The organism is Streptomyces sp. CB02366 (assembly GCF_001905905.1).
Lineage (GTDB): Bacteria > Actinomycetota > Actinomycetes > Streptomycetales > Streptomycetaceae > Streptomyces.
The window spans coordinates 635,001-690,001 of the sequence record NZ_LIVT01000003.1 but is presented as its reverse complement, the minus strand read 5'-3'; the positions used below and the strand labels follow the sequence as shown (position 1 = coordinate 690,001).

The following is a 55,001-nucleotide window of genomic DNA, read 5'->3' as shown; positions in this document are numbered from 1 at the left end:
TAACTGGAGATGTCGGCGTCGAGGATGTCGAGGTAGGTCGGCATCGTGAACGCCTCGACGGGCACCTCGCGCAGCTCAGGCTGCGGGTTGCCGTACCGGCTGATCCGCCAGTACGCGGCGTCCACCACGCTGTTGTCCGACGTCTTCAGCAGCGTCATGTCCTGCTCGTACAGACCGAACGCCAAGATGGAGTCCTTGGCCACCACCTTCTGCGTGGCGCCGCCGGGCCGGGTCGCCACGATGCTGTTGACGAGCTTCTGGTCGTCATCGGCCAACTCGACCTGGGTGGTTTCCAGGTCTGCGTAGGCGATCACGAACGTCTCGTCGGCGGCGTCCGGGTTGTAGCGCAGGTCGCGGGACTGGTACGCCAGGCCGAGATAGTCGCGCTCGGCGTAGAGGCGGCCGGAGTCGGTGGCCTCGACCTCCCGCAGCCGGGCTACCACGCTGGACCCGGCCTCGCCCTGCCCGGCGACCGGGTCGTGCGTGGACCCGAGGATCGTGACGCTGCTGACGCCCGCGTACCGGGCGAGCCGTGCGACCCGCAGGTCGGCGGTCTCCCCGCTGTGCGCGGTCATGCCCGCCGCGTAGTGCGTGGCCAGGGCCGCGCCGATGGGCGCCGAGTACGGCACCGCGTACAGGGCGAGGTGCCCGATCGACCCGGCCCACAGCCGGGCCCCCGCGTACCCGCCGACAGTGAGCTGCCGCAGCTCGGTGGCCAGCGTCACCGGGGTGCTGGCCTTCAGCACCCCGTCGACCCACACCCGCTGGAGCACCTCGTCGTACACGAAGTGGTGCCACGCCCCGTCCGCCAAGTTCCCGCTGGCCACGGTGGACACGGACAGGAACCCGTCCCAGCCGGACTCGGCCTGGAGCGCCCCGGACGCAGAGAGGGACCACACCTGCTGGGACATGCCCCCGGCCCCGGACATGCCGAAGATGACCCGGCCCGGGACGCTCGTCTGGAACCAGCACTCCAGCTGCAACCATCCGCGCGAGGACGCGTCCTGGAACCCCTGGCCCAGATCCGATGCGAGTACCTTCCCGGCCGTCGCCGACGCCGGGGTGAGGAGCGGCAGGGCCTCCGTGGCCGCGGCGGGCCCGGCCGCCGTGCCGAGATCAAGGGTGCCGCCGGCACCGACCTGGGCCACGGTCAGCGGCCCGGCCGTCGTACCCGACAGGTCCCCGGCTGCGGTGCTGCCGGTGGCCTCGGTGAGCGGGTAGTAGGCGATCGGCTCGCTGGAGACGATCTCTTCCACCAGGCAGGTGCGCAAGGCGGGCAGGCGGTTGAGCCGCTTGAACAGGTCCGTCGCGGAGATGCTGACGCTGCTCGCCAGCCCGCTCCAGCTCACCGGCCACTCGTTGACCGTGCCGTAGAACCGGGGCCGCACCAGCGCACCCAGGTAGCCCAGCTCGCACGGGTCCGAGGTGCCCCCCGTCCGGGACGCGGCCAACTCCACCTGCACCAGGTCGCTGCCCACCCACGCCGGGGTGGTGATGCTGCGGCGTACCGTCCAGTCCCACCCGTCCCGGCTGGTCTCCCACAGCACCTGCCCGCCGGTCTCCCGGATACGGACCCACGCGTGATCGATCGGGGAGTACGGGATGGCCACCGCCGCCCCGTCCGCCGACCCCACCTCGTTCAGAGCCCGCAGCTCGGCGGTCGCCGCGTGGTAGTACCAGCGGAACCGGGTGCCGCTGGTGGCCGAGTGCAGGTACAGGCTGACCGACGCCACCGACGACCCCGCCAGCGCAGGCACCTTCGCCAACTTCAGCGTGAAGCTGCTCCCGCCCAGCTTCCACTGCCGGGTGCTGGTGTACCTGGACACCACCCCCGGGACCAGCGGCAGCCGCAGCAGACCCTGCGCCGTCTCCACCGTGCCGCCCGACGCCGACCACAGTGTCGGGTCGGTGCGCCCATCATCGAAGGCGTCCGTGAGCTGCGACAGCGGCCATGGGCCCGCGCCGGTCCGGGCCGGGTACACCAGGGCGGACACCCTGATCGGCGTGTTGCGCCGCACCCACGGGGCGTAAGGGCTGTTCGGGTTGCCCGGTGTCAACGCGCCGTCTTGGTTGTCCAGGGTCATTGTGCAGCCGCCCGGCTGCGTCTCCGAGAGCTCATCGGACGCGCCCCGGGTGATCGCCACCCCCTGGATCACGTCGAGCCGGTTGGTGATGTCCGTCCACGTGATCGACCACGGCCACTGGACCACCCCACCCCAGCCCGCCTCTACGAGGATTGGCACTGGATCACCCCCCGATCTTGAGCGTGATGGCCGTGCCCTGAGACCGGCCCAACTTCAGCAGAGCCTTCTGGACCTCGCGGGCCGCGGCGAGCGGGTCCAGCGACTCGACCTTGATGTGCGCGTGGATCACCGTCCCGCCCGTCCCGGCCCCGACGACGGCGGCCCGGCCAACGACCGGGCGCGCGGACGCCACCCGGTCGGTGACCGCGGTGAGCGCCTGGTCCAGGACCGGCATCCGGTCCCGCATCCCCACGGCCAGGCCCTCCGTGGTGTGCCGACCGAGCTGCGCCATGACGGTCGACGGGCTCTTGATCCCGAGGGCCTTGCGGATCGCCTTGTCCATGCTCTTGGCGATCTTCAGCATTTGCTTCTCGATGGCCTCCTGCTGGGAGTCGAGCCCCGCCAGGTAGCCCTTCGACGCGTTCTTCCCGGAGTCGTACATCAGGTCCGCGCCGAGCCCGGACAGCGTGTTCGCCGCCTTGTCGAGGTGGCTCTGCGTGGCGTTGACGCCCTTCAGCGCGGCCGTGCCCATGCCCGCCAGGGCGGACGCGTAGGCGTACCCCTGCTCCGGGCCCATGTCGATGACCTGCCGCAGCAGGGACTTCGACAGGCCCCGCTTCGCCAAGCTCGCGACGTACCGGGCGAACTGGTTGACCTTCGCGAGCTTGGCGCTCAGCCCGGCTTGGATGCTGGAGGCGGTCACCTCCTCGTCCTGGAGCCCGAGCGACGACAGCCCGGCCGCCTGCTGCGCGTTGCTCTTGAGGGTGGCGCGGTACTCGTTCGCCTCCTTGATCCGGGCGGCGATCTTGTCCCGCTGGGAGGCGAGCGTCTGGAGTTTCTTCGTGTCCTTCGTGACCAGGGCGACCAGCTGGGAGTCCTTGTTGGTCTTGACGCCCTTCCACGCCGCCCAGATGTCCCGGACCAGATCCTGCGCGGTCGCCTTGATCTTGGACTTCTCGCCGGTCAGCCCGAGGATCAGGCCCTTCCCGACGTCCTTCATCAGGGCCTTCATCTTCTTCGACGGCGACGCGATCTCCAGCTCCGCCCGGACCCCGGACGTCACCGCCGCCGCCATCACCCGCGCCGAGATATCGACCTCAGATGCCGCGCCGCGCAAGCCCGCTGACAGACCACGGCCCGCCTCAGCACCCGCACCGGCCAGACCACTGGCCCCGCCGCTGGAAACGCCGGACGCCGCGGACCGCAGGTTCAGCGTGCCAGCGTTCACCGCCCGCATGAAGGACAGCCCGTACTTGTTCACGGACTTGGCCTGCATCATGAACTCGCCGTGGCTGGCCTTGATGTCGATGCTGTCCGACGTGCCTGTGCCGGGCCCCTGAATCAGGCCGCCGCCCGCGTACTTCAGCTGCGAGCCGTGCGCCCCGGACGTGCGGGCCTGCCCGCCGACCACCACGTGCCGGGTGGTGACCGTGACCGTCTTGTCGTGCAGCGACGACAGCGCCGCCCGCGCGGACGCCACCTTCCGCTGAAGGTCGCCGATCTCCGCACGGAGCTTGGCCTGCTTGTCCGGCGGGACCGTCTTCAGCTTGGCCTTGGCCGTCTCGATCTGCGACGTCCAGTTGTTGATGTTCATCTTCAGCTGGCCCTGGCCCAGCTTCGGCAGAGCGTCGGCAGCGAACTGCCGGGTCTTCGCCTCGGCGGACTTCAGGCCGCTGATGTACGAGTCCTTGAACGACTGGAACGACCGGTCCGCAGACTTCAGCTTGTCACCGATACCGGGGATCATCCCGAAGGTGCGGGCGAACCCACTGACCACGCCGCCGAGCGCGGTGATGAGCCCACCAGTGAAAACGCGAAAAACGCCCAGCGCGCCGGGCAGGTGCTCGATGACCGCACCCGCGACGGTGATCAGGGCGTTGCCGCCGACCCGGGCGAACTCCTGGATGCGGCCCTTGTTCTCCTGGATCGTGTTCGAGAGCCGCTGGAGCGGGCCGACCGCCTTGTCGACCTGCCCGAACGACGGCATGAACGACCCGAGGATCGCGCCTGCCGTATCGCGGACCGTGGGGGCCAGGATCGACAGGACGGACGTCACCGACTTCACGCCGAAGCTCAGGTCCTTGAAGACCGGCGACAGCCAGCGGATCGCGACGCCGAGCCCGTCCATCAGGGCGGACGTCGCCTTGCCGCTGAACTCGAACAGCTCACCGAACAGCGGGCCGAAGGTCCGGCCCGCCTCACCGCCGAGCCGGCCGAGGGCGGGCAGGATGCGGTTCACCGCACCGAACAGCCCGTCGAGGAGGCGGGCGCTCCCGGCGATCCCAGGCTCCAGCCCACGGAACATGCCAGCCAGCCCGCCGCCGCCCTTGCCCAGCAGCCCGGACAACCCGGTGGAGAACGAGCGGAGGGTCGGCCCGGACTTCGCCCCGAAGTCGAGGAGGCTCCGACCCAGCGAACCGACCCCGCCGGTCATCTCGCGGACGAAGCTGCGGCCCAGGTCGAGGTTGGTCTTCAAGTCCCGCTGGAACCCGCCCGACCTGAACAGCCTGCCCGCGCCGGCCGCCGCGTCACCGAAGCCCTTACCCAACCCGGTCATGCCCCGGCCGACGATGTCGACGACGGGCCGTGCTTCCTTCAGCCCCTTCGTGAACCCGGGCAGCATCGCCGCCTGGATCTTCTTGCCGAAGTCGGAGAACTCGCCCTTCACCGAGACGAGTTCCTTGGTGAAGGTCCGGGCCTCGGGGGACAGCTTGGCCAGGGCCTTGGCGTACTCCTCCTGGTCCTCCCCGGCCAGGGCCGCCGCCTCACCGACCCCGGAGAACCCGAGGGCCAGGGTGCCCAGGGCGAGCCCGGTCCCGGCCGCCATCGGCACGACCGCGCCCAGCGCGGGCAGCAACGACAGGCCGAGCGCCCCGGCCACCCCCCACAGCACCGGGCCGAGCCGACTGCCCGACCTGGCGAGGTCCTCGGCCCCGCCGGACGCGCCGCGCAGCGAGGGCACCAGGCGGCCCATGTCCCCGCCCAGGCGGCGGGTCGCCACCGACGTGGACACGAACCGGCCGTCCAGCCCCCGCAGCCGCCCGTCGGCGTCTGCCGTGAACGCGCGCACCGCCCCCGACGCCCCGGACGCGGACGACTCCACCCGGCGCCGGAAGTCCTCTGCGGACTCTCCGGCCCGGCGGAACACCGGGGACAGCCGGTCCCGGCCGTCGAGCACGAACGCAAGGCGCCGTTCCGCCATCACTCACCTCCGGTGGTCTGCGCCGCGACGGCGGCCTGGTGCCGGTCGATCCAGCCGGTGAGCAGGTAGAAGTCGTCGACCGTCAGCTGGTCGACGTCGTCGGGGGTGTAGCCGAAGTGGAAGGCGAGGAGCCCGAGGTATCCGTCTCGGAGGTCACCGAACCACTCGGCGCGGCTCCGGCTTTTGGGCCGTCCGTCTGCTCCTTGATCGCGGCCTCCGCGACAGCCGGGTCATCGGCCGCCTGGCGCAGCTCGGCCCACGCGCCGGCCAGTTCCTCCGGATCGTGGCCGTACCGCTCGAACATCTCCTTCGCGTAGCCGTGGGTCTCGCGGGAGTCGAGCCGGACGGCCAGCTCGTCCTCGAACGGGTCGAACGCGTTGAACCGCAGCGAGGGGTCCGTGCGCTTCTTGATGACCCAGGCCAGGGTCCGCACCGCCGTGACGTCGCCGTCGAGCAGGCCCGCCTTCAGCACGTCCCACGGCCGGTCCGCGGTCCGCTCGGCGATCTGGATCTCGCTCGCGCGTAGACGGCCCGCGTCGAGGCGCTCGGACTCGCCGCCCTCGGGGGTGTAGATGATGATCAACGTTGCTCCTAGGTGAGGTGCCGGGCCACGTCGTCCAGGACGCGCGCGACCTCGGCCTGCATACGGGGGGTGTGCTCGCGGACCGTGCGGTCCCACCACATGGCGGGGGTGCGCTGGTTGGTCCACCGGCTGCGGTTGCCGAACACGGGGTGGCGGAGCCTGCCGTCGTTCAGCTGGTAGAGCACCCCGACGGAGATGTCCCGGGGCAGGCGGCCCTTGTCGACGAACACCCGGGCGCCGGGGCTGCTGCTCGCGCGGACGCTGATCCGGACCGCCTCGGCCAAGGTCGCCCGGAACGGGCGGGACGTCGGCGACGGGCCGCCGCGGCTCCCTGCCCGGCGGCCGTCCGCGGCCAGCGGCAGGGTGCGGACGGTGGTCTGCATGTCGCGGTGCAGCGGCTCAGCCGCCCGCCGAATCCTGCGGCTGAAGGACCGCTGCACCGGGGGCCCGGCCGCCGCCCGCAGCTGCCGCGACACGGACAGCAGCTGGCCGGTGCCGGTGATCTGTACGGAGGAGAGAGCCACCGGGCCACCTCCTACAGGGTGATGTCCGTGGACATGTACTCGATGACGGTGTTGTTCGTGCCGTCGTACAGGCCGGTGAAGGACAGCGTGGGCTTGACCACGTCGAAGCCGTCCACGGTCGGCGGCGCGTCGTCGAACTTGACCGCCGGGATCTTGATCGTGAACCGCTCGAAGTGCGTCGCGGCGATCAGCGGCCCGGTGAAGTCCCACACCAGGGCGGTGGCCGCGTCGCTGGTGTGCAGGTCGTCGAGGACCGTGTCGACGTAGTCCATCTCGATCGACCCGCTGATCTTGACCTGGTCGTTCGCGATCGGCTCCGCCTTCAGCCCGGCCGCCCCGGCGTAGAACCGCTCGGTGGCCTGCGGGCGCTCGATCTTGACGCTGACCTTGCGGACCCCGCTTCGCGCCACCTCGGATGCGAACACCCCGGTCTTCAGGCTCATCTGCCCGAAGTGGAACGGAGCCATCGCCGGGTACGACGCGCTCGCCAGGACGGACGTCTCCTCGACGTCCTTGCTGTCGATCTCGAAGCTGGCGGTCAGCATCCCGCCGACCTCGCACGAGAACTCCGCGCTGATGACCTTGCAGCCCAGGAAGTTCTTCCGCGTGACCGTGCCCGTGGTGAGGGGCACGCCCTTCTGGATGGTGAGGCTCTTGCCGACCGTGTCCGCGAGGACGTGCGTCTGGAGATAAGCCGACGTCGCCGCCTGCTGGGCCGGAGTCACCGAGGTCCCCATGAGCGACTGCAAGAGCAGGCCCATCGCCTTGTTGGTGACCTCCATCTCCAGCGACCCGGACGCCTGCCGCTGCGTCACCACGCGCCGCGACGACAGCGGCACCAGCCGGTTCGCCGCGATCCCCGCGGACTGCGCCGTGGTCTTCTTGAGCTGAAGGGACTCCTTCGTGAACTCGATGAACTTCGTCGGCGCCACATAGGTGCCGTAGGCCGACTCGGCCGCGATCCCCATCTGGGCGCCCAGACCCGATCCGATCGCCATGGGTCAGCCCTCCTTCGAGCTGGACGCGGCCTTGGCCGCAGCGGTCTTCTTCGGGGCCGGCGAGGGCTCGACCGGGGGCGCAGCGAGAGCCGCTACCGGCGCTGACTCCGGCGCGGCTTGCGCCTCTTCCTCCGGCCACACCCAGTCGCGCGGCTCCTCGATCGACTCCCACGTCGAGGTCTGGCAGACGTAGCCCTCGAACCGCTGGTCGGGCACCTCGACGATCTCGTCGGGCTGGATCTCACGGCCGCCGAGCTCCGGCACGGTGACCGGCTCCGGGCCGATGAAGCGCACTCGCGCCATGGCTGTCCTCCTGGTTGGTGGTGATCAGATACGGGCGTGGTACGCCACGGTGAAGCCGAGCCCGGCGTAGGCCCCGTTCTCCTGCGACTGGACGAGGGAGCCGGCGGTCACCTCCGACCACAGCACCGCCCCGTTTAGGGTCGGGGCCTCGGGGGCCGCGGCCGTCCCGCGCAGCGCGTTCTCGACCTCGGCCAGCAGGCCGAAGACCTGGTTGCGGCGCAGCCGCATGTCCTTGTCGCCGCCGCGCGCCTCGGCGTAGCAGGCGATCAGGCCGTCCTCGTCGCGCTGCCGGGCGCCCGCCCCAGCGAACGACTGCTGGATCTCGGCCGCCTGGTCGGAGCCCGGCGAGTAGCCGACGTAGATCCGGAACCGCTCGGTGAAATTCACCCCCGGCGGCCCGTCGATGATCCGCGCCCCGGCCAGCCCGGGGGCCGCGGGCAGGATGGTGAGCAGCGCGTCGATCGCGGCCGGGGCCGCAGACGTCGCCATCACGCGAACCCGGGCGGGGCCTTGAACGGCTCCAGCAGGTGCAGCACCCGGTTCGGGATCGCGTACCCGTAGCCGATGACCGGCTCGGTGACGCTGTAGTCGTCGGCCCCGCCGCCGCCCCGCGCTGCCCCGTACTGGGTGCGCCACAGGTGTTGCAGCAGGATCCGGGCCGCGAGGTTGATGGTCGGCGGGACCTCGCCCCGCCCGGCCACGTACACCGCCGTCCACGGCCCGCCGGACCACGACGCCCCGTCCAGGCGGCGGACGACGCCGGCGTCCGGATCGAGCACCACCTCGGAGACATCGACGGCCCTGCCGGAGGAGAGCCGGGGGGTGAGGGAGGTGAGGGAGACGACGGGCACCTTCGTCAGTGCCAGCAGCGGGCCCCGGCCGGTCACCGTCTCGGTCACCGTCCGGTTCTCCACCGGGCCCGTGTGCAGCTCGATGACCGGGGTCAGCGCGTCGATGTACGCCTGGATCTCTGTGTCGTTGGCGTCGCCGTCGTAGTCGAGCTGGGCCTTGGCCTCGGCCAGGGTGAGGAGCGCCACCGGGCCACCTCCTAGGCGGTCTCGGGCGGGCGGGTGACCGCGCGCTCCAGCGGGGCGCCGAGCCGCTTCAGCTCGGCTTCGACGGCAGCGACCCGGTCCTCGCGCCCGTAGCGGGTGTAGCCCTCCCGCTCCCGGCGGAGCGCCTCGACGTAGGCGACCTCCACCGCGGTGGGCGCGGGCCGCTCCTCCGCCTCAACCTGGTCCTCGTCCACGACGTCCGGCTCCGGGGGCTCGGGCGCGGGCGGTGTGCTCTTGCGTGCAGCCACGGCTGCTCCTTCCGCGAAGGGGCCGCCGGGCAGGAGCGCCCGGCGGCCAGGGGGATCAGAACGTCGGGGCGATCAGGCCCGTGCCGGCGAGGACCGAGATGGACTTCGGGTACCTCTCCGAGTGCAGGGCCGCGTAGTTGAAGAACCGCAGCAGCACCGACAGCTGGTCGGCCTTCGTCTCCCGGAACACCTCGGCCCGCGGGGAGCCCTCGAAGAGGATCACGTCGTCCGCACGGAGGATGAGGATGCGGTCCTCGTTGGTGCCCGCCCCGAGCCCGGTCGGGATGTTCGGGTCGACGTACACCGGCAGGCCCTGGAGCGTGCCCACGAACCCCTCGGAGTTCACGCCCTCCATCGCGGCCAGCGCGTTCTGCGGCATGTTCGTCACCGGCACGACCAGCGGCCGGCCCTGGGTGTCGACCTGCGCGGTGAACCACGCCCACCGGCGCGGGTGCATCAGGATCGTGTCCGCGGGCATCAGCCGGTTGGTGTGGATGAGCTGGATGCCGTCGGCGACCTTCGGGTACAGCTCGGCCGTGGTGGGGGTGGCGTCGGTGTAGGTGACGGCGTTGACGCCGGGCACCGCCAGCAGGCCCCGCTTGTTCGCCGCGTTGTTCGTCAGGACGAACGTGTCCAGCTTGACCGCGTAGTCGGCCGCCAGGTCCGCCAGCAGGATGCTGTCGACGTTGATCGGGGACTGGTCGAGCAGCTGCTGCGGCACGGTCTGCTGACCGGCGATCGTCGCCACTGACGCGGTCACGCTGGTCAGGGTGGCGTCGGTGTTCTGCACCGACGTGTTCTGTGCGGCCTGCTCGGCGACCGCCGTGCCGGAGGCGACCTTGGGCAGGCTGATGGAGTCGGTGCCCGCCGGCAGCGGCTGGTGCCGCACACGGTCGGCGGCGACCCGCCCGGCCCGGGCCAGGGCCACGTAGTCGTTGACCATCCACAGCGGGGGCACGAACTCGCCCATGCTGCCGTCGGTGGTGGTGACGGCCCGCTGCTCCATGACCTCGCGGTCGTTGCGCTGGAGACGCTCGGCCGCAGCCGTGTCGCCCTTCTGCGTCGCCCGGTACAGGTCGCGGAAGTAGGACTGCTGTCCGCCCTTGCGGTAGGTCTCCGGCTCCGAGGTGACCGTGACGCGCTCGCGGCGCTCTCCGGCCTGCCCGTGCTGGGCGAGGAGTTCGGCGGCGCGCTGCTCCCGCTTCTCGTCCTCCTCCAGGTCCTTGATGCGGGCGGACAGCTCCTCGATCTCGGCGTCCTTGGCCTTGACCGCGTCGCGCTTCTCCGCGAACCGGGCGGCCTCGGCCTCGTTCGGGTTGCGGTTCTCCGCCGTCGGGGCGGTGAGGACGGAATCCAGTTCGGTCTTCAGCGCGGCCCGGGCTTCGAGCGCGGCCGTCATCTGCTTACGCAGGTAGGCGAGCATGGCTCGCTCCCTTCAGGGTTGGTGGTGATGGGTCGCGCCTGCGGGTCTCTGGTCGGGTGGTGGCCCAGGTGGTGGCGGTCCGCGGGCATGCCGAGGACCGCTCCGGCGTGGGCTCCGGCGCGGCAGGGTGGGGCAGGCGGGTGTGGCTACAGGCCGAGTGCTTCGGCCTGCATCCGGTACAGGTCCAGCGGGTGGGAGACCGCCGCGGGGGCGGGCTCCAGGCGGCGCTGAAGGCGCTCGTACAGCGCCCGGGCGTCCGCCTCGTCCATCTGGTCGAAGTCGGCCGCGCGCACCGCGCCGACCGACGTCGCGGGGTTCGCCCCGAAGTTCACGACGGACACGTCACCGCGGTGCAGGTCCACCTCGATGATGTCGCGCTGGTCGTAGTCCGGGGACCACAGCTGGCGGGTCACCCGGAACGCGAACGACATCTCGTCCACGCTGCCGTCGTCCAGGGCCGCCAGCATGTCGCTGACGTCGTTGCGCTTGGTGGAGACGTCCGCCTCCATGTGCAGGCCGGTGGAGTCCTCCGACAGGCGCAGTGTCCCGGCCTTCGTGTACGCCATCGCCAGGCCCCCGTGGTTCAGCAGCAGCTGCACCTGCGGGTTCTCGCCCAGCGTCTTGCCGAACGCGCCGGAGCGCACCACCTCGTGGTACATCCCCAGCCAGTCCCACATCTCGAACGGCTCCTCGGTCACCGAGGCGTACCCCTGCACCGTGGACACCGCGGAGGCCCCGGCCTTCGCGCGGACCTCCAGCTGCACCGGGAACGCACGGCGGACCGTGCCGGACGCGGTCGCCCGGTCGCTCTTGACGCTCATCGCGCCCCCTTCGCTAGTCATCGATCCGCACCTTCGGCGCCGCGGCATCGGTCGGCTTGTCGCCCCACTCCACCGGCGTCAGGTCCTCCAGGTCACGGACCTCGTTCACGACCCGCCACCGGTTCTGCAACGCGATCGCGTGGGCCCGCACCCGGGTCAGCAAGTCCGTGCGGGACAGCGCCGCCCGATTGAACTTGGCGTACTGGCCCGGCGGCAGCAGGGAGGTGAACATGTTCTCGCCGCGCACCAGCCACCGGTCGATGCTGTAGGTCAGCAGGTCCAGGGACCTTTGCTCCACGTTGGCGTAGGTCATCGACCCGCCGGTGTCGTAGCCGAGGATCTCCGGCATGCCCGGCCCGTAGATGCGGGCGCACTCCGCCGCGGTGTACCGCTGCGTCTCCAGGAACTGCGACTCGTTCGCGGACACCTGGATCTGCTGGTACTTCCAGCCCTTGCCCAGCACCAGCGGCTCACGGCTCCCGGTGAGGGCCGCCAGGAATCGCTGCTTCGCGGTGGCCGCCTGCTTCGCGTCCAGGCCCTGGTCGTTGGTCAGCATCCCCGAGGGGTGCGCCCCGTCCGCGAACCACTGCATCCCGAACCTGCTGGCCGCGATGCCGAGGCCGATCGTCCCGGCGTGGTGCTCGACCGGGGACAGGCCCATCAGCCGGCCGGGCGCCGGGTAGGCCCGCTGGTGCCACATGTCCTCGGCCGGGACCTTCTGCCCGGCAACCCGCCACTGGGGCAGTCCGGTCTTCTCGTCCCGCCACCCGACCACCTCGTCCGGGTGGTACAGCACGATCAGCGTGGGGTTCCCGAGCCGGTCCCGGTCACCGACCTGCCCGTTGCCGTTGCCGCGCAGCAGCAGCGACATCATGTACGAGTACAGCCAGTCACCCCGCCCGTACCCGTCCCCGCCCGGGTCGGTGAGGACCCTCGGCGGCTCGACCTCCCGGCGGTTCTTGCCCTGCCCCTGGAACACGTCCAGCGGCAGCGTCGACACCAGGCTCGCGATCAGGTCGGTAGCCGACCACACCGCGACCTTCTGCAACGACGCCTCGCTGCGCGACAGGTCGACCCGGGCGAACGAGCGGCCCAGCGCGGAGGGGCGCGGAATCTCCGGCTCGGAGAACGGCGCCCGCCGCTCACGGCCGCGGAAGAACAGGCTCATCGCGCCCGCCTCCAGTCAGCCGCCAGGCAGAACCCGCCGGCCACCGCCAGGCCCGCCGGGGCGTACACCATCCACGCGCCCGCGGACACCAGCACGGCGCCCGCCGCACCGGGCAGCCGGGCCAGGCACCACCCTGCCGCCGCGGCCAGGGAGCCGGCCATCTGCGCCTTCGTCATGTGGCCCCCTCTCAGAAGATGTTGTCCAGCGGGTCGACGTCGTCCTCGACCTCGACCCCGAGGCCCCACTTCGCGTTCGTCGCCGCCACCAGCGGGCTGATGTCGACGCCGCCGCCGCGCCGCGCCCACGCCCACGCATCACCCAGCGGACGCTTCTGCGCGCCCGCCAGCGCCGTCGCAAGGAGCGGCTGGTCGATGTGAGAGATGGACTGGTCGGCGACCGCGTTGAAGAACTGGCCGGCCGCCATCGCGACCTCGCGCATCTTCGGCGACACGACCTTGATGCCCAGCTCCTCCTCCAGCTCCTGGATGAGCGACCCCGCCGGGCCCCCCGCATCGACGACCCAGCACCGCGGCTTGTGCTCCTCCTGCATCCGCTTCGCCTTCGCCACCACCCAGCTCATCCCCGGCTGGTGGTGGGCGATCTCGATGTGCGTGCCCCCGCGCCACCGCCCGGCGACCGCGATGGCCGCATGGTCCTGCTCGGGGGTCGCGTCGATCGCGAACACGACCTCGCCCTCCGGAGCCGACTCCGCCGCGGCGAGGGAGCGCCAGGCGTCCTCCCCGATGACCTGCCACGTGTCCGCCTCGTCCGACGGGTACGTGCCCACACCGAGGTGCTCGCGCTCGAAGATGCCGCCACCCATGGAAGCGCAGGCGTTGCGGAGGTATTCGTGGCTGATCAGGTAGCCGAGCGAAGGATTCGACTTCGCCCACGACACCGGGTCGCCGGTCCCGTCGTGATCCGTGCAGCCGGACGGGCACTCGTCCACGTGCGGGTCGACCGACCACTCGAAGTAGGCCAGTGAGGGATCGGGTATCCCGGCCTCCAGGGCGGCCTGGGCGCGCCGCCGCAGACGCCCCAGCTGCACGGACGGGCCGCCGATCCCGGCGCTGCCCAGGTACCACAGCTGCGGGTTCGGGACCGCGGACACGGTCGGCATCAGGGCGCCCATCGCGTCGTCACCCAGCGACATCGCCTCGTCGAGGATGTTCAGGTCGCCCGTCCAGCCACGGCCGGAGCCACCAGAGCGGGCGATGAACTGCAAGCTCTGCCCCGTCACCAGGGTGATCGACGTCTCCGTGGTGTTATTCAGGACACGCTTCACACGTTTCCGCAGGTCAGGGGTACCCATGATGAGCGAGTGGATCCGCTGGAACGCGACACGGCTGGTCTTGAACTCGTGCGCGGAGTGGACGATCAGGTGTTCCTTCAGCAGAAACAGCCCGGCCAGCTCACGCGCCTCGATGATCCCGCCCTTGCCGTTCTGCCTCGGCACGTTCACACAGCACTCGAAGGCCGACCACTTCCCGTCGGCCCGCTCGCGCATCCCGATGTCCAGGACGTGCTGCTGCCACGGGAACAGCTCCAGCCCCGCCAGTGCGGCCAACTCCACCGCCTCCTGGGCAGCCGAGGACTGGAAGACGGGCGGCGCGGTGAACAGGCGGGGCGTCTGGACGCCCTTCAGCTCAGGCTCGGCGGGCACGGACAAGACCGTCCTCCCGCTTCTTGGCCAGCTCGTCGACGCGGTCCAGGTCCTTGGCGGGCGGCGCCAGCTTCCGCAGGTCCTCCATCACGGCGCGTAGCTCCCGCGCGGCGTTGGCCTGAGCGGTCGCGTTGCCCGGATCATCGACGGAAGTGGCGAGCGTGACGGCGAGTTGTGCCAGGCCAGGGTGCTTGTCGGCGATGCCGAGTTGATCGATTTCGGCGGTGATCGCTTCGGCGACGGTTGACATGATCACCCCCGTCACCCACGGTCACATCACGCAGAGTCACTAATTGGTCTAGCGTTGAAGCTCGGGCGATTAGCGATCGACAGACCCCGTGTAAAAAACCGGGCGACAAGGGCTTTTGGGTCGCCCGCCCCTGACCTCAAAGAATGGCCGCGCTGGCCCGGATGGATCATGGGTGAGCCCTCGGCCGCCGGTCTCGGAGGGCTCCCCGGGGGCCGGTCACACCCTGCTACTCACCCCTGGTGACGCCGGGTCACCACCGCCGGGTGGCCTGGGGCATCGCTGTCCGTGACTGCCCTCGGTGGGCCCGGTACCACTTGGTGGCGACGGCCTTCATCCCGGGCTGGCGCATGTCCTCGATGCGCTGCATGACGATGTCCCGCCCCGGGTCGACCACGATGACCTTCGCCTTGAGCCGCTTGTACTCGGCGCGCTGCCGGGCGGAGGGGAGGGTCTGGATGAGGTAGACGTCGGTGGTGTCGAGGTGCTGGCACGCCTCGCGGATGGCGGCGAACCTCGCGCGGTGCACGACCTTGAGGAGGACCTCGGGGTGGTCGTGGTGGTCGGCGCCGGGGCCGGCCATCGCGAGGGCCATGAGGTCCATGTCGATGACGATGTCGCGGGCCTTGGCGTGGCCCTGGATCCAGGTGGACTTCCCCGCGCCGGGCGGGCCGGTGACGACGATGAGCACGGCGTCACCTCCAGCGTCAGGGCCGCCACGTGTCCTGGTAGTCGGGGTGGTCGGAGTACGGCAGGGCGAGCCGCTCCAGCACCCCGTCCACCGACGAGGGTGGAGCGGGACGCATGGGCCAGCGCAGCACCCAGTCGATGAGCTGCCGCTTGGCCTCGACCTCGCGCAGGACGCGGGCCGGATCGTGGCGGGCGATGTGACGAGTGGTCGCGCGCAGCTGTCGGCCGCTCAGGGCGAAGCCCTCGGCCACCACGATGTCGTCGACGGCGAGCACTTCGTCGGCTTCCGCGTCGACATGCCACGGGCCGGGGCTCGCGGCTGCGGCTTCCCGCTGGTCTTCAACGAGGCGGTCGCGGAGGAACTGCACGAGGTCGTCCATGCCCTGCATCGTCTCACCACCGCCGTGTGGTCTTGAGGGGCTGCGGGCCCATCCTGTTCCCTCTCGCGCTGTTGCAGCGGCGGTGCATGCTGCGGGCGTTGGCCGGGTCGAGGAGGTCCCCGCCGCGGGAGAGGGGCACCACGTGGTCGAGGGTGAAGGACAGCGGGTGCCGCGGGTCCAGAGCCGGGTCGATGTTGTGGCCGCAGCGGGCGCACGGGTCACCGAGGGCTTTCACGGCGGCGACCAGGCGGCGGTAGGGCCTGCCGTTGCGCGGGTTACCGGCCATGGGCACCTCCCGGCATGACGAAGGCCCCGTCCATGGGGCGGGGCCTGGGGTGTTGGCGGTGTGTGGGCACGCCGAACGCCCCTTGAGTGTTACACCGGGTGATCGTGTGCGTCAAGCGGCGTTGACAGTGGCGGTGGGTAGCTCTTCGAGATCGACGAGGGTGCGGCCGTGGCGGTCGTGACCGTGGTGGGTGATCTTGCCTCGGTGGAGCCAGACGCGGAGGGTGCCGGGGCGGATGCCGGTGGCTGCGTGGGCGGCGTAGAGGTCGACGAGGGTCATGGACTCATTGTGGCGTGAGGAGGCCCCGGTCGTCGTGGTGACGGCCGGGGCCTTGGTCCCGTAGCGCGGCAGCCAGCTCGCGATCTGGATGGGTGTGCTGATGCGGGCCAGGCTACTGCGGGGGTGTGACAGTCACCTCGCAGACCCTTTCAGGTCGGCTGGGAGGTCGCCAGCTGCGTAGGCGGGGAGGTCGGGGCGCAGAGCCCGCAGGTCCTCTGCCGTGACTCCCAGTCGAAGCGTGGAGATCGCGACGAAGCGCTCGCCGCACGGCCGGGCATCGGGGTCAGGGGTGCCCCAGCCGGAGAGCAGCCGGGTGTGGTGGGTGTCCTGAATGTGCGCTCCCTTCCCGCAGCGGGTGCACTTGGAGGTGTGGCTGTCGACCATGAGGATTGCCTTGCCTGCCATGTGGTCATCGTCCCTTCTGCTGCTGGCCGGTGGGGGTGGATCCGGTCTTCTCGGCGGCCCGCTTCTGCTGGCTCGCGGCGTTGCGGCGGACGAGGTCGCCGATGCTGATCTGCTTCTCCAGTGCCATGCTGTGCGTCCTGTCTCGTGGTTGGGGATGGGGTCCGGGGCGGCCGGTCGCCTGGCAGTGAGTCGGCCGCCCCGGGGTGTGTGCCGTGCGGTCAGTGGTGCTTGCCGTCGGTGCTGACCCGGGAGCCTTCGATCGTGCCGTCGGGGATCTGGCGCAGGGCGGCCTTTTCGGCGGCGGCGCGGACCTGCGAGGCCGGCATGCCGACCGGGCCGGACGTGTCGTGGTAGATGGTGGCCAGGTCGCCGGAGGCGGTCCGGACGTGGACCGCGGCGTAGTAGTTCTGGGTGGCCATGGGGGTTCCCTTCTGGTGGTCGCCGGGCTGTCCGGCTCCCCTCACCGCCCCTCTCACGCGGGCGGGTCGGGCAGCCGTCAGACGCGGTCTACGGGCTGCTCTACAGCCCCTTCTGGCAGCTCTACGGCCCCTTCTCGGTCCGGCTGACCTGCGTCTACGTCCTGAAGAGGGGTGTCTACGGGGCCGGGGGAGAGGAGGGCTTCGATGTCGGTGCGCTTGATGCCGCTGCGCCCGGTCTGGGTGGGGCTGACGCGGACGCTGCGGTGGATGGTGACCCCGCAGTGGACGAGGACGGCGCGGAGTCGGGCGTCGTCGAGGTGCTGGGCGGCGGGCCGGTTCTGGAACGCGGTGTAGACGTCGGCGAGGAAGATGGCGGGCTGGTCGCCGATGAGGTGGGCAACGCCTTCCACGACGCGGCGCTTCAGGTCGTCCTCGCTGGGTGGGACGGGGCGGCCGGCCCTCCAGGCGCTTATCGCGTAGGCCCCGGCGGCGACGGTCAGGAGGCGGGGCTCCTGGTTCGCGGTCCGCCACACCACGAGGGCGGCGAAGCCGAGGCCGGCGGCCCGGGCCGCAACGGTCCGGGCCCGAGTGGGGTGGCCGGTGGCGATGGTCCACGCCTTGAGGCGGGCCCACTGGGTGAGGTGGCCGCGGGCGAGGCGCCGGGGGTGGATGCGCTGGGCTGCCCACCGGGGCCGCCCGCTCCCGAACTCGGGGACGGGCGGCAGTTCGAGGGTGTCGGCCTCGGACTCGGCGGTGTTCATGGGTCAGGCGTTGCTGGCGAAGGTGGCGACCATCTGGGCGATGGAGGCGAAGAGCTGGCTGACCATGGCTCCGATCTGGGTGCCGGACATGGACAGGCCGAGGCCGATGCAGACGATGGCGGGCGGGATGTGGAGCTTCTTGTTCTTGTCGCCGTGCTTGAACATCCACCAGGCGACGCCGGACAGGCCGATGATCAGCAGGACGCTGATGGGGACGGAGCCGCCGGATACGGCGGTGGGGGCTGCTGCGGCGGTGGTGTGCTGGGCGGCGGTGTCGATGGCGGCGAGCAGGCTGGTCTTCACGGTGTGGTCCTTCAGTACGAGAGGCCGACGATGGCGGCGGTGACGATGAGGGCGGCGAGGAGCGCCTGGGTGAGGAGGCGGTGCGCGCGGGATCCGGTGGGCAGCAGGCGCAGGAGTGCGAGGGTGCCGAGGGCGGCGAAGAGGCCGTAGTAGCCGAGCCCGTGGTACGTGATCATGACCGGCTGCTGTCGACGATCTCGCGACGCAGGTCGGTGGCGTCGCGGCGGGAGAGCCCGTACTCCTCGCGGAGGCGTTCAATGGTCACCGGGCGTCCGGTCTCCCTGACCACCTGCCGGTTCAGCGCACGGGCTTGTTTCCGCAGCTCGGACGGGGTGATGGTGACCGGGACGGTGACCACCTGCCGGGGCTCCTCGGCGGCCACGGCGGCGGTCACCTTGCGGACTGCGACGGTGGCACCGGGAAGGGTGGCAGCGGGCCACGCGATGGGGCGGAACTCCTCGACGGTGACCGGCCGGGTGACCGGCTGCCCGGTGGCGGGGGTGAGGCGTTCGAGGGTGACCGTCGGCGGCTCGGCCGGTACGGGCGGCGCTTCGGGGGTGGTCACCTTAGTGGAGACGATCGGGAGCAGCCGGACGCCTGCGGGTACCGGTTCGGGCACCGGGCGGATGACCGGCACGGCGGGCGGCGGGGTGATCACCGGGCGGGCAACCACCGGCAGCAGCCGCACCCCGGACGGGACCACCTCGGGTGCCGGGCGGTCGGGCACCTGCACGGCCGCCATGACCGCCGAGGTGACCAGCTCGGCCGCCGGCCGCGCGGCGGCGAGCGCCTCGTGGACCTGGCGCATCAGCGCGCCGAACGCCAGGAGCGCGGCGACTGGCGGGACGGCGGCGACGATGTACTCCATCGGCTGCGCGCCGTCACCGACCCCGGCCACGTTCAGGGCGATTGAGCCGAGCGACCCGGTCGCAGCGAGGGCGATGGCCCAGGGGTCGACCTGGTTGCGGAGCGCGGCCCGGAGCATGAGCAGCTCCCCGGCGATGATGAACAGGTCGACGGTGGCCGGCCACACCCAGGCGCGTTCGCCGTCGAGGCCGTTGCCGTTGGCGACGTCGTGCAGGTGTTCGTAGGAGAGCCAGAACGCGGCGCCGGTGAGGAGGACGGTAACGACGGCCGCTCCGGCGGCGAGCGCCTGGACGGGGGCGGGGCGGTTCATCGGCGCTCACCGGCCTGGAGGATGTGGAGCCAGTCGGCGAGGCGCCGGAGCTGTGCGGCCGCGGTCTCGTAGTCGTCGGCCAGGCCCCGCGCGGCGTCGGGGCCGAGGGTGATGGCGAGGGCGGTCTGCTCGACGAACAGGCCGATCTCGCGGGGGCCGTTGCCGTGCGGGTGCTGGGAGACGAACGCGATGCCGACGGGGTCGCCGGGGCGGCCGAGCGCGTGCTCGGTGCCGCGGTGGCCGAGGTCGACGAGCGCTTCAACGGGCTGCTCGGCGTGGCCGGCGCACCACGTGGGCTCCGGCACGGTGACCGCGCCCAGGTCGCTGGTCTGCACCGTGACGGTGCGCGGGGCGCTCATCGGCCGGTCTCCGTGTCCGCGTAGTGGCGGTACCCGGTGGGCGGGTGCTCGGCGAGCTTCCGGCGGAGGTAGGCGGTGTTCCAGGCGACGCTGTCGGGGCCCTCGGCGAGGGCGGCGCGGCCCACGATGACGGCCAGGCCGAGGCGGCGGTCGAGGACGGCCCGGTAGGTGTCCGAGTCACCGGTCGTGGCCGGGTGCGGGATGTCGATCGCGTCGAGGACCGCGTCGAGGAGGGCGCGGAGGTCGGCGGTGGTGTCGCTCATCAGACGCTCCTCGCGATCTGGAGGAGGCGCAGCGCGTAGGCGTCGGCGGTCTCTCGCTCGAAGATGCTGGGGAGCGCGCGGGCGGCGTGCCGGATGGTCTCGTCGGCGACGATGTCGGGCAGGCCGTCGGTGATGACGAGGGCGGCGCCGCGCAGGTAGTCGTTGACCATGTCGAGGGTGAGGGGCTCGAACGGGTCCTCGCTGCGGAGGGCGGAGGCGACGGCGGTGAGGATCTGCTGCGCGCGGGACGGTTCGGCGAGGAACTGGTGGAGCGCGGTGTCGAAGTTGGTCGTCATCGGGCACCGCCGGTGGGGCGGATGGTGCCGGTGACGCCGGTCTCGGTGGCGCGGACGGTGGTGATGCGGCCGCCGTGGCGGGTGATGGTGCCGACGGCGATGAGGCGGCGGGCGGGCAAGGCGCCGCCGCTCCCGGTTTCGTATTGCAGTGCAATACGATTCGGAGCATCCATGACGAGGTCCAATCTCGTTCGTGGGTTAGTGCCGGGGCGTGTCAGCGCTCCGGTGCGTCAGGGAGTCGGTCGACGCGCGCGCCCCTCCGGTGTTCCAGCACCGGGGGGAGCTGTTGGCCGGCTCCCGCTCTGCGTTATGGAGTTGTGTCGGGGCGTGGCTTGGCCATGCCGTGCTTCTTGATTGCCTGGTCCACGGTCGTCCAGGGCTTGTCCAGCGCCTTGGCGACCTTGTAGACCGAGCCCAGCTCTGCGACGCCTTCTGCGAAGGCCGCCGCGCGTCGTTCGGCTGCTGCGGATGTCTGGGCTCGGAGCTGTTCCAGCAGCTCGTCCTCCTCGCGAACCCGTAGCCGCCAGGGCTTCGTGTTCATGGGGCAGACGCTATCACGCAGGTGCGTGACAGTCGAGCGCTACGCCGCACTGTGGGCCTTCACGTCCTCGTCGATCCACCTCTTCAATTGGGTCCACGTCGCCGGGGGCCAGTTCATCCCGCACCACCCGCAGTGCACGACCTGCTCGCCCGGGGCCAGCCACAACACCGCACCACAGATCGTGCCGCTCACGTCGACCGACTGGCAGTTCCCCACCCGGGTACCGCGCTCGGGTGCGGGCGGCCGAATCATCGACGCCACCGACCGGGCCAACTCCCGAATCTCCCCGGCGAACTCGCCGGCCTCGGGCCACGACACGGCGATCCACGGCATGTGCCGGAGCAGCTCGCCGCACGCCCGGCCGACGCGCACCTCGGGGCTCCCGGTGTGCGCGGGCTCGGGCCGTCCGCGGTCGTGGCGGACGGCGTCGACCCAGGACTCCAGCAGCCCGACCATGCCGCCGGGGCCGCGGACGTCGAGGATGTCAAGGGAGACGGGGATCGGCGCCGGGCCGCCCTTCCCCGTGCGGCCCTGGCCGACGCCGCTGGCCGGGGCGAGGAGCGCACGGAGCCCGCGGTACAGGACGGGCAGGCCCTCCAGACGAACGCGGGTGGCCTTCGTGCAGCCGGGGCAGAGGTAGCTGCCGGTCTCGTCGGGCTGCTCGCACAGCAGGCAGGTGGTGGGCATCGCTCGTCTCCTTGATCAGAACGGGGGCTCGTCCGAGTAGCCCGAGGCGGCGGCCGGGGTGGGCTGGTTGCTGCCCCACCTGCCGCCCTGCTGCGCGGACTGCTGCTGCTCAGCGGGCGTGGCCCCGGCCCACGCGCCGCCGCCCTGCGCCTGGCCGCCGTTCCCGGACGGGTTCTTCGTGACCGCGGCCGAGGCGCGCAGCAGCGACGGGCCGACCTCCTCGACGTCGACCTCGTACACCGTGCGCTTCACCTGCTCACGGTCCTCGTAGGACCGCTGCTTCAGCCGGCCCTGCACGATGACCCGCATACCGCGGGCCAGGGTGGCGGCGGCGTTCTCGGCCTGCTGCCGCCACACCGAGCAGGTGAGGAACAGGCCCTCGCCGTCCTTCCACTCGCTGGTCTGCCGGTCGAAGACGCGGGGGGTGGAGGCGACGCGGAACTTCGCGACGGCGGCACCGGCCGGGGTGAAGCGGAGCTCGGGGTCGTCGACCAGGTTGCCGACGATCGTGATGGTTGTCTCGCCTGCCATCAGGGGGTCTCCTTCGGAGGGTTGGGGACGGCCCGCAGCGCGTGCGCCGGTGGGGCCGGGGAGGTCGTGCCGTTGATGGCGCGGGCGGTGGGGCAGGGCCAGCGGATGAAGGGCTCTTCGGGGCACCAGCCGGTTCCGTCGTCGCGGTGCAGGGCCTGGACGCGGGCGAGGGCGGCGACGGCAGCGGTCTCGGAGGACATCAGGGCTTCTCCTTGGGGGTGCCGATCGCTTCCGCGGTGCCGCGGAAGCGATCGGGCCGGGGCTAGTTGACGTTCAGGAGGAGGGCGGCACGACGACGGGGTCCGGGCCGACGGGGTACTCCGGGCTGGTCCAGATACGTCCGTGAGCGAAGAAGGCCGGGAAGAGCTCGGTCTGTGTTGCGCCGGTGTCATCGAGGCCGGTGACGACGGAGGCCCAGGCCACCACAGGGCAGACGATCGTGTCGCCGTCCGACAGGTCGGTGACGGTGACGCTCCAGCCGGGCTCGGCGGGAGCGAGGGCGACGGTGGCGTGCATGGCGTAGGTCATGACTGTTGCTCCAGAAGGTGTGGACGCGGATGTGGACGTGGACAACGTGGACGGCGTCCACATGGGCCCGTCTCGCGTCGCGGGAGTGAAATAATTCATTGTTATGTCCCTTTATGTACTAGTTAGGCGAGTGAGAAAATGAGCGACGGGACGACGTGGACATCTGTCCACGCGTCCACATGTCCACATCGCTCATTCCGTCTGGACGCAGACCCGATCCCCCTCCACGAACACCCAGTCGCGGGTCTCAGCCACCTCGACAGACCGCCGGAGGAACGGCCTGTCGCTGCTTCTGAGTCGACGGTTCAGCTCACCGAAGGTGATGCCGCCGACGGCTGACGCGTGCTTCTTCACGAGCCGGGCAATGCGCTCCAGGCTGCGGTCCGTGTCGTTCTTCGCCTGGTGCGAGCGCAGTTCCTGCGCAACCTTGGCGTCCTCCTCCCGCCGTCGGGCCGCTTCTGCTTCACGAGCGGCTCGCTGGATCAGCGCGGCGCGGACGGTACACGAGGACCGCCAGACAACCTCGGCGAGTTCCCAGTCTTCCTCGGTGGCGTTGACGCGCCCGCCGTCGAGCAGGGCCAGGAGAGCGGTGATCTTCACCTTCATCAGGTTGGCGTGGCCGTCGAGTTCGTCGATCTCCAGCTCGCCGCGGTTCCGTGCGACGTGCTCGGCCCAGAGCATCCGCCGGATGCGCTCGGGGAGCACGATGCTGAGGTCGTCCATCGGTTGGATGGAGGCAGGGTTGACTGGCAGCGGGCCGGGCGAGGTGGGCGGCTCGTCGGGGATCGACGGGTCGGCGGCCCAGGCCCAGAGGAAGCGCTGCGGGGTGCCGGTGCTGGCGTCGGCGATGACCGGCATGGCCGTCGAAGGCTGGAAGCCGACGACCATGCCGAGGCTGTAGGAGCCCGCCGCCACGTACCGGGTGCGCTCCTCGGAGGCGTTGGTCTGGCCGAGGGTCTCGCCGATCGCGGCACGGCGCAGCGTCTCGCCCAGTACGCTGCCGGCGCGCTCCGCCAAGCTGGCCAGGGTCTGGCCTTCGTCCACGTAGAAGTAGGCGTTGTGCCGTACCTGCTTCCGGACCTTCCGCGTGACGGGGTCGCCCTTGAGGGGGCCCTTGGCGTGGATCTCGCCAGTCTCCTCGTCGACCGTGCCCATGAACGCTTCAGCAATCCCCTCGCCGGAGCCGATCGGGAGGCCGTCGCGGAACTCAGGGTCGAGCGGCGGAAGCAGGGAACGGGCGACTTTCGTACCGATCGATTTGCCGCCTCCGGACGCGGCGACGACCGCGACGAACATGTTCAGCGACGCGCGACCGCCGATGCCCGACACGGCTGCGATGCGGTGAGACACCATCGCCGACATGCGGGCGAGGAGCGAGAAGAACAGCACGTCGCCGCTGGAGCCCTCGGCGTGCGCGGCCTGCCGGATGTGCTGGAACACGCGGCGGGCACTCCAGAACGTCTCGGGCAGGAGCCCAGGGTGAGCCTTCGGCTCCGGCTGATCGTCGCCCGGACGGTCGTGCTCGGGCTCCGGTTCGATCAGCTGGCCCGGCCCCCAGAGGTCCGCAGGCGGCGGGGGGCTGGAGTGCTCAGCGCGCGGCGGGCGGCACTGCTGCTTCACCCGCGCCAGGACGGGAGAGGGCAGCGCACGCGCGGGCGAGGAGCACGGCTGGTCGTAGGCCGCGCGCAGCACGTCCCGCGCGGCCTCGCTCTCGTCACCGTTGTAGTGCAGGTGCGCCCACAGGGTGGGGACAGTGAGCTTCCGCCCGGATGGCTGCTGTCCGACCGGGAGCCCGGACCGTTCTGACCAGTTCACCGCGACGTGGTCGTCGCACATGAGGCTGTGCTCGCTCTCGGCCGCGCCCTCCGAGCTGGCCGGACGCAGCCACTTCTCGCGGCCACCGGACGTGCCGCGGTACGTCCACCCGGCGGGCTCCAAGACGTCCCGAAAGGTGAGCATGGACGCGATGATGTCGAAGACGCTGCTGCCGCCCGTGCTCGTCGCGCGGGCGCGCGGCGGCGGGACAGTGGGGCGCCCCTGCCGGGCGTCCTGCCGGGTGCGCTTCTCGGCGGCGGCCTTCTCCAACGCAGCACGGGCAGCGGGCTCCAGAACAGCGACCCGCTCGTGCATCAGCTGCAACGGCAAGGGCTGTCCGCTGCCGGGCACGCTGCCCGTCGGCCGGGCCTGTCCGCCCTTCCTGTTGACCGTGCCGGGCACGCGCATCAGTCGGTCGAGGTTCCCGACCTGGGTGTCCCAGGTGCAGCCGTGCCCGTAGGCGGCGGCGCCGAGGATGGTCTGCACCGAGGCGGTCATCGCCTCGACGCGGGCCCGGTCGTCGGCGGTCTCCATGACGTACGGGGTGTCGAGCATCCAGACGGGGTTGAACCCGCCGCCAGACAGCACCCAGCCGGTGGGCTCGGGCAGCCCGGACGACGCCACGATCTGGCGGACATGGTCGGCGTCGTCGGGGTGGGGCATCTCGTCGGGGCCGGGCTTGTGCCCCAGGCCGCCGAAATCTCCGTCCGCCCAGATGTACGAGAGGGCGTGCGCGAGGTCCTTTCCGCCGCGTCCCTTCTGCGGGTGCTCCCGGAGCGTGGTGACCTGCGCGTAGATCCCTTTCGGGTCACGAGTGTCGAGCTGGAGGACGTAGTCGACGGCGGAGGTGATGCCTGCTTCGTCGGTGGTGAAGCGGCGACCGGCCCACCGGTCGGCGTCACTGCAAATGCTGAGCAGCCCGGGGACATCCTGGTACTGGAAAGCCAGGGACCGGTGGACCAGGTCTTTGTCGACGGCGGTCGACGCGGTCTCATCGGCCATGCTGCACCGCCGGGAAGTAGTAGACGCCGGTCGGGCGGCCGACGCACCGGGAACGGCGCGGGCAGGTGCGCGGCGCCGCGGCGGGGCCGGCGGGGTGGATGTGCTGGTGGTCGCAGAACGGGCAGGCCACGACGAGGTGCGCCTGGAGGCCGCCGGTGTGGGCGTCCCGGTAGGCGACGAGGCGGGCCGCGGCGGCGACCATGCCGAGGTGGACCTCGGGCGGGTCCGGCTCGGTGTCCTTCCCGAAGAGGGGGAGGGCGGTGGTGCTGGTCACGAACGTGCTCTTTTCTACGAGCGGGGCTGGTGGTGTTCGTGATGCGCACGCCGCCCGGGCGCGCAGACGGGGCCCGGGCGGCGTGCGCTTCCGAGGTCAGCCGCCGGATGCCCGCGGGGAGTTGAGCATCCGCTCGTGGTCAGCGGTCATGTGGCGCAGGTGCTGCCGTACGTCGCTGGCGATGAACGCCCACCGGGTTCCGGCCGGAACGTGCACCTCGATCCGCCGGCCCGCGAGGAAGAAGCGGGCGGCGATGGCCTGGCCGAGGCCGGACCCGCAGCGCAGGGCCTCCTCGCCGAGGCGGACGATCGCGGTGTGGCAGTCGGTCGAGTAGCGGGTCTGCTCGTACAGGTCCGCGGTGACGTCGCTGCTCCGGTCGTAGCGGCCGGTGAGGTCGACGGTGACGACGAGCTGCACCTCGGGGACCGGCACCACGACGGGCGGCGCGACCGGGGCGGGCTCGGCGGCCGGGGCCGGGACGGAGGTGAGGCGGGTGCGGGGAACGATCGGCCACTGGCCGGGTCGGCGTTCGGTCATGCTGCCTTCTCCTTCGGCGTGGCCTGCTGGCAGAGTGCGGTGACGGCGGGGGCGAGCGCGGCGCGGATCGTGGCCCGCTGCTCGTCGGACAAGGGCGGAGCGGCGTCGACGATGCGTCGGACGCGCGCCCAGTAGGCGGCGTCGCCGTGCGTGGCGTGGGCCGGGCGGCCGGGGACGGCGAGGTCTCCGGACGGGCCGGTGGTCTGCTTCTCGGTCACGGGCGGGCCTCGCTGTCCATCTGGCCGCGCATCGTCCGCAGCGCGCTGGTGAGGGCTTCGAGCTGGGCGATGGTGGTGTCCACGCCGTGGGCGCCGAGCCCGAGGGCGTCGAGGTCGCCGACGGCGAGGTAGACCTTCGGCCCGCTGGTGTAGGACTCGTCCGCCCCGAGGCCGGCGGTGATGCGGATGTCGTCGGCGGGGTGCCCGTCGGACAGGGTGATGGCGGTCTCGTGCCCGACGTGCTCGACGTAGGAGCCGCCGCCGTCGCGCTCGTCGTACTGGTAGGTCCGGCAGCCCGCGACGTTGCACCACGAGTAGTGGCCGGGTGTTCCGTCCGTGGCGCGGACCGAACCTCCGCTGCCCGAGCCGAGGACCGCGGCGAGGTGGTTGCGCTGGGCGCGCAGCCGGGGGAGGAACTGCTCCAGGCCAGCGACGAGCTGATCGGCACCGGCGACGTCGAGGTCGGCGTCCGCCTCGGGCTGCCCGAACACGGCGATCCGTGCGGCGGGCTCGCCGGGCTGCGGGTCGTCGAGGCGGTAGACCTCCGAGCTGATGAGCGCGCCATTCGTCCCGAAGGCGGTGACCGAGTAGCACTCGGTGCCGGGCTCCAGCGGGGCCTGGCCGTCGACGATGTCGGCGAGCGCGGCCACGGTGTCGAGGTGACGGTGGAGCTCGGCGACCCGGGCCCGGGTCTGCTCGGCGGTGAGGTCGAGGTCGAGCCAGCCGACGCAGGGAGCGAAGGCCCCGGCGCCGGTCTCCGCGATGATGTTGGCGGGGAGGACGCAGTCGCCGAACCCGTCGGGGGTGGGGGCCTCGGTGTAGGCGGAGGCGTGCGTGGTGTGCTGGCCGGTCTCGGCACACCAGGTGTAGGTCCCGCAGGGGGCGGCGGCCGGTTCCGTCTGGCCGAGGTTCAGCTGTCGGGTGCTGGTGGCGTCTGAGATACTCATGGTGGATCGGCCCTCTCTGCTCTTCATCGGGTCTGGTTGGTCGGTTCGCTCGAAGGCGTCGCAGTTACCGCTGCGGCGCCTTCGCTGGTTTCTGGGGCAATGTGGAGGACCCGGTGCAGGTCCGCCGTGATCGCCCGGTAGGCCTTTCCGGCGCGGATCACCTGGCAGGGGAACTCGCCGCTGCGGGCGAGGGAGTAAGCCGTGGTGCGGCCGATACCGAAAGCCCTCGCCGCGGTCTCCAGATCCACTACGGCGGGAAGTGCGAGCAGCTCAGAACGGGTGAGAGGACGCCAGCCGGTGGTACTTGTCATCATTCGTGGCACTCCTTGCGGAAGTTGCTTCCTGGCGAAGTGGCCCGAGTGTGCGCCCCCTGTGCGACCAATGTCAAGCGATGTTGTCTTGTGCGCTGACACATGAGCTGTCAGTCTGCTTCCTCATGACACAAGGTGTCGAAGGGTGTCGATCGGTCCCGCTTGGTGCCGACCCAAGAGCCATGGGAGTCTCGTTTTCATGACACAAGTAGCTGAACCTGCTGACTGGTCGACCCGGCTGGCGCACTCGATCGCCCGAGAGGTGAGAAGGCACAGGCATGCGCAGGACTTGAGTGCGCAACAGCTGGCGGACAGATGCGGTGCGCTAGGCATGCCGATCCAGCGTTCAGTCCTGGCGAACCTTGAGAGCGGCCGGCGGACGACGGTGACCGTGGCGGAGGTGCTCATCCTTGCGCGGGCTCTGAATGTTCCACCCGCAGTACTGCTTTTCCCGGTCGGACAAGAGCCGCAGACGGAGGTTTTGCCGGGTGGGTATCTTGAGCCTGCTTTCGCAGTGGATTGGGTCTCGGGTCACGCATTCATAGATGCGGATGCCGCCGATGAATTCTTTGAGACACCCCTAGGGTTGAGCCGTTGCCACCAAGACAGTGTTACGAGCCTCCGTCGAAGTCGACGCGCCAGGGAGCACGCTCGCGTAGAGGTGGTCAGGATTGCAGCGGAGAGGGATTCTGACGAGGCTCTATTGATGGATTTGCAACAACAGTTGCGCATTATTGTGGATCAGTTGGGGCGCGACCCCCAGGTAAGTAGCGCGCTATCCCATGACATCAGGCTTACGGACAGGCGGTCCGAACTGGAGCAAAGGTTCCTGAGTGCCTCTACCAAGCGGGATCAGAGCCGCATGCGATTGCAGTATGCGCAGGACAGGGTGGAGAGCATGGAGAAGCAAGTCGCGAACCACGAAAAGATCATCCAGGGATACCGAACGAAGATGAAGGAGCGGGATCTGCTCCCTCCTGCGTTGCCTCGCGAGCTTCTGTATCTTGACCCAGATTCTGTTCCCCTGGAGGACCTCGGATCTCCTCGAAGCGATGGGGCTGGCGGGGCGCCAGTCAGTGCTGTAGGTGAGCCGGAGATGGAAAACTCGGCCGCAGAGGTTCCAGATGAGAGGCCCATGCTTCCGGATGATCAAATCGGGCTAACTGAGTCCGAAATGTATAAGGTGAATGGAATCCTTGATGAAATGCGCCCAGTGATCGAGAGGGCCGTAGAGGAGGCAATGGAGAAGTATCGCAGGAGTGGCGGTTAAGCTGTTCTGCTGGGATGAGCATGCACAATGGGTGAACCTGGGATGGGGGTACTCACATGCCGACTTCGCGTCGTGCTGGTGGGATCAGTAAGCGCTGCGAGTGCCGCGGCCCGGACGGGAAGCGGCTCGGCGCGGCCTGCCCGCTGCTGTCCAAGCGGGCACACGGTAAGCACCGGGTGTCCCAGGAGCTGCCGCCCACCGCAGAGGGGAAGCGCCGCCAGTTCCAGCGCACCGGTTACGCCACCGCGGGCGACGCGCAGAAGGACCTGTCCCGTATCCAGGCTCTCCTCGACCTGGCGCCCGACGACGAAGACGCCCAGTGCCGCATTGGTGACCTCCTCGCCGAACTGATGGGCAGCCGCGGGCCGATCCCGGAACCCGCAGACGTCACCCGCCGGATCGGCGCCGGTGTTCCGCTCAACGGCTCCACCACCGTCGGGGACTGGCTCGACTCCTGGGTCGCCAAGAAGAAGGCCTCGAAGAAGAGGAAGACGGCCACCGGGTACGAGTCCCACGTCCGCGTCCACATCAAGCCGGCCGTCGGCCACATTCGTATGGACCGGTTCAACGTCGGTCACGCGCAGGCCATGTTCGATGCGATCGACGAGGCGAACGAGACGATCCTCGCGGAGAACCAGGCACGCCGCGAGCAGTCCGCCCGGTGTACGCGCGGTAAGCCCGGGGCCCCGAAGGCGTCGGAGCGGGCGCAGCTCGAAGCGGAGCGGGTCAAGCTGGCGGAGATGCCCCCGTTCCGGAAGGTCACTGGCCCGGCGACGAAGCAGCGCATCCGGTCAACGCTCCGGGCGGCCTTGAACGCGGCGATCTCCGCACAGCTCATCACCTTCAACGCGGCCTCTCACGTCGAGCTCGCCCCCGGCCGCCGGCCGAAGGGGCTGCTGTGGACGGATGAGCGCGTGGCACGGTGGCGGGAGACCGGGCAGAAGCCGAGCGCGGTGATGGTGTGGACTCCCGCCCAGCTCGGCGCGTTCCTCGATGCGGCCGAGGGTGACCGGCTCTACGCCTTCTTCCACCTGATCACTCACCACGGTCTGCGCCGAGGTGAGGGCGTGGGCCTGGACTGGGCGAACGTCGAGGCCAACAAGATCACGGTGGCGAAGGAGATCGTGGTCGACGGGTGGACCCCGGTGGAGGAGGACCCGAAGACGGACGGCTCGGCCGCCGCGGTGAAGATCGACCGGGGCACCGGCCGGGTCCTGGCCGCGCACCGTGCCGCGCAGCTGGCCGAGCGGGACGCGCGCATCGCAGCCGGGAAGACGTGGACGGACACCGGGAAGGTGTTCACCCAGGAGGACGGGACGTGGCTGCACCCGGACACGGTGAGCAAGACGTTCCGCCGGATCGCCGACGCGGCGGGCCTGCCGCCGATCAACCTGCGGGACGCCCGCCACGGGGCGGCCGCCCTGGTGAAGGCCGGCGGCGGCGATCTGCACGACGCGAAGGTGAAGCTGCGGCACTCGACGATCGTGCTGACGTCGGACACGTACATGGAGCTGTTCGAGGAGTACGAGGACGAGCTGACCGAGCGCGCGGCGGCCGTGGTGCCCCGTGCCCGGAAGCCGGAGGAGTCCGCTGACAGTTCGACGTGATGTCGGTCTGCCGGGGTATCCTGGTTGATGTACGCGCGAGGCCTCGTCACCGCAGGTGGCGGGGCCTTCTTGCTCCATCAATGCTCCACCGGACGCACCGTAATGACCCGTCATTAGTCGGCACGAAGCGACAGATGCGGCGGCAAGGGGCGGTGCGGCAAGGGCTGCTGAGCAGGCACTTTCGGTAGGGCGCGGCACAAGCCGTCAGGGCGCGGGACAGGACGGTCTGATACCTCACCCGACTTTTAATCCGTTGGTTGTGGGTTCGAGTCCCACACGGCCTACCCCTCCGCCCCCGGCTCAGAGTGCGATCGAGCTGGGGGCGACGCCTTTTCCCCCGGATCGAGCCCCCTGCTGGTCCCGATGAAAGCGAGGGAGAGCGTGAGGGAGCCGGGGTGCGGGCGGAGCCCTCGATGGTCATGAGCGAGGGGATGCAGTCGCCCACCGCCCTCGGCCGCCCTTCTCGCCCGCCGGACCCTGCGGGTCGGGGCACCGAGCTCTTGGTACGTGCGGGCAGATTCATCGACCACCTGCGCTGGATCCGCCGCCGCAGGGGCCTCCGGTCGGCCCTTTCCGCCTCCTGAGGACGAGTGCTGTGGAGACGCGAAGCAGGACGGCGGCGCTGGCCAAGGCGATGACGAAGAGGCACCACGCGGCCGGACTGGACCAGCCGGAATCCTGCCACCTCAACATGATCACGAGCATGTTCTGCTCCTGCGGTTCCTCACGGGCTGTTGGGATGACGGCCCTGTTGCGAGATTTAACGGAGGAAGACGCTTGGCGTAACGGGAGAATCCAACAGTCTTTGGGGGTGTAGAGGTAGGGCACGTATGAGGTCGAGCGCGCGATCGAGAACCCGACACATGCCCCCCTGACATGCGTGATGGTCGTACCGAGAGCCTCGGTACGACCATCACTTATCGGGTACACCCCCGCATTTGCGGGGACCACGGTGCTTCCTGGCCTCTTCATCCCCAGAGACTGGGACCACCCCCGCGCGTGCGGGGAAAGAGTGGCAACTCGTCAAAGATAGATCTCAGCTCTGCCGCGCGGGGCGGGTGCAGTGACTGACTGCCAATTTGTCGTGCCCGGTGATACGCGAGCGGGTCCGCCAGCACCGGATGGCTGGAACGGACCGTAGGGCGCCTCCATCGAAGCCCCTGTCCGCCGAGGCCCCCTGTCAGGCAGCCGATCAGACCATCGGCCGTGGCAGGCCGCAGGGACGGTCCCGCAGGGTGGTGGATAAGCGGACCGCCCCTGGGAAACCTGGTCGAACGGGCTCTGCGCATGCCGTACAGTTGTGTTCACCGACGCGGGGTGGAGCAGCTCGGTAGCTCGCTGGGCTCATAACCCAGAGGTCGCAGGTTCAAATCCTGTCCCCGCTACTGAAGGCCCGGGCCCGGCACGCAGACAGCGTGCCGGGCCCGAGTCGTTTCCGGGCCGGGCACGGCCGCGGCGGACGGGCGGCGCTTGACCTTGACGTAGCGTAAAGATCTAGCGTTTCCGGCATGGAGTGGTCCATTCAGGAAATCGCGCGCCGGGCCGGCACCACGAGCCGCACGCTCCGGCACTACGGGGACATCGGTCTCCTCGCGCCGAGCCGGATCGGGAGCAACGGTTACCGCTACTACGACCAGGACGCCCTCGTCCGGTTGCAGCGCATCCTGCTGCTGCGGGAGCTGGGGCTTTCGCTGTCCGCCGTCAAGGACGTACTCGCGGGGCAGCGGGACACGGCGGTGGCGCTGCGGGCGCACCTGCGGCTGCTGGAACAGGAGCAGGCGCGCATCGGGCGGCAGATCGCCTCGGTGCGGACCACTCTCCACAAGACGCTGGAGGGGATGGAACTCATGGCTGACGAAGTGTTCGACGGGTTCGACCACACGGTCCACGAGCAGGAGGTCACCGAGCGCTGGGGCCGGGACGCGTACGAGGAGGGCGACCGCTGGTGGCGTTCGCTCGGGGCGGCGGGGAAGAAGGCGTTCCGGGACGAGCACGAGGCCATCGCCCGGGACTGGGGCCGGGCCCGCGCGGCCGGGTTCGCCGCCGACGGCCCGGAGGCGCAGGAGATCGCGCGCCGGCACTGCGCGTGGCTGGCGTCGTCGGCCAAGGAGCCCGGCCGGTCGTACGTGAAGGGGCTCGGGGAGATGTATGTCGCCGATCCCCGGTTCGGAAAGAACTACGATCGCTACGGGGACGGCACCGCCGCCTTCGTACGGGACGCGCTGACGGTCTACGCGGAACACCGGCTCTCCGACTGACCACGGGTGGCCGATCCGCCGCCCGCATTTCCCCCTGTTCGGCCGATGAGGAGTCGCCGCTCGGCGCGGTTCCGGGAAGCCTGGACGGGGCGCGGTACCGTCCGCAACCGTGGATGGACCGGGCAGGAGTGCACAGGTGGGGATGGCCAAGGAGCGGCGGCGGGGCGCGTCGGGGGGCGTCGGCGCGGTGGCCCGCGCGGTGTTCGGTTCGCCGGACGGCGTGGTGACGCCCGGCACCCGGGTGTCCCGGCGGTTCGTCCGGATGCTGCCGGCGCTGCTCATCGTCGGGGGGCTGGTCTTCGACTCGCTGACCCCGGCCAACTTCACCGCCGTCCCGCTGTTCGTCGCGGCCCCGCTGATCGCCGCGCCGTTCTTCTCGCTGTCCCGGACCGTCCGCACGGGCGTCGCGGCGCTCTGCTCCGTCGTCGTGATGAGGTTCTCCGACGGGATTCCCACCCGGGCGGTCCCGGTCATCGAGATGCTCACCGTGCTCACCGCCGCGGTCCTGGCCGTGGTCATCAACGGGGTGGTGCGGCGGGGCAACGAGCAGCTGGCCTCGGCCCGGGTCATCGCGGAGACCGCCATGCGGGCCGTGCTGCCGACCCCGGCCGAGCGGATCGGCGGGCTCCAGGTGGCCGCGCGGTACGAGGCGGCGCAGGCGGACGAGTTCGTGGGCGGCGACCTGTACGCCGTCGCCGACACCCCGTACGGCGTCCGCGTGGTGGTGGGGGACGTGCGCGGCAAGGGGCTCGGGGCCGTCGAGGCGGTGGCGGTGATCATCGGGTCGTTCCGGGAGGCGGCCGAGCAGGAGCGCTCGCTGGAGGGCGTCGCACAGCGGCTGGAGCGGGCGCTCGCCCGGGAGGGGACGCGGCGGTACGGGCTGGACGCCATGGAGGGGTTCATCACCGCCGTCCTGGCCGAGATCCCGCCCGGGGCGGCCTCGCTCCGCCTCGTCAACCGCGGCCACCCCGAGCCGATCCTGCTGCACGGGGACGGCACCCTGGAGGTGCTGGCGCCCTCGACGCCCGCGCTGCCGCTGGGGATGAACCTGGGGGTGTGGCCGGACCGGGCCGACGAGTGGGCGATGCCGGCCGGGGCGACGCTGCTCGCCTTCACGGACGGCCTGTCCGAGGCCCGGAACGCCGACGGGGTCTTCTACGATCCGGCGGCCCGGTTGCGCGGGCGGATCTTCCCGGGGCCCGAGGAGCTGCTGTCGGCGCTCACCGACGACGTACGGCTGCACACGGGCGGCCGGGCCACGGACGACATGGCGCTGATCGCCGTGGGGCGGCCGGCGGAGGGGCAGCCGGTGCGCCGGACGACGGTGCCGATCGTGGGCCGGGGCGAGGGGTAGCGCGCCGGGCCACGGGGCGATACCACGGTGTGTGATCGAAGAACACCGCTCCGCATAACGTTTGACGCACCATCAGGAAAAGGAATGTGGCTGAGCCGCGGTCAAGTCGCCCGGTTCGACCCGCTTGTGTCCTGTACGTCCCCACCCTGTTCGTTAATGATCAACAGGAACGGCTTGGAATCGGAGCCGGGTGTCTATTAACGTTCGGTAACGCAGCGCGGTCGTCACAGTCGTCGTCAGGGCGGCGCCGCGCGCGAGCGCCGAATTCCGCAAGGGAACCGGGGAACCACCTACATGGGGTGAATCGGACGCCTGCGTCTCGTGAGAGGCGGAGGGGCCCGTAGGAGACCTTCCTGCTCCGAACCCGTCAGCTAACCCGGTAGGCGAGAAGGAAGGAAAGGAGTGCGCCCACGTGGCGTCCAACAAGCCTGCCCCTGAGGCCGTGTCACCCTTCTCCGCAGGCGCCTACGGTGGCGCGGAGCGGTCCCCGGGCGAGTGGAACCCCACCGAGGACACCATCCGTCCCGTGCGCGGCAGGCACCGCGTGGCCAAGCAGCGAGGTCTGGCCCGTAGCTCCACCGTCCTCGGGGTCGGCGTCATAGCGGCCGTCGGAGCGGGCGGCATCGCCACCGCTCAGGACAAGGCCCCGGTCTCCATCTCTCTTCCCGATTCCATCGCGGACAATCTCCCTGACGCCAAGTCCCTTCCCGGCGTAGGGGCTTTCATGGCGGACGACGAGAGCACCGACCCCGTCGCCGCCGCGCCGCTCACCACCGCCGGGCTCACCGCCGCCGAGGCGGAGAGCGGCACCGACGCGGGCGAGGCGCTGCGGGCCCGGATCCTCCAGCAGGCCGAGCAGCAGCAGGCCAATGCCGACGCCGAGGCCAGGGCCGCGGCGGAGAAGGCCGCGGCCGAGAAGGCGGCGGCGGAGGCCGAGAAGCAGCAGGACGAGGCCGAGAAGCAGGCCGCCGCGAAGAAGAAGGCCGCGGAGGAAGCGGCGAAGAAGAAGGCAGAGGAGGAGCGGCTCGCCAAGCTCGCCGCCAGCTTCTCCCTCCCGACGTTCTCGTACACGATCACCTCGACCTACGGGCAGTCCGGCGCGATGTGGTCCTCCGGCCAGCACACCGGCCTCGACTTCGCCGGCTCGGCCGGTGCGCCGCTCAAGGCCGTGCACAGCGGCACGATCACGTCGGCCGGCTACTCCGGTTCGTACGGCTACCGCACGGTGCTCCAGCTGGAGGACGGCACGGAGATCTGGTACGCCCACCAGTCCTCCATCGAGGTCTCCGTCGGACAGAAGGTGACCACCGGCCAGACCATCGGCCGCATGGGCGACAGCGGCAACGTCACCGGCGTCCACCTCCACCTGGAGGTCCGCACCGCCGGCGGCTCGGCGATGGACCCGATGGCCTGGCTGAACAGCAAGGGCCTGCGGGTCTGAGCCCCGGGGGCCGACCGCCCCGGCGGCCCCGGGCCGGCGCCCTTCCTCGGCCGGCCTCCCCGAAACCCCGGCAGCCCTGACGCACACCCCCCGACGTCAGGGCTGCCGGTCTGTCCGGTGACGGGCGGACGGACGGGCGCGCGCGGACGGGTTCGGGACGGGCCCCCGTGGCGGCCCTTCCCCGGCGGGCCCGGCCACGAACGGCGGACACGGCGGAATACCGTCTCCGGGCCGGCCCGTTGATCCCTTACATGACTTCTGCGCGCACTCCCCTCGGCACCTCCGACCTCCAGGTCTTCCCGCTCGCCCTCGGCGGCAACGTCTTCGGCTGGACGGCGGACGAGGAACAGTCCTTCGCCGTCCTGGACGCCTACGTGGCGGCCGGCGGCAACTTCATCGACACCGCCGACGTGTACTCCGCCTGGGCCGACGGCAACCGGGGCGGTGAGTCGGAGACCGTCATCGGCAACTGGCTCGCCTCCCGCGGCAACCGGTCCGACGTCGTCGTCGCCACCAAGGCCGGCGCCCACCCCGACCACCGGGGCCTGTCCGCCGGTGCGGTCAAGGGCGCGGTCGACGCTTCGCTGAGCCGGCTCCGTACCGACCGCATCGACCTCCTCTACACGCACTACGACGACGAGACCGTCCCCGTCGAGGAGATCGTCACCACCCTCGACCGGCTGGTGAAGGACGGCAAGGTGCGCCACATCGCCGCCTCCAACATCAGTCCCGAGCGGCTGCGGGCCTCCCTCGACTTCTCCGAGCGCGAGGGCCTCGCCCGGTACGTCGCCCTCCAGCCCCACTACAACCTGGTCTCCCGCGACACCTACGAGGGGGAGCTCCAGGACACCGCGGCGGCAGCCGGTCTCGCCGCCGTCCCGTACTACGCGCTCGCCTCGGGCTTCCTCACCGGCAAGTACCGCCCCGGGGCGGCCGTCGAGAGCGCCCGGTCCGCGACGGCGGGCGGCCACCTGGAGACGGAGCGCGGCCGCAAGGTCCTGGCAGCCCTCGACCGGGTCGCCGGGGAACGGGGCGTCGAGATCGCCACCGTCGCCCTCGCCTGGCTCGCCGCGCAGCCGACCGTCGCCGCCCCCATCGCCTCCGCCCGCACGGTCGGACAGCTCCCCGCCCTCGTCGCGGTCGCCGACCTGCGGCTGACGGACGCGGAGGTCGCCCTGCTCACCGAGGCGTCGGCCTGACGCGACCGGAGACCGTCCCCGTCCCCGGCCCCCCGCCTTGGCCCCCCGCCCCGGCACTGGCCCCCGGGCCGGGGCGCCCGCTCCGCCCCGCCCGCTCCGGTCACCGCGGCGGGCGGCGGTGGGTGTGCGGGGCGGGGGCGTGGCCGCGGGGCGGGGGAGGGCCGCCGTATCCGTGGCCGTGCGGCGGCGCGTACGGCTGGCCGGGCGGCTGCCCGTACGCCGACGCCGGGGCCTGCGGCTGCCCGTGACCGGCCGGGCTCCAGGGAGCGTTGCCGTACCCGTACCCGTACCCGTTGCCGTACGGCGTCGGCGGGAGGCCCCGGTGGGCCCCCGGGCGGGAGGTGAGGCGGGCCGCGTGGGCGAGGGCCGGGGCCGCGATCTCCCGGCGCTGCCAGAGGTGGTGCAGCAACTCCCGCTCCCGCGCGCCGAAGTCCGGGCCCACCGCGCCGTGGCGGGCCCGGCGGCGCAGTCCCGCCAGCGAGGTCGCGAACGACTCGTACTCCGCGACCGCGCGGGCCGCCGCCCGGCCCCGGGCCCGGTCCCGCTGCCAGTGGCGGGCCAGGTCGCGGGCGACGCCCCGGGCCCGCATGGAGGAGAGCGCCGACGGTTCGGCGGGGGTGAGCCAGCCTGCCGCCGCGTACGCGGGCAGCTCGGCGGCGAGCGTACGCAGCTCCCGCTGGCGGGACCAGATCGCCAGCCAGGTCACCAGGGCGAAGGCGGGGACCATGACGATGCCGTACACCGCGTAGAAGCCGTACGGGCCGAAGGACGACGATCCGTTCCACAGGGCGTGCAGCCCCATCGCCAGGACCAGGCCCAGCAGGGGCAGGGCGATCCGGCGGACCCGGCGGCGGCGGTCGCCGACGGCCGCGAAGCCGAAGCCGAGGCCGGTGAGGACGGTGAACAGGGGATGCGCGAACGGCGACATCACGATCCGTACGAAGAACGTCCCCGCCGTCACCGAGGCGAACCCGGAGCCGCCGAGCTGCTGGTCCTCGCCGAAGGCGTTGCCCAGGTAGAGGATGTTCTCCGTGAACGCGAAGCCCGTCGCGGTGAAGCCGGCGACGACGACGCCGTCCACCACGCCGCTGAACTCCCGTCTGCGGAACAGGAAGATCAGCAGTACCGCCGCCGCCTTCGCGCTCTCCTCGACCACGGGGGCGATCACCGTCGCCCCCAGGGCGTCCGCGCTCGCCGGGTCGGCCGTCGCCGTGGCTATCCAGCGCGTCGCGAAGGAGTTGGCGATGATCGCGACGAGTGCGGCGGCGCACGCGCCCCAGGCGAAGGAGAACAACAGGTTCCGCCAGGGCCCCGGTTCGACCCGGTCCAGCCAGCGGAACGCCGCCATCAGCAGCGGAACGGGCAGCACCGCGAGGCCGAGACCGACCAGGAACCCCTGCGGGCCGGTCTGCTCGCGGACGAGGGCGAGGATCACCAGGCCGCACAGCAGGAGCGCCGCGGCCACGGCCCCGGCGCGGAACACCTTGCTGCGCCACAGCATGCCGACGCGGTGCGGCCGGTAACGCTGTCGGCCATGCTCCGGCGCGGCGCCCAGGACCTCGTCGAGCCGCTGCTCGTGGAGGACCGGGACGGCGGGCCGCGCCTGCTGATACCGCACGGAGGGGTCGGACACCTCTCGACCCTAACGAGGCGCACCGACATCCGGCGACGGCGTATCCGGCCGGACCGGGGCCGCACTCCGCTCCGCGCGGGCCGCGCACGGACGCCGCGCGGGGCCGGGAAGCCGCCGCGCGGCGAAGCGGCGGGTCAGACCCGGGCGAACAGCAGGTCGTGGACGACGTGCCCCTTGTCCAGGCCCTGCCCCTCGAAGCGGGTGAGCGGCCGGAACGCGGGGCGGGGGGCGTAGCCGCCGTCGGCCGCGGTGTTCTCGAAGCGGGGGTGCGCGGTGAGCACCTCCAGCATCTGCTCCGCGTACGGCTCCCAGTCGGTGGCGCAGTGGACGATCGCGCCGGGCTTCAGCACCGGGGCCACCAGGTCCAGGAACTCGGGCTGGATGAGCCGCCGCTTGTGGTGACGGGCCTTCGGCCACGGGTCGGGGAAGTAGACCCGCAGCCCGTCCAGCGACTCGGGGGCCAGCATCTCGCGCAGCAGGATGATCGCGTCGCCGTTGGCCACCCGTACGTTCGTCGAGCCCGCCCTGTCCGCGAGACCGAGGAGATTGCCCTGGCCGGGGGTGTGGACGTCGACCGCGAGGATGCCGGTGCCCGGGTCGTCGGCCGCCATCTGCGCGGTGGCCTCGCCCATGCCGAAGCCGATCTCCAGGACCACCGGCAGTCCGCCGAACATCTCGGTCAGGTCGAGGACGCGCTTGCCGTCGATGTCCAGGCCCCACTTCGGCCACAGCCGCTCCAGGGATTCCTGCTGGCCGGTGGTGACCCGGCTGCGGCGCGGCTGGAAGCTGCGGATGCGGCGCTCGTGGTGCGAGCCCGCCGGGTCGGCCGCGGGGCCGCCGGGGAAGCGGGGCTCCTGCCGCAGCCGACGCGCGCGCTCGAAGGAGGCGGCGCGCAGAGCGGCGGCCTCCTCGGCGCTCAGGTCGGCCTTCGCGGCGGACGCGGCGTCCGCGGCCGGGGCATCGGAGAGCGCGTCGGCCGCCGTGGAACCGGTCCGGGCGGGGGCGGTCGGCTCGGAGGCCGCGGGCCCCGCGTCGGCCGCGGCGTCGTCGGGGGATCCGGCGGGGCTGGGGTTCAGGGGCTGCTCAGACACAATGACCGGATTCTACGGCGGGCGGCTTCCACCCCGCCCCCTGAGCCCGGCGCAGCGCGAGCCGCGCGACCTCCCGTCCGATGGGCAGGCACGCCGTCGCGGCGGGCGACGGGGCGTTGAGCACGTGCACGGTGTGCGGGGCCTCGCGGATGAGGAAGTCGTCGACCAGCGTGCCGTCCTTCGCCACCGCCTGGGCCCGCACCCCGGCGGGCGACGGGCGCAGGTCGTCCTCGGTGGCGGCGGGCAGCAGCCGCTGGACGGCCCGGGTGAACGCGGCCCGGGACAGCGAGCGGTGCACCTCGCCCGCCCCGTACCGCCAGTGGCGGCGGGCGATCTGCCAGGTGCCCGGCCAGCTCAGCGTGGACAGCAGTTCGGCGGGGCGGACCCGCGGCCAGGCGTAGCCCTCGCGGGCCAGGGCGGGGACCGCGTTCGGCCCGACGTGGACCGAGCCGTCGAAACCCCGGGTGAGGTGGACGCCGAGGAAGGGGAACGCGGGGTCCGGCACCGGGTAGACCAGACCGCGCACCAGCTCGGGGCGGTCCAGCGCGTAGTACTCGCCCCGGAACGGCACGATCCGCACCCCGGGGTCGTCCCCGGCGAGGCGGGCCACCCGGTCGCAGTGCAGCCCCGCGCAGTTGACCAGCACCCTGGCCCGCACGACCAGGCCGTCCGCCGTGCGCACCGCCACGCCCCAGGGGCGTCGGTCGATGGCGGTGACCTCCGCCCCGTACCGCACGATGCCGCCGCCGGCGCCGACCTCGGCCGCGAAGCGGTGGGCGACGGCGGTGAAGTCGCAGACGCCGGTGGCGCCGACCCGGATCGCCGCCAGTCCCCGCACCTCCGGCTCGTACTCCGCGATCTGGGCGGGGCCCAGCTCCCGCACGGGCAGCCCGTGCGCGCGGCCCCGCTGCACCAGGGAATGCAGCCGGGGCAGCTCGGAGCGGTCGGTGGCGACGATCAGCTTGCCGGTGGTGGCGTGGGCGATGGCGTGCTCGGCGCAGAACTCCGCCAGCTCGGCGGAGCCGCGCAGCGCGTACCGCGCCTTGAGGGAGCCGGGGCGGTAGTAGATGCCGCTGTGGACCACGCCGCTGTTGCGGCCGGTCTGGTGGCGGGCGGGGCCGCTCTCCTTCTCCAGGACCGTCACCCGGGCGCCCGGGGCGGACCGGGTCAGCGCGTACGCGGTCGACAGACCGACGATCCCGCCGCCGATCACCAGCACATCGCAGTCGTACGCCGCGTGCGTCATCATCACGCCACCTCCCACCCCGATAGTGCACTGACCCACTGACAACGGACTCGAACCCCGGCCGGACGGGGCGTGCCGCACACTCCCGCGTCCGGCCGCCGCCCCACGACCCCGGCCCGCTCCACGGCGCGGGCCCGCTCCACGGCGCCGGGCCGTCCGCCGGGCCGCCGCCCCCGGCCCCGGGCGCCCGGCGGGCCGCTCCCGCGCCCCCGCCCCGCTCAGACCTGGGTGACCAGCAACGGACGGGCCCGTTCCCGCAGCTCCGCGACGCGGGGCTCGTCCCCGTACGGCTCCAGCCGGTGGAGCAGATCGCGTACGTACTCGGTGGTGCGGGCGGAGGAGATCCTTCCGGCGACCTCGACCGCCCGGGTGCCCGCCGCGCAGGCCGCGTCCAGGTTGCCCGACTCCAGTTCGGCGACGGCGGAGACGACGAGCCGCAGCCCATGGCTGCGGACGAACTCCTCGGTGGGCCGGGACAGCGCCTGCTCGGTGAAGCGCCGCACCTGGCGGGGGGCCTTCAGGTCCCGGTAGCACTCGGCGGCGTCGGCGGCGAACCGGTCGTAGCCGTAGAAGCCGAGCCAGGGGGGGTCGGAGTCGCCCGCCCGGGACCGCTCCAGCCAGCTCTCCGCGCCCTTGAGCGCGGCCCCCGCGGCCGGAGCGTCGCCCGCCTTCGCGTGGGCGCGGGCCTCCACCAGCCGGAAGAAGCTCATGGTGCGGGCGGTGGCGAGGCCGCGGTTGCGCTCGACGGCGGCCTGGGCGAGGTCGACGCCCTCGTCGGCGAAGCCGCGGTAGGTCGCCTGGAGGGACATCGAGGCCAGGACGTAGCCGCCGAGCGGGACGTCGGCGGCGGCCCGGGCCAGGCGCAGCGCCTGGATGTAGTAGCGCTGGGCGGCCTCCTGCTGGCCGGTGTCGAAGGCCATCCACCCGGCCAGCCGGGTCAGCTCGGCGGACGCGCCGAACAGGGCCCGTCCGACCTCGTCGGTGTACGAGCCGAGGAGCAGCGGCGCGGCGTCCACGCGTAAGCACTCGGGAACCATGGAGGAGCGCCAGTCGCCGCCGCCGTACTTGGAGTCCCAGCGCCGGGCGTCCTGCGCGGCCTCGCGCAGCTTCGTCACATCGCTGTGGCCGACGCGCAGCGGCGAGGCGTCCGCGACCGCCTCCGGTCCGGGCTGGACCGGGACGGAGCCGGCGGAGCCGGGGAAGAAGTGGGCGCCCCGGGCCTCCGCCGCGGCTCCGGAGCCGCGGGCCCCCGCCGCGCCGGGGGCGTCGCCCCCGGCGCGCGCCCCGAGGGCCGACGCCTGCGCCGCCGTGGGATCCCGGGCCACCGACGGATCGGCGGGGGTTATCAGCCAGCGCGAGGCGGGCGTCGCGTAGGCGCTCACCGAGAACGACCCCGCCAGGGACTGCCAGATCCCGCCGCCTCCCCGCCGCCCGGCCAGGTCCAGCCGGTACAGCTCGGTCGCCGACCGGACCGCCTCGCCCACGTCCCGGGGGAAGGCGAGCCCGACCTCCGGGGCCGGGTCCGCGTCGGCGAGGCCGATCTCGTGCAGCGGGACCGGCCGGCCGAGCTTGGCCCCGATCGCCGCCGCGATGAGATGCGGCGCCGCGCCCTGCGGCACCATCCCCTTGGCGACCCACCGGGCCACCGAGGTCTTGTCGTAGCGAAGTGTCAGACCGCGCTGTGCTCCGAGGTCGTTGACCCGCCGGGCGAGCCCGGCGTTACTGATTCCCGCGAGGGCGAGAACCGTGCCGAGCTTCTCGTTCGGCCCGCGTTGCTCCCTGGACATGCGCCACCCCTCGACACACAGACAGCCGCCGCGTCACCGAGGACGGTGCGCGGCATTCGTACCAGTGCCTCCCCAGGTTCGAACCCTCGTACTCCGCCCGCACACGCATATGGCTGAGCCCCGAGGAATATGCCCCCCTGTCGAGAACACCGGTAAACACAGCGTAGTTCTCCCTATCCCTACCGTTAAGGGGCGGACGTCCGGATGGCGGGATTGTTGTCCGTGCGGGCGATCGCGGCCGCCCCGGCGGAGGCCGCACGCCGGGGCGGAGCGTGCTCCCGGCGTGTGGCCGTGCGCCCGGCCGTGCGCTCTGGCCCGGCGTCCACCCGGCCGGTTGTCTGTGTCCTGCGTGGGTCGGCCCGCTGCACTGGACTCAGTGGGCTGGGGGAAACCGCCGCTCCATTCCCCGCGGGCGGCGGACCGGTCCGGGAGGTGAGGCCCACCTCCCGGACTGTGCGTGGAAGGGCCGCCAGGGGAGGGCGCGGCACGGCCCGCGCGCAGGGTGGCGCTTCGAGAGAATGGCCGAATAGCGACGGTCTGGTGAGGGTCTGGCCAACGGTCTGATTATGGCCGGATATCGCCGCTATTTCCGGGCGGCGCCGGCCCCTCTCCTTCCTTCCGGGGGTGGGCGGGGGCGGCGCGGAGCCCGAAGGCTTCCTCCTCGCAACTACCGGAACCCGTGGTTCCGTTGATGTCGCCGCCGTGAAGAAGGCGGCGGGCCTTTGCCAGGGGCGCATGCTCTTCCGGCGTGCGCTGCCCGTACACCCTCTCCTGCGGCATTGTCGTGGCAGCATGTCCCGCAGCGGCGCTTTCGCTCATCTGGTGCGCCGTTGGTCCACAGCCCGTGGAGGCGGCGATGCGTTGGTTGGTGGGATGGAGCAGTATCGCCGCGAGCTTCGGCACCGTCGGCGCCGTCGGAAACGGCGGGGAGGGGCGCACGGTCCACCCCGTGGGCTCCCAACTCCTCTGGGGCGACCCGGACCCGCTCTGGGCGGTCGGTGACTGGCGGCCCGACGAGATCCGCGTCATCGGCGTCGCGACCCCCGAAGGGGCGCCCACCGCCCGCCTCGCGGTCCTCGGCTGCTGCGGCGCCACCGACGAACAGCTGCGGGTCGGGCTGCTCTCCGCGCGCGGCGGTGCGATGCGCCATCTCACCGCCTGGCCCGGCAGTTACACCGCCGTCGTGCAGATCGGCCGCCGCATCACCGTCGCGGGCGACCTGGCCGGGGCACGGCCCGTCTTCCACACCCCCTGGGCGGGCGGCACCGCCTTCGCCACCGCCGCCCTGCCGCTCGCCGACCTCATCGAGGCCCAGCTCGACATCGGGCACCTCGCCGCCCTGCTCGCCTGCCCCGAGTCCCCCGAAGCGCTCGGCGACGGCACGCCCTACGTCGGGGTGAAGCGGGTTCCGCCGGGGCACGCGCTCATCCTGCGCGAGGGCTCGCGGGAGATCACCGGGTACGAGGCCGTCGCCTCCCTCGCCGTCGCCGCACCCCAGGCCGACCCGGTGCACGCCGTGGAGGGCGTACGGGACGCGCTCGTCGAGGCCGTGCGCGCCCGGCTCACAGCCCCCCGTCACGCACCCGAGGCCGCCCCGCCCGACCCGGGACCCGTCCCCGGCATGGGCCCGGCCGACCGCCGTGCCGCCCGGGGCGGCCCCGTGGCGGGCATCGGCGCCGACCTCTCCGGAGGGAGCGCCTCCGCCACCCTCGCCCTGCTCGCCTCGGGGCTGCCCGGACTGCCCGGCACCCTCCTCGGCCACGGCGCCGGCGCGGGGGAACGGCTGCTCGCCGTCACCTTCAACGACCTCACCACCCGCGGCGACGAGGAGGAACTGGAGCGGGCCCACGCCATCGCCGCCGACCCGCGCCTGCACCACGTGGTCGTCGCCGCGGGCGAAGAGGCCCTGCCGTACGCCTCGTTGGGCACCGGGCCGCTCACCGACGAACCGGCCCCCTCCCTCGTCCTCGCCGAACGCCACCGCCGCCGGCTCTCCGCGGGCAGCGCCGACCACCTCGTCGGGAACGGGGCCCGGCAGGTCCTGGACGCCCACCCGGCCCGCCTCGCCGACCTCCTGATGGACCGGCGCAGACGCCACCTCCTGCGCCCCGTCGCCGCCCTCACCAAGGCCGAAGGCCCCACCGCGCATTCCCTGTTCGTCCCGCTGACGCTCTACCGCGCCGCCCGCCGCCTCGCCCGCACCTCGTACCGCACCGGTCTGGAGTCCGCCGCCGGGCTCCTCCCCGACGCCAACCGCCACGCCCCCCACCTCGACACCCCCGCCGACGCCTCGCTCGCCGCCCTCGCCTGGTCGCGCCCGGGGCCCGCGGCGCGCTGGCTCACGGGAGAGGCGCTGGCCGAAGTATCGGTTCGCCTCCAGGAGGCGGCGATCCGGCCCGCCTCCGTACAACGCCCGGGGGAGGCCCGCGCCCGTGCCGCCCTCGCCCGGGGGGCCGCCGACCACCGGATCCTGGAACAGGCCACGGAGATCCGCAGCCAGCGGCTGCACGCTCCGTTCCTCGACAACCAGGTCGTCCGGGCCGCCCGTGCCCTGCCCGAGTCGCTCCGGGTCCAGCCCGGCGCACGGGCGGCGATCCTGCGCCGCGTGCTCGGCGGGGCGGGCATCCACGATCTGCCGCCCGGGTGGGGCGCGCCCTCCCAGGCCACCTCCACCGCCGTCACCCGCACCGGCCTGCGCGTGGCCCTGCCCGATCTGATGGCCCTCTTCGACGCGCCGCTGCTGGCCGACGCGGGCCTGGTCGAGGCCCGGGTGGTCCGCAAAGCCCTGCGCGCGGCCTCCGAGGGCGAACCGCTGCCCCTGGACGGCCTGGCGGACCTCGCCTCCACCGAACTGTGGCTGCGCCGCCTCCTGAACCGCCGCGGCACCTGCTGGACCGGTACGGCCGCCCCGCGCCAGCGCGCGGTCGCGGGCGGCGTGATCCCCGCCCGGCGCACGCTCCAGCCCTGACCGGAACACCCTGACCCGAACCTCCCCCCCCCGCGAGCCCCGCCCGGGAACCGTGACCGGAGACCGCGACCGGACGGACCGGACGCGACGCGACGGGGCGGGGGGCGCACGTACGGGCCCGGAGGCATAGGCCGGGACACGGGCCCGGCGGTACGGGTCGGCGGTACGGGTCGGAGGTAGGGAGCGGGAGCGCCGCGGACCGGCGGCCCGGCCGGCGAACCCCATGGCGCGGGCACGGCCTTCCGACGTGGCCCGGCGCGGGGAAAGCCGCCCGGGCCCGGCCGCCCGGCCCGCGTACGGCTCAGGCGCAGCTGATCCGGGACTCCGCCCAGTCGGCGAGCGCCACCTGGCCAAACGTTCCCTCCGGCTCGACCACCAGGCGGATCGAGGACTGGCCGGCGATGTCCACGCTCACCGGAACGGCGGGATCGCCGCCCCGCATCACGGGGGAGCCCCACAGCCGTGCGCCGTCCCCGTTGAACACGGAGAAGCGCACCGCGCCGAGCCCCAGCGTGAGATCGTCCACCCCCACCATGGCCTCGTACCGGGTGCAGGGACGGTTCAGCCGGATGGTCACCGAGGAGCGGGCGTGCACGGTCACCCCGTGCGCGTAACGGGTGGAGGCGATCGACACGTTGGAACGCTGCCAGACCCAACTGCTCTGCCCCATCACCACTTCCGGCTCGCTGCGGTCGCCGAAGACGGAGTACGGCAACTCGTTGACCTGGTAGACCTCCGGCGCGGGCGGCGGCGGTGTGGGCTCCGGCGGCGGTGTCGGCGTCGGGGCGGGGGACGGCGGCGGGCTCGGCGGCGGCGCGGACTCCGCAGGCGGCTCGGGGGAAGGCGTGGGGGGCGGCGTCGGCTCCGGGGCCGGCTCGGACGGGGAGGGCGCCGGGGACGCGGGCGGCTCGGGGGCCGCGGGCGGCGCGGGCACCGGCTCCGCGGACGGCGGCGGGGGTTTCGGCGTGGGGTCCGCGGGCGCCACCACAGGCGGCTTCGCGACCGGCCTGGGCTCCGGTTTCGGCTGTTCGTCGCCGACGAGAGCCCATACCAGCCCGGCCGCGGCGGCCACGGTCACGGCGGCGGCGATCCCGGCCTTGGCGGGCGCGCCGAGCCCTTCGGAGGCCGCCGCGCCCCCGGCGGCTCCGCCGGAGGCCCCGGGCCCGGTGGCCGCCGCCGCGGCGCCCGCGCCCGCCGCCCCGATCGTGCCCCCGGCCACGACGCCCGCGGCCTTGAGCGCGTACCCGGCGGCGAACCATCCGATGACCGCGACGGGCAGCAGCGCCGGAATCCCGGCGTTCACCTGCTCCAACTCGCCTGCCACCAACCGGCACTTGGCGCACTCGTCGAGGTGCTTGCGCAGGCCGCGCTCGGCCCGGGTGCGCAGCCCGCCCCGGGCGTGCGCGCCGAGCCGGTCGGCGTACTGGGCGCACTCCCCGCCGGTGGTGAGCGCCTGGCTCACGTGGGCCTGGAGATACGCCTGCTTGAGCCCTTCGCGGGCGCGGCCGGCCAGGACGGCGGTGGCATTGGCGGTGAGGCCGAACAGCGGGGCGATCTCGCTGGGCGACTCCTCCTCCACCGTGGTGTGCCACAGGACCGCCTGCCAGCGCTCCGGGAGGCTCCGGAAAGCCTGCATCGCCATCGTCTGCTCGGCCTCGTGCATCGCCAGGACGTCGGCGCCCAGTTCGAGGGTGTCGTCGTCGGACAGCTCCGAGGAACGGACGGCCTGTGCGGCGAACACCGCGAAGTCGTCGACCAGGTGCTCGCGCTTGGCGCTCTTCGTCCAGGCTGCGGCGACATGGCGGACGGCGGTCATCAGGTAGGCGCGGACCGCTTCCGTGGGCCCCTTCCCGCCCCGCACGGCCTGGAGGGTGCGGGCGAACACCTCGGCCGTCAGGTCGTCGGCGGTGTGCCCGTCCCGGCAGCAGCTGCGGGCGTAGCGGAGGACGGCGCCCGAATGCCGCCGGAACAGCTCCTCGTACGCCTGGTCGTCACCGGCCCGCATGTCCTCGATCAACCGGGCGTCGGACAGCCCGGACTCGGGGGCCCCGCCGCGGCCGGCGCGCTGCTGCGGCACCGCGTGCGCGCCCACGCCCGCTCCGCCGGAGGCGTCGTCCTCGGCGACGGGGGGCCAGGGTCCGGGCAGGACGGTGCCGCCCTCGGGCTCGCCGTCCGACGGACCGCGTACGGCCTGCACCGGCACGTGCCCGGCGGGTCGCCCCGCCGCTTTCGTGTCCTTGCCGGCCGCGACGATCTCGTCGAGCGGCTCTTCCTGCTGCTCGTTACCGCTCATCGCGGAAGCCCCCGTATACACCCTCGGACCCGAATACCGGCCAAGACTGCCACATGGCTCAATCCCGCTCGCCCTTCCGCCCTGTCAACCACTCGTCCGGGGCGTCTTCCAGGAGAAGGGGTATGGAACGTCACTCTTTCGGGGAAGGGGCTCGCGTCGATCTGTTGCCCGGCGCCCGCCCTGCCCCGTCCGTCTGCTCCCGTCCGTCCGCTCCCTTCCGTTCCCTTCCATTCCGCCCGGCCCGTACTACCGGGGGACGGACGAACACGGAGGAAGCGCGGACGAAAGAGGACCGGAGCGGGCGGCGAGCGGCCGACACCGTGGGAGCGCCAGCGGTCAGTGGACGAGCGGCAGTGGGCGGCGGGCACGGGACGGCAGAAGAACCACCGCCCCCGGCCGTCGCCCCGGCCCCCGCCCCGGCCGTCACGCCGGGCGTGACCTCAGACCCTCCAGCAGGATGTCCAGCAACCGGGCCGACGCCGCGGCCTGCTGGGCCGCGTCCGGCAGCGAGGGAGCCGCCGTGGCGATGACCAGCAGCACATCGGCGACCGTCACGTCCCGACGCAGCTCCCCGGACTCCCGCGCCCGTTCCACGAGCCGCCCCACGACCTCCAGCAGCTCGACCGCGGCGGTGTCCTCGCCGAGCCCGTCCAGCCCGTCCGTCCCGCCGGAGCGCTGGGCGACGCCCCGGAAGTCGTCCTGGCCCACGCCCTGCCGCTGCTGCGGCACACGGGTCTCCTCGACCGCGCCCGGCTCCTCCCCGTCGACCCCGACCCGCAGTACCTGCGGCGGCAGCAGCCTGCCCGCACCCGACGCCACCGACGTACGCAGGAAGCGGGAGAGGGCCGCCCAGGGCTTCTCCTCCTGCCCCAGCGCCGTACGGGCCTGCTCGGTCAGCCGGGAGGTCTCCTCCTCGGCTATCCGGCGCACCAGCACGTCCTTGCTCGGGAACCGCCGGTAGACCGTGCCCACGCCGACGCGCGCCCGGCGCGCCACGTCCTCCATCGGAGCGCCGTAACCCAGCTCTCCGAACACCTCGCGTGCCGCACGCAGCACGTGCTCCAGATTCCGTTGCGCGTCGACGCGCAACGGGGCCGAGCGAGGGGCGCCCACGCCCCCCGTCGTCGTCGCCGTCGCCCCGGTCGGGACCTGTCCGGCAGCGGACGAATTCATCGCGGCGGCACTCACCGCGGCCGCGGAACGAACGGCGTCGGCCGAGCTCATGACTCCGAGCGCCCCCACCGAGCCGAGGCGTCCCTGGTCGTCGGACGCGCGCGAGAGCGCAGCCTGGCCATGCGTATCCTGAATGTGCATAACTTCCCCCGGTTATGACGTCTCCCCCCGGAGACTTCCCGCCGTTTCAGCCGGGGAGCGGAGCACAACGAAATCCGCACCCGCCACCCCGACGGGTAACGAACATAGTTGAGCCCGCGTCAATTCAGAAGGGGGTAGTTCCGCATGGGGCGGCCCCCGATCGGCCCAAAGCCCCTTCCTCGCAGGGAGATCGCCCTGTCGACCACCCCCTGCGTAGGGTCTGACCTGCGCGGCTGCCCTCCCGCGCCGCACGCGGTCTCCCGGCGCGGTTGAGAGTGCTCCGGTCACACAATTTGCCGGGCCTGTGGACAAACCACTGACTCCGTTGCGTCATGGGGTGGTGATGGCTCCAGATTCCCGGGGGACGGCCCCCGGCACCCGGCCAGGTGTACGCATTCTCGTAGTCGGCGGCGGCTACGTCGGGATGTACACAGCGCTGCGTCTCCAACGGAAGGTGAAGCAGCGGCTGAGAAGAGGCGACGCCGAGATCGTGGTCGTCACGCCCGAGCCGTACATGACCTACCAGCCTTTCCTCCCCGAAGCAGCCGCCGGATCGATCTCGCCGCGCCATGTGGTCGTGCCGCTGCGCCGTGTCCTGAACGACTGCCGGATCGTCATCGGCGAGGTCCGCGACGTGGACCACGCCGCACGGACCGCCACCGTCACCACCCTCGCCACCGCCGAGGACGGCACCGGATCCCTGGAGATCGCGTACGACGAGATCGTCATCGCCCCCGGGTCCGTGTCGCGCACCCTGCCCATCCCCGGTCTGGCCGAATTCGGCATCGGTTTCAAGACCGTCGAGGAGGCCATCGGGCTGCGCAACCACGTCATCGAACAGATGGACATCGCCTCCGCCACCCGCGACCCCGCGATCCGCGACGCCGCCCTGACCTTCGTCTTCGTCGGCGGCGGCTACGCGGGCGTGGAGGCGCTGGCCGAGCTGGAGGACATGGCCCGCTACACCGCGCGGTACTACCACAACATCAAGCCGACCGACCTGAAATGGATCCTCGTCGAGGCGTCCGGGCGCATCCTCCCCGAGGTCGGCGAGGCCATGGGCACGTACGCCGTCGGCGAGCTGCGCGGCCGCAACATCGACGTACGCCTCGAAACCCGCCTCGACACCTGCGAGGACCGCGTCGCCGTGCTCAGCGACGGCTCCCGCTTCCCCACCCGCACCCTCGTCTGGACCGCGGGCGTCAAACCGGCCCCCCTGCTGGCCGCCACCGGCCTGCCCCTCACCGAACGCGGCCGGCTCCGCTGCACCGCCACCCTCGGCGTCGAGGGAGCGCCCCACGCCTGGGCCGCCGGCGACGCCGCGGCCGTACCCGATCTGACGGCCTCCGAACCGGGACGCGAGACCGCCCCGAACGCCCAGCACGCGGTGCGCCAGGCGAAGGTCCTCGCCGACAACGTCCTCTCCTCCATCGAGGGCCGTCCTCTGCGGGAGTACCGGCACGCGTACGCCGGGTCCGTCGCCTCCCTCGGCCTGCACAAGGGCGTCGCCCACGTCTACGGCCGCAAGCTCAAGGGCTACCCGGCCTGGCTGATGCACCGCGTGTACCACCTCAGCCGGGTGCCGACGTTCAACCGGAAGGCACGCGTCCTCGCCGAATGGACCCTTTCCGGACTCTTCAAACGCGAGATCGTCTCGCTCGGTTCGCTGGAACACCCCCGCGCCGAATTCGAACTCGCGGCAGGCGGCCCCGCCGCCCCGCGGGTGCCCCGCCCCGGCCGCCCGCAAGGCGGGGAAGAACCGCCGGAGAACCGTCCGGCGGGCGGCTGAAGGGCTGCTGACGAGCCGTCGAAAAGGCGCCGGGACGGCAACTGTCAGTACGGTCGGTCACACTGGACGTGTGACCATAGGTGGGCCCACACCTGCACAGAGTGACCCGGTCGGCAGTGACCAACAGTGACCAGCAGCGACGCACCACCAGCACGACGAGGCCCGGCTGCGCCTTCCCGGGGGCACGGCCCCCGGTGCACCGAACAACGGCAGAAGAAGCAGCCCGCCCGAGCGGACCAGACCGACACACGAGGCCAGAAATACCGTGAACTTCACGCGTTGGAGCGCCCGCCTTCCCGGAACGCAGCGCCGAGCCGCCGCCGCACGGGACGACCGCAGTCCCGTGCCGGCCGCCCGAGCCGATTCCGCCCGGCCGGAGGGCGCACCCGCCCCGCCGGGCGACGCCTCCCCGGCCCCCGGCGACCCCGACCCGTCGGAGACCGCCCCCGGGGCCGCCCTCGACGACCTCTCCGCCTGCGAGATCCTCGGGCGGCTCCCCGCCCCGGTCGCCCTGCTGCACGGCGCCGACCACCGGATCGCCTACGTCAACGACGCCTACGAGGCCGCGTTCGGCCCCCGCCCGTCCGGCGCCCCCGCCGCCGCGGCCATGCCGGAACTCGCCCAGCTGAGCGTGCTCCCCCTGCTCGACCAGGTCCTGCGCAGCGGCACCGCCCGCACGGTCAAGTCCCGCCGGACCCCCGGGGGCGGCTCCTACACGGTGACCTGCACCCCGGTCGCCGGAGAGAAGGGCGTCCTCGTCTACGCCACCGACGTCACCGACCACGCCGAGGCCGCCGAACGCCTGCGCACCAGCGAGCGCCGCCACCGCGAGACGGCCGTCACCCTCCAGCGCTCCCTGCTCCCGCAGGAGCTGGAACAGCCCGACGACCTCCGCATCGCCGCCACCTACCAGCCCGGCGGCACCGACGCGGCGGTCGGCGGCGACTGGTACGACGTCATCACCCTCGGCGCGGGCCGCACCGCACTCGTCATCGGCGACGTGATGGGCCGCGGGGTCCGGGCCGCCGCCGTGATGGGCCAGCTCCGCACCGCCGTCCGCGCCTACGCCCGCCTCGACCTCCCACCGCACGAGGTGATCCAGCTGCTGGACGTCCTCGCCGCCGAGATCGACGCCAGCCAGATCGCGACCTGCGTCTACGCCGTCCACGACCCCAACGAGGGGCAGCTCGTCTACGCCTCCGCCGGACACCTCCCGATCCTCGTCAGCGACGAGGACGGCGTCGTCCACCGCGCCGCCGACCCCACCGGCCCCCCGCTCGGCACCGGCGGCTGGGTCCACACCTCCGGCACGATCGCGCTGCCGCCCGGCTCCACCGCCGTCCTCTATACGGACGGCCTGGTCGAACGGCGCGGTGAGGACATCGACGAGGGCGTCGCCGCCCTGGCCCGCGCCCTCTCCGGCGCCACGGGGTCGCCCCAGGTCGTCTGCGACCGGCTGATCCGCTCCCTCGGCGTGACCGCCGAGCACGACGACGACGTGGCGGTCCTGGTCGTCCAGCACCCCGCCCGTACGGGGACGGACGCGGAGCTGTTCCACAACGCGGCGCTCGACCTCCTCGGCGGCATCGAGGCCGCCCCGCGCGCCCGCGCCTTCGCCACCGGGGTCCTGACCTCCTGGCGCTTCCCCGTCGACCTGCGCGACCTGGGCGTCCTCGCCACCAGCGAGCTGGTCGCCAACTCCCTCCAGCACGGCACACCCCCGATGCGGCTGGGGCTGAGGCGTACGGACCGCCGACTGATCATCGAGGTCACCGACGGCGACGACCACCTGCCGCGCCGCCGCCGGGCCGAACCGGTGGACGAGGCGGGACGCGGCATCTCGATCATCGCCTCGATCGCCACCTCCTGGGGCAGCAGGCGCACCCCGGGCGGCGGCAAGGCGGTCTGGTGCGAGTTCGCCCTGCCGCGGTGAGCAGGGCGAACGTCCGGACGTTCCCGGTCAGTGACCGGCGGAGGCAGAGGCGGGAGACGGAGCGTTCCCCGCAACGTCCCCGCCCTCGGGCAGTGACACCGCCACCACCCGCGACGGAACGGCGGCCACCGACGGCTGGTCCTGTACGGGGGTGAGCCGCCGGCCCAACCGCAGCGCGAGCACCGTGATGCCCAGCGAGAACAGCACGAACGTCACGATGTACGGACCGTGCAGCGACGCCCCCATCGGCCCGCCCACGGCCGGACCGACCGCCAGCGCGAGCTGCTTGCACAGGGCGAACGCCGAGTTGTACTGCCCGACCATCGACTCCGGAGCCAGATCGGCGACCAGCGGCGCGACGGTCGGCGACAGCATCGCCTCACCCAGCCCGAACAGCGCGTACGTCGAGATGAACGCGGCCGTCGCCATGGCCTGGCTGCCGTGGCCCAGCCCCGCGTAGCCCGCCACGATCCAGGCGAACGCCCAGATCAGGCCGACCGCGGCGATGACCCGGCTGCGGCGGCGGCGCTCCACGAGCCGCAGCACGACGAACTGCGCGGCGACGATGACCGCGGTGTTGGCGGCCAGCGCCAGCCCGAGGGTGGACGGTTCGATCCCGGCGGCCTCCGTGCCGTACGCGGCCAGGCCGGACTCGAACTGGCCGTAGCAGGCGAAGAACAGCACGAACCCGAGCACGCACAGCTGCACCATCGCCCGGTGGGAGAGCAGCGCGCGCAGCCCGCCGCCCTTCGCGGCGGACGGGTCCGCGGGCCGCACGTCGCCGAGCGACGCCGGGCGGGGCATGCGCACCGTGGTCACGGTCACACCGAGCACCACGAACATCGCGGCCTCGATCAGGAACAGCAGGGTGAAGCTCGCCGGCCGGTCCACATCCACCAGCTGCCCGCCGACCAGGCCGCCGAGGCCGAGCCCCAGGTTCTGCAGGAAGAACTGCGTGGCGAAGGCCCGCGTACGGGTCGCGGTGCTGGAGCACCACACGAGCATCGTGGCGAGGGCCGGCTGCATGACGGCGGTGCCCGCGCCCAGGACCGCGGCGGCGAGCACGGCGGCCGGAACGCTGCTCGCGAAACCCAGGGCGGCGGCGCCCACGGAAGCCAGCCCGGAGGCCACCAGCAGCACGGGCAGCGGGCCCCGCCGGTCGATGGCCCGCCCGGTGAACGGCAGAACGGCCAGCGCCGCCATGGCGAAGACCGCCAGGACGACTCCCGCCGTCCCGGCGCCCAGATTCCGCACCTGCGCCACGTAGACGTACAGATACGGAACGGTGAACCCGAGCCCGAACGCGCTCAGCGCGCTGCCCAGCTGGATCCGCCGCAGCGCTGCGCCCATCTCCCTGGTCACACTCACCTACCTCAAGATCTCGAAGGCCCCGGTCGCCGGATCACCGGACGCCGGGGCCCGACATGTAAGAAATCAGACTCGAAGACTTTAGCACTAAACTTAGAAGTTGAAAACTTCACCATGAAGGACTTCAGGGGGGGCGGAGCGTGCCATACTGCCCGCCATGTCCGAGAGCACCGAGGAGCCCGCCGTCGGCGAGCCGAGCCTCGACGAACAGATCGCCGCGTACCAGCGGGAGTTCCGCGACCTCGACCCCCAGGTCGAGCAGGTCGTCTCCGCGCTGGGCCGGCTGAACCGCCGGATGAACGTCGCGTACGGGAGGCAGGTGGCGGCGCTCGGCATCAGCAACGCCGAGTGGGAGGTCCTCAAGACCCTGGTCCTGTCGGGCGCTCCCTACCGCCTGGGCCCCGGCGAGCTGGCGAAGCGCCTCGGCCTCACCCCGGCCGCGATGACCCACCGCATCGACCGGATGGCCGGCGAGGGCCTGGTCACCCGGGACCGCGACGAGAACAACCGGGTCCGCGTCATCGTCGAGCTGACCGACGAGGGCCGTACGAAGTGGCTTGAGGCGATGCGGATGGCGACCGATTTCGAGGAGGACCTGCTCCAGGACCTCTCCGGCGACGAACGCGGCGTCCTCGGCGAACTGCTGGTCCGCCTGTTGCGCAGGGTGGAGCACGCCCAACCGGACGCCGGCGGCCGCCTCACCGGCCTGGAATGACGGTCGGCGCCGCAGGCCCCGCCGAGTCGATGCGGAGCCGAAGCGGAACCGGCGTGGAGGCCGCCGGGGGAGGGTTGACACCCCCCAGGTGGTTGCGTAGTGTTCTCCGAGTTGTCACGGAGTCGGAACGGTTCCGGGGCGACCATCCCGCCGCGAACGCGGCAACCAAACTTCAGCACGATCTCCCACTCGGGATGATTTCGGCATGCCGGAATTCATGACGAAGGCCCGATTATGAGCCGCCGGGA

The 55,001-nt window shown here is 72.2% G+C and carries 58 protein-coding genes, 1 tRNA gene and 1 riboswitch (1 of these 60 only partly in view); of the genes, 11 read left to right on the top strand and 48 right to left on the bottom strand.

The features are described 5' to 3' along the window. From AMK24_RS11700 to AMK24_RS11520, 41 genes are all read right to left on the bottom strand, one after another. Window positions 1-2,243 carry the 5' portion of a hypothetical protein gene (locus AMK24_RS11700; RefSeq protein WP_073767854.1) on the bottom strand. It extends 196 nt beyond the left edge of the window, so 2,243 of the gene's 2,439 nt are visible here — the first part of the coding sequence; the start codon lies at window positions 2,241-2,243; its stop codon lies beyond the left edge, outside the window. Window positions 2,244-2,247: 4 nt separating this feature from the next. Continuing rightward, entirely contained in the window at window positions 2,248-5,445 is a 3,198-nt protein-coding gene (locus AMK24_RS11695) for a hypothetical protein (RefSeq protein WP_073767852.1), read from the bottom strand. Between the two features lie 82 nt (window positions 5,446-5,527). Then, window positions 5,528-6,028 carry a hypothetical protein gene (locus AMK24_RS11690; protein ID WP_073767850.1) on the bottom strand — a complete coding sequence of 167 codons (501 nt, stop codon included), beginning with the start codon at window positions 6,026-6,028 and terminating at the stop codon, window positions 5,528-5,530. A gap of 8 nt (window positions 6,029-6,036) precedes the next feature. Then, window positions 6,037-6,552 carry a hypothetical protein gene (locus AMK24_RS11685; RefSeq protein ID WP_073767848.1) on the bottom strand — a complete coding sequence of 172 codons (516 nt, stop codon included), beginning with the start codon at window positions 6,550-6,552 and terminating at the stop codon, window positions 6,037-6,039. Window positions 6,553-6,563: 11 nt separating this feature from the next. Then, window positions 6,564-7,550 carry a phage tail tube protein gene (locus AMK24_RS11680; protein ID WP_073767821.1) on the bottom strand — a complete coding sequence of 329 codons (987 nt, stop codon included), beginning with the start codon at window positions 7,548-7,550 and terminating at the stop codon, window positions 6,564-6,566. A 3-nt stretch (window positions 7,551-7,553) separates the two neighbouring features. After that, entirely contained in the window at window positions 7,554-7,853 is a 300-nt protein-coding gene (locus tag AMK24_RS11675) for a hypothetical protein (protein WP_073767791.1), read from the bottom strand. Between the two features lie 24 nt (window positions 7,854-7,877). Further along, a complete protein-coding gene (locus AMK24_RS11670; protein ID WP_073767789.1) occupies window positions 7,878-8,342 on the bottom strand; it encodes a hypothetical protein in 465 nt (154 codons plus the stop codon). Further along, the gene (locus AMK24_RS11665) at window positions 8,342-8,890 is read right to left on the bottom strand and encodes a hypothetical protein (protein WP_073767787.1); all 549 of its coding nucleotides are present in this window, start codon (window positions 8,888-8,890) and stop codon (window positions 8,342-8,344) included. Before AMK24_RS11665 ends, AMK24_RS11670 begins: the two co-directional genes overlap by 1 nt. A gap of 11 nt (window positions 8,891-8,901) precedes the next feature. Next, window positions 8,902-9,156: a hypothetical protein gene (locus tag AMK24_RS11660; protein ID WP_073767785.1), complete on the bottom strand. Its 255-nt coding sequence runs from the start codon at window positions 9,154-9,156 to the stop codon at window positions 8,902-8,904. Between the two features lie 55 nt (window positions 9,157-9,211). Beyond that, a complete protein-coding gene (locus AMK24_RS11655) occupies window positions 9,212-10,579 on the bottom strand; it encodes a phage major capsid protein (protein ID WP_073767783.1) in 1,368 nt (455 codons plus the stop codon). 146 nt (window positions 10,580-10,725) lie between these two features. Next, window positions 10,726-11,421 (bottom strand): HK97 family phage prohead protease, encoded by a 696-nt coding sequence (locus tag AMK24_RS11650; protein ID WP_199876417.1) that lies wholly within the window; start codon window positions 11,419-11,421, stop codon window positions 10,726-10,728. After that, complete coding sequence (locus tag AMK24_RS11645; protein ID WP_073767779.1) at window positions 11,414-12,568, bottom strand: phage portal protein; 1,155 nt, start codon at window positions 12,566-12,568, stop codon at window positions 11,414-11,416. Before AMK24_RS11645 ends, AMK24_RS11650 begins: the two co-directional genes overlap by 8 nt. After that, a complete protein-coding gene (locus tag AMK24_RS11640; protein WP_073767777.1) occupies window positions 12,565-12,744 on the bottom strand; it encodes a hypothetical protein in 180 nt (59 codons plus the stop codon). The genes AMK24_RS11645 and AMK24_RS11640 overlap by 4 nt, the downstream gene beginning before the upstream one ends. A gap of 11 nt (window positions 12,745-12,755) precedes the next feature. After that, entirely contained in the window at window positions 12,756-14,231 is a 1,476-nt protein-coding gene (locus tag AMK24_RS11635; protein ID WP_079190486.1) for a terminase, read from the bottom strand. After that, window positions 14,215-14,481, bottom strand: a complete 267-nt coding sequence (locus tag AMK24_RS11630) for a hypothetical protein (protein ID WP_242435160.1) — start codon at window positions 14,479-14,481, stop codon at window positions 14,215-14,217. The genes AMK24_RS11635 and AMK24_RS11630 overlap by 17 nt, the downstream gene beginning before the upstream one ends. Before the next feature lie 250 nt (window positions 14,482-14,731). After that, complete coding sequence (locus AMK24_RS11625) at window positions 14,732-15,169, bottom strand: AAA family ATPase (protein ID WP_073767775.1); 438 nt, start codon at window positions 15,167-15,169, stop codon at window positions 14,732-14,734. Between the two features lie 16 nt (window positions 15,170-15,185). After that, entirely contained in the window at window positions 15,186-15,548 is a 363-nt protein-coding gene (locus tag AMK24_RS11620; protein WP_073767773.1) for a DUF6221 family protein, read from the bottom strand. A 13-nt stretch (window positions 15,549-15,561) separates the two neighbouring features. After that, a complete protein-coding gene (locus tag AMK24_RS11615) occupies window positions 15,562-15,834 on the bottom strand; it encodes an HNH endonuclease (protein WP_073767771.1) in 273 nt (90 codons plus the stop codon). Between the two features lie 111 nt (window positions 15,835-15,945). After that, window positions 15,946-16,113: a hypothetical protein gene (locus AMK24_RS34210; RefSeq protein ID WP_199876416.1), complete on the bottom strand. Its 168-nt coding sequence runs from the start codon at window positions 16,111-16,113 to the stop codon at window positions 15,946-15,948. Window positions 16,114-16,245: 132 nt separating this feature from the next. After that, entirely contained in the window at window positions 16,246-16,518 is a 273-nt protein-coding gene (locus AMK24_RS11610; RefSeq protein ID WP_073767769.1) for a hypothetical protein, read from the bottom strand. Window positions 16,519-16,522: 4 nt separating this feature from the next. Beyond that, complete coding sequence (locus tag AMK24_RS35165) at window positions 16,523-16,645, bottom strand: hypothetical protein (protein ID WP_274535071.1); 123 nt, start codon at window positions 16,643-16,645, stop codon at window positions 16,523-16,525. Window positions 16,646-16,736: 91 nt separating this feature from the next. Further along, window positions 16,737-16,937 (bottom strand): hypothetical protein, encoded by a 201-nt coding sequence (locus tag AMK24_RS11605; protein WP_073767767.1) that lies wholly within the window; start codon window positions 16,935-16,937, stop codon window positions 16,737-16,739. Between the two features lie 77 nt (window positions 16,938-17,014). After that, entirely contained in the window at window positions 17,015-17,698 is a 684-nt protein-coding gene (locus AMK24_RS11600) for a hypothetical protein (RefSeq protein ID WP_073767765.1), read from the bottom strand. A gap of 3 nt (window positions 17,699-17,701) precedes the next feature. After that, window positions 17,702-18,001 (bottom strand): hypothetical protein, encoded by a 300-nt coding sequence (locus tag AMK24_RS11595; RefSeq protein WP_073767763.1) that lies wholly within the window; start codon window positions 17,999-18,001, stop codon window positions 17,702-17,704. Between the two features lie 11 nt (window positions 18,002-18,012). Further along, window positions 18,013-18,177: a hypothetical protein gene (locus AMK24_RS33925; protein WP_158072152.1), complete on the bottom strand. Its 165-nt coding sequence runs from the start codon at window positions 18,175-18,177 to the stop codon at window positions 18,013-18,015. Then, window positions 18,174-19,178 carry a DUF2637 domain-containing protein gene (locus AMK24_RS11590; protein WP_073767761.1) on the bottom strand — a complete coding sequence of 335 codons (1,005 nt, stop codon included), beginning with the start codon at window positions 19,176-19,178 and terminating at the stop codon, window positions 18,174-18,176. Before AMK24_RS11590 ends, AMK24_RS33925 begins: the two co-directional genes overlap by 4 nt. Beyond that, complete coding sequence (locus AMK24_RS11585; RefSeq protein WP_073767759.1) at window positions 19,175-19,537, bottom strand: DUF6907 domain-containing protein; 363 nt, start codon at window positions 19,535-19,537, stop codon at window positions 19,175-19,177. Before AMK24_RS11585 ends, AMK24_RS11590 begins: the two co-directional genes overlap by 4 nt. After that, window positions 19,534-19,800, bottom strand: a complete 267-nt coding sequence (locus AMK24_RS11580) for a hypothetical protein (protein WP_073767757.1) — start codon at window positions 19,798-19,800, stop codon at window positions 19,534-19,536. The genes AMK24_RS11585 and AMK24_RS11580 overlap by 4 nt, the downstream gene beginning before the upstream one ends. Then, window positions 19,800-20,096 (bottom strand): hypothetical protein, encoded by a 297-nt coding sequence (locus AMK24_RS11575; RefSeq protein WP_073767755.1) that lies wholly within the window; start codon window positions 20,094-20,096, stop codon window positions 19,800-19,802. The genes AMK24_RS11580 and AMK24_RS11575 overlap by 1 nt, the downstream gene beginning before the upstream one ends. Next, complete coding sequence (locus tag AMK24_RS35160) at window positions 20,093-20,215, bottom strand: hypothetical protein (protein ID WP_274535070.1); 123 nt, start codon at window positions 20,213-20,215, stop codon at window positions 20,093-20,095. The genes AMK24_RS11575 and AMK24_RS35160 overlap by 4 nt, the downstream gene beginning before the upstream one ends. Window positions 20,216-20,403: 188 nt before the next feature. Further along, window positions 20,404-20,637 (bottom strand): hypothetical protein, encoded by a 234-nt coding sequence (locus AMK24_RS11570; protein WP_073767753.1) that lies wholly within the window; start codon window positions 20,635-20,637, stop codon window positions 20,404-20,406. A 39-nt stretch (window positions 20,638-20,676) separates the two neighbouring features. Further along, window positions 20,677-21,324, bottom strand: a complete 648-nt coding sequence (locus tag AMK24_RS11565) for a hypothetical protein (RefSeq protein ID WP_073767751.1) — start codon at window positions 21,322-21,324, stop codon at window positions 20,677-20,679. Between the two features lie 15 nt (window positions 21,325-21,339). Then, window positions 21,340-21,855: a single-stranded DNA-binding protein gene (locus AMK24_RS11560; RefSeq protein ID WP_073767749.1), complete on the bottom strand. Its 516-nt coding sequence runs from the start codon at window positions 21,853-21,855 to the stop codon at window positions 21,340-21,342. Beyond that, on the bottom strand, window positions 21,855-22,055 hold the full coding sequence (locus AMK24_RS11555; protein WP_073767747.1) for a hypothetical protein: 201 nt from the start codon (window positions 22,053-22,055) through the stop codon (window positions 21,855-21,857). Before AMK24_RS11555 ends, AMK24_RS11560 begins: the two co-directional genes overlap by 1 nt. Before the next feature lie 73 nt (window positions 22,056-22,128). Next, window positions 22,129-22,383: a hypothetical protein gene (locus tag AMK24_RS11550; protein ID WP_073767745.1), complete on the bottom strand. Its 255-nt coding sequence runs from the start codon at window positions 22,381-22,383 to the stop codon at window positions 22,129-22,131. 192 nt (window positions 22,384-22,575) lie between these two features. After that, window positions 22,576-25,200, bottom strand: a complete 2,625-nt coding sequence (locus AMK24_RS11545; RefSeq protein ID WP_073767743.1) for a hypothetical protein — start codon at window positions 25,198-25,200, stop codon at window positions 22,576-22,578. Continuing rightward, complete coding sequence (locus AMK24_RS11540; RefSeq protein ID WP_073767741.1) at window positions 25,190-25,474, bottom strand: hypothetical protein; 285 nt, start codon at window positions 25,472-25,474, stop codon at window positions 25,190-25,192. The genes AMK24_RS11545 and AMK24_RS11540 overlap by 11 nt, the downstream gene beginning before the upstream one ends. 96 nt (window positions 25,475-25,570) lie before the next feature. Continuing rightward, a complete protein-coding gene (locus AMK24_RS11535; protein WP_073767739.1) occupies window positions 25,571-26,011 on the bottom strand; it encodes a hypothetical protein in 441 nt (146 codons plus the stop codon). Further along, a complete protein-coding gene (locus tag AMK24_RS11530; protein WP_073767737.1) occupies window positions 26,008-26,229 on the bottom strand; it encodes a hypothetical protein in 222 nt (73 codons plus the stop codon). The genes AMK24_RS11535 and AMK24_RS11530 overlap by 4 nt, the downstream gene beginning before the upstream one ends. Further along, entirely contained in the window at window positions 26,226-27,176 is a 951-nt protein-coding gene (locus tag AMK24_RS11525) for a DUF6907 domain-containing protein (RefSeq protein WP_073767735.1), read from the bottom strand. Before AMK24_RS11525 ends, AMK24_RS11530 begins: the two co-directional genes overlap by 4 nt. 23 nt (window positions 27,177-27,199) lie before the next feature. Then, entirely contained in the window at window positions 27,200-27,487 is a 288-nt protein-coding gene (locus tag AMK24_RS11520) for a helix-turn-helix domain-containing protein (protein ID WP_107427394.1), read from the bottom strand. Between the two features lie 199 nt (window positions 27,488-27,686). Between AMK24_RS11520 and AMK24_RS11515 the strand changes: the two genes are divergently transcribed. The 7 genes from AMK24_RS11515 (at window position 27,687) to AMK24_RS11480 (ending at window position 36,616) form a co-directional block, all read left to right on the top strand. After that, window positions 27,687-28,757: a helix-turn-helix domain-containing protein gene (locus AMK24_RS11515; protein WP_073767731.1), complete on the top strand. Its 1,071-nt coding sequence runs from the start codon at window positions 27,687-27,689 to the stop codon at window positions 28,755-28,757. A 56-nt stretch (window positions 28,758-28,813) separates the two neighbouring features. After that, entirely contained in the window at window positions 28,814-30,364 is a 1,551-nt protein-coding gene (locus AMK24_RS11510) for a site-specific integrase (protein ID WP_073767729.1), read from the top strand. 1,311 nt (window positions 30,365-31,675) lie between these two features. After that, window positions 31,676-31,749: transfer RNA gene (locus AMK24_RS11500), tRNA-Met, on the top strand. 123 nt (window positions 31,750-31,872) lie between these two features. Continuing rightward, on the top strand, window positions 31,873-32,622 hold the full coding sequence (locus AMK24_RS11495; RefSeq protein ID WP_073767725.1) for a MerR family transcriptional regulator: 750 nt from the start codon (window positions 31,873-31,875) through the stop codon (window positions 32,620-32,622). Between the two features lie 142 nt (window positions 32,623-32,764). After that, window positions 32,765-33,976 carry a PP2C family protein-serine/threonine phosphatase gene (locus AMK24_RS11490; RefSeq protein ID WP_079190485.1) on the top strand — a complete coding sequence of 404 codons (1,212 nt, stop codon included), beginning with the start codon at window positions 32,765-32,767 and terminating at the stop codon, window positions 33,974-33,976. A 248-nt stretch (window positions 33,977-34,224) separates the two neighbouring features. Then, window positions 34,225-34,376: riboswitch (cyclic di-AMP (ydaO/yuaA leader) on the top strand. A 12-nt stretch (window positions 34,377-34,388) separates the two neighbouring features. After that, the gene (locus tag AMK24_RS11485) at window positions 34,389-35,417 is read left to right on the top strand and encodes a M23 family metallopeptidase (protein WP_073767723.1); all 1,029 of its coding nucleotides are present in this window, start codon (window positions 34,389-34,391) and stop codon (window positions 35,415-35,417) included. A gap of 251 nt (window positions 35,418-35,668) precedes the next feature. Then, entirely contained in the window at window positions 35,669-36,616 is a 948-nt protein-coding gene (locus AMK24_RS11480; RefSeq protein WP_073767721.1) for an aldo/keto reductase, read from the top strand. Window positions 36,617-36,716: 100 nt separating this feature from the next. Here AMK24_RS11480 and AMK24_RS11475 read toward each other — a convergent pair whose 3' ends face one another. From AMK24_RS11475 to AMK24_RS11460, 4 genes are all read right to left on the bottom strand, one after another. After that, window positions 36,717-38,249: a PrsW family intramembrane metalloprotease gene (locus AMK24_RS11475; protein ID WP_073767719.1), complete on the bottom strand. Its 1,533-nt coding sequence runs from the start codon at window positions 38,247-38,249 to the stop codon at window positions 36,717-36,719. A 134-nt stretch (window positions 38,250-38,383) separates the two neighbouring features. Next, entirely contained in the window at window positions 38,384-39,340 is a 957-nt protein-coding gene (gene trmB, locus AMK24_RS11470) for a tRNA (guanosine(46)-N7)-methyltransferase TrmB (RefSeq protein WP_073767717.1), read from the bottom strand. Further along, window positions 39,333-40,589, bottom strand: coding sequence for an L-2-hydroxyglutarate oxidase (lhgO, locus tag AMK24_RS11465; RefSeq protein WP_073767715.1), 1,257 nt, complete (start codon window positions 40,587-40,589; stop codon window positions 39,333-39,335). The genes trmB and lhgO overlap by 8 nt, the downstream gene beginning before the upstream one ends. Window positions 40,590-40,804: 215 nt before the next feature. Further along, window positions 40,805-42,373, bottom strand: coding sequence for a sporulation protein (locus AMK24_RS11460; RefSeq protein ID WP_073767713.1), 1,569 nt, complete (start codon window positions 42,371-42,373; stop codon window positions 40,805-40,807). 856 nt (window positions 42,374-43,229) lie between these two features. Here AMK24_RS11460 and AMK24_RS11455 point away from each other — a divergent pair. Beyond that, window positions 43,230-45,341 (top strand): asparagine synthase-related protein, encoded by a 2,112-nt coding sequence (locus AMK24_RS11455; protein ID WP_107427382.1) that lies wholly within the window; start codon window positions 43,230-43,232, stop codon window positions 45,339-45,341. Window positions 45,342-45,642: 301 nt separating this feature from the next. Here AMK24_RS11455 and AMK24_RS11450 read toward each other — a convergent pair whose 3' ends face one another. Continuing rightward, on the bottom strand, window positions 45,643-47,634 hold the full coding sequence (locus tag AMK24_RS11450; protein WP_073767709.1) for a sigma-70 family RNA polymerase sigma factor: 1,992 nt from the start codon (window positions 47,632-47,634) through the stop codon (window positions 45,643-45,645). Between the two features lie 423 nt (window positions 47,635-48,057). Then, window positions 48,058-48,948 (bottom strand): TetR/AcrR family transcriptional regulator, encoded by an 891-nt coding sequence (locus AMK24_RS11445; protein WP_079190484.1) that lies wholly within the window; start codon window positions 48,946-48,948, stop codon window positions 48,058-48,060. Between the two features lie 343 nt (window positions 48,949-49,291). Between AMK24_RS11445 and AMK24_RS11440 the strand changes: the two genes are divergently transcribed. Both AMK24_RS11440 and AMK24_RS11435 read left to right on the top strand, forming a co-directional pair. Further along, window positions 49,292-50,737: an NAD(P)/FAD-dependent oxidoreductase gene (locus tag AMK24_RS11440; RefSeq protein ID WP_073767707.1), complete on the top strand. Its 1,446-nt coding sequence runs from the start codon at window positions 49,292-49,294 to the stop codon at window positions 50,735-50,737. A 265-nt stretch (window positions 50,738-51,002) separates the two neighbouring features. Next, on the top strand, window positions 51,003-52,670 hold the full coding sequence (locus AMK24_RS11435) for an ATP-binding SpoIIE family protein phosphatase (protein ID WP_073767705.1): 1,668 nt from the start codon (window positions 51,003-51,005) through the stop codon (window positions 52,668-52,670). A 27-nt stretch (window positions 52,671-52,697) separates the two neighbouring features. Here AMK24_RS11435 and AMK24_RS11430 read toward each other — a convergent pair whose 3' ends face one another. Next, complete coding sequence (locus AMK24_RS11430; RefSeq protein WP_073767703.1) at window positions 52,698-54,020, bottom strand: MFS transporter; 1,323 nt, start codon at window positions 54,018-54,020, stop codon at window positions 52,698-52,700. A 175-nt stretch (window positions 54,021-54,195) separates the two neighbouring features. Here AMK24_RS11430 and AMK24_RS11425 point away from each other — a divergent pair, with 175 nt between their 5' ends. Beyond that, complete coding sequence (locus tag AMK24_RS11425; RefSeq protein WP_073767701.1) at window positions 54,196-54,753, top strand: MarR family winged helix-turn-helix transcriptional regulator; 558 nt, start codon at window positions 54,196-54,198, stop codon at window positions 54,751-54,753. The last annotated feature ends 248 nt before the right edge of the window (window positions 54,754-55,001 follow it).

Bases quoted from the DNA above. Each gene is read 5' to 3' on its own strand.
- AMK24_RS11695 (WP_073767852.1), bottom strand. From the start codon at position 5,445: ATGGCGGAACGGCGCCTTGCGTTCGTGCTCGACGGCCGGGACCGGCTG.
- AMK24_RS11680 (WP_073767821.1), bottom strand. From the start codon at position 7,550: ATGGCGATCGGATCGGGTCTGGGCGCCCAGATGGGGATCGCGGCCGAG.
- AMK24_RS11675 (WP_073767791.1), bottom strand. From the start codon at position 7,853: ATGGCGCGAGTGCGCTTCATCGGCCCGGAGCCGGTCACCGTGCCGGAG.
- AMK24_RS11670 (WP_073767789.1), bottom strand. From the start codon at position 8,342: ATGGCGACGTCTGCGGCCCCGGCCGCGATCGACGCGCTGCTCACCATC.
- AMK24_RS11655 (WP_073767783.1), bottom strand. From the start codon at position 10,579: ATGCTCGCCTACCTGCGTAAGCAGATGACGGCCGCGCTCGAAGCCCGG.
- AMK24_RS11650 (WP_199876417.1), bottom strand. From the start codon at position 11,421: ATGACTAGCGAAGGGGGCGCGATGAGCGTCAAGAGCGACCGGGCGACC.
- AMK24_RS11645 (WP_073767779.1), bottom strand. From the start codon at position 12,568: ATGAGCCTGTTCTTCCGCGGCCGTGAGCGGCGGGCGCCGTTCTCCGAG.
- AMK24_RS11640 (WP_073767777.1), bottom strand. From the start codon at position 12,744: ATGACGAAGGCGCAGATGGCCGGCTCCCTGGCCGCGGCGGCAGGGTGG.
- AMK24_RS11630 (WP_242435160.1), bottom strand. From the start codon at position 14,481: ATGTCAACCGTCGCCGAAGCGATCACCGCCGAAATCGATCAACTCGGC.
- AMK24_RS11620 (WP_073767773.1), bottom strand. From the start codon at position 15,548: ATGGACGACCTCGTGCAGTTCCTCCGCGACCGCCTCGTTGAAGACCAG.
- AMK24_RS11615 (WP_073767771.1), bottom strand. From the start codon at position 15,834: ATGGCCGGTAACCCGCGCAACGGCAGGCCCTACCGCCGCCTGGTCGCC.
- AMK24_RS34210 (WP_199876416.1), bottom strand. From the start codon at position 16,113: ATGACCCTCGTCGACCTCTACGCCGCCCACGCAGCCACCGGCATCCGC.
- AMK24_RS11610 (WP_073767769.1), bottom strand. From the start codon at position 16,518: ATGGCAGGCAAGGCAATCCTCATGGTCGACAGCCACACCTCCAAGTGC.
- AMK24_RS35165 (WP_274535071.1), bottom strand. From the start codon at position 16,645: ATGGCACTGGAGAAGCAGATCAGCATCGGCGACCTCGTCCGCCGCAAC.
- AMK24_RS11605 (WP_073767767.1), bottom strand. From the start codon at position 16,937: ATGGCCACCCAGAACTACTACGCCGCGGTCCACGTCCGGACCGCCTCC.
- AMK24_RS11600 (WP_073767765.1), bottom strand. From the start codon at position 17,698: ATGAACACCGCCGAGTCCGAGGCCGACACCCTCGAACTGCCGCCCGTC.
- AMK24_RS33925 (WP_158072152.1), bottom strand. From the start codon at position 18,177: ATGATCACGTACCACGGGCTCGGCTACTACGGCCTCTTCGCCGCCCTC.
- AMK24_RS11590 (WP_073767761.1), bottom strand. From the start codon at position 19,178: ATGAACCGCCCCGCCCCCGTCCAGGCGCTCGCCGCCGGAGCGGCCGTC.
- AMK24_RS11585 (WP_073767759.1), bottom strand. From the start codon at position 19,537: ATGAGCGCCCCGCGCACCGTCACGGTGCAGACCAGCGACCTGGGCGCG.
- AMK24_RS11580 (WP_073767757.1), bottom strand. From the start codon at position 19,800: ATGAGCGACACCACCGCCGACCTCCGCGCCCTCCTCGACGCGGTCCTC.
- AMK24_RS11575 (WP_073767755.1), bottom strand. From the start codon at position 20,096: ATGACGACCAACTTCGACACCGCGCTCCACCAGTTCCTCGCCGAACCG.
- AMK24_RS11570 (WP_073767753.1), bottom strand. From the start codon at position 20,637: ATGAACACGAAGCCCTGGCGGCTACGGGTTCGCGAGGAGGACGAGCTG.
- AMK24_RS11565 (WP_073767751.1), bottom strand. From the start codon at position 21,324: ATGCCCACCACCTGCCTGCTGTGCGAGCAGCCCGACGAGACCGGCAGC.
- AMK24_RS11560 (WP_073767749.1), bottom strand. From the start codon at position 21,855: ATGGCAGGCGAGACAACCATCACGATCGTCGGCAACCTGGTCGACGAC.
- AMK24_RS11555 (WP_073767747.1), bottom strand. From the start codon at position 22,055: ATGTCCTCCGAGACCGCTGCCGTCGCCGCCCTCGCCCGCGTCCAGGCC.
- AMK24_RS11550 (WP_073767745.1), bottom strand. From the start codon at position 22,383: ATGACCTACGCCATGCACGCCACCGTCGCCCTCGCTCCCGCCGAGCCC.
- AMK24_RS11545 (WP_073767743.1), bottom strand. From the start codon at position 25,200: ATGGCCGATGAGACCGCGTCGACCGCCGTCGACAAAGACCTGGTCCAC.
- AMK24_RS11535 (WP_073767739.1), bottom strand. From the start codon at position 26,011: ATGACCGAACGCCGACCCGGCCAGTGGCCGATCGTTCCCCGCACCCGC.
- AMK24_RS11525 (WP_073767735.1), bottom strand. From the start codon at position 27,176: ATGAGTATCTCAGACGCCACCAGCACCCGACAGCTGAACCTCGGCCAG.
- AMK24_RS11520 (WP_107427394.1), bottom strand. From the start codon at position 27,487: ATGACAAGTACCACCGGCTGGCGTCCTCTCACCCGTTCTGAGCTGCTC.
- AMK24_RS11515 (WP_073767731.1), top strand. From the start codon at position 27,687: ATGACACAAGTAGCTGAACCTGCTGACTGGTCGACCCGGCTGGCGCAC.
- AMK24_RS11510 (WP_073767729.1), top strand. From the start codon at position 28,814: ATGCCGACTTCGCGTCGTGCTGGTGGGATCAGTAAGCGCTGCGAGTGC.
- AMK24_RS11495 (WP_073767725.1), top strand. From the start codon at position 31,873: ATGGAGTGGTCCATTCAGGAAATCGCGCGCCGGGCCGGCACCACGAGC.
- AMK24_RS11490 (WP_079190485.1), top strand. From the start codon at position 32,765: ATGGCCAAGGAGCGGCGGCGGGGCGCGTCGGGGGGCGTCGGCGCGGTG.
- AMK24_RS11480 (WP_073767721.1), top strand. From the start codon at position 35,669: ATGACTTCTGCGCGCACTCCCCTCGGCACCTCCGACCTCCAGGTCTTC.
- lhgO (WP_073767715.1), bottom strand. From the start codon at position 40,589: ATGATGACGCACGCGGCGTACGACTGCGATGTGCTGGTGATCGGCGGC.
- AMK24_RS11460 (WP_073767713.1), bottom strand. From the start codon at position 42,373: ATGTCCAGGGAGCAACGCGGGCCGAACGAGAAGCTCGGCACGGTTCTC.
- AMK24_RS11455 (WP_107427382.1), top strand. From the start codon at position 43,230: ATGCGTTGGTTGGTGGGATGGAGCAGTATCGCCGCGAGCTTCGGCACC.
- AMK24_RS11450 (WP_073767709.1), bottom strand. From the start codon at position 47,634: ATGAGCGGTAACGAGCAGCAGGAAGAGCCGCTCGACGAGATCGTCGCG.
- AMK24_RS11445 (WP_079190484.1), bottom strand. From the start codon at position 48,948: ATGCACATTCAGGATACGCATGGCCAGGCTGCGCTCTCGCGCGCGTCC.
- AMK24_RS11440 (WP_073767707.1), top strand. From the start codon at position 49,292: ATGGCTCCAGATTCCCGGGGGACGGCCCCCGGCACCCGGCCAGGTGTA.
- AMK24_RS11430 (WP_073767703.1), bottom strand. From the start codon at position 54,020: ATGGGCGCAGCGCTGCGGCGGATCCAGCTGGGCAGCGCGCTGAGCGCG.
- AMK24_RS11425 (WP_073767701.1), top strand. From the start codon at position 54,196: ATGTCCGAGAGCACCGAGGAGCCCGCCGTCGGCGAGCCGAGCCTCGAC.